This window comes from Corynebacterium minutissimum (assembly GCF_000805675.1).
Taxonomy (GTDB): Bacteria; Actinomycetota; Actinomycetes; order Mycobacteriales; family Mycobacteriaceae; genus Corynebacterium; species Corynebacterium minutissimum.
Genome location: NZ_JSEF01000004.1, coordinates 115,343 through 171,201 on the forward strand (window position 1 = coordinate 115,343; position 55,859 = coordinate 171,201).

The window sequence follows — 55,859 nt, forward strand, 5'->3', positions numbered from 1 at the left end:
CCGGCCGTTCCTTGGATACTCACCTCAACATCCCGGTGGAGATCGCTGTGGGTACCGGTGAGAACATTGCAGCTGAGGGCCTATTTGGTTTGCATGCAGATAACCGTGAGACCACCACCCGCATGCTGGATGCAGACTTCCCCAACGTGGCACCGCTGCTGCCGAAGAGTCACACGGCTATGGCCAGCATCGAGGTAGCTCCGCTGCAGGAAGCAATTCGCCGTGTCTCCCTACTGACGGACCGCAATGCCCAAATCCGCATGGAATTCAGCGAAGGCGAGGTCACCCTTGCCGCCGGTGCTGATTCTGGCCGCGCGACGGAGACACTTCCCTGTGCTTTCAACGGCCGCGATAGCTTCGTAATCGCCTTCAACCCGTCCTACCTCAAGGACGGCCTAGGCGTCGTCCACACGGATCGCGTTGTCTTCGGCTTTACCGAACCTTCCCGCCCAGCCATCATGATTCCGGAGCCAGAGGAGCTGCCGGAGGCCAATGAAGACGGCACGTTCCCTACCCCGGAGACGGACTTCACCTACCTGCTGATGCCGGTACGCCTGCCAGGCTAGGCCGTATGTACATCCGCGATCTCGATGTCAGGGACTTCCGCTCCTGGCCCGAGCTCACCCTCGGGCTAAAACCGGGGATTACCCTTTTCGTTGGCCGCAATGGCTTCGGCAAAACCAATATCGTCGAGGCCATCGGCTATACCGCGCACTTGTCCTCGCACCGCGTATCCCACGATGCCCCGCTCGTGCGCCAAGGCGCGAACAACGCCCGCATCTCCGCCACCGCTGTTAACCAGGGCCGCGAGCTCACCGCGCACCTGCTCATCAAACCGCATGCGGCGAACCAGGCGCAGATTAACCGCACACGTCTAAAATCCCCACGCGAATTGCTCGGCGTGGTGAAAACCGTCTTGTTCTCCCCGGAGGATCTCTCGCTTGTACGTGGCGAACCTGCAGCACGCCGCCAGTACCTCGATGACATCATTGCCTCGCGCACCCCACGCTTGGCCGGGGTCAAGGCAGATTATGACAAGGTTTTAAAGCAACGCAATGCGTTGCTGAAGTCGGCATCAGCGAGCCTGCGCCGCGGCTACAACGACAGCGACGGCGCCTCGGCGCTGGCCACCCTCGACGTGTGGGATACACAGTTAGCCTCGCTCGGCGCGCAGGTGATTCAGGCACGCTTGGCGCTTGTCGACGATCTCCAGGACCTCATCCCTGCCGCCTACTCTGGTCTGGCCCCGGAATCGCGCCCCGCCAGCATCGAGTACAAGTCCACGGTGGATATCTCCGACCGTGAGGTTATTGAGGCCATGATACTCACTGAGCTAGCAACTAAGCGCCAGCGCGAAATCGAGCGCGGCATTTCGCTCGTGGGCCCTCATCGCGATGACCTCGTTCTGAACTTGGGCAGCAGCCCCGCGAAAGGTTTCGCCAGCCATGGTGAAACCTGGTCTTATGCCATTTCCCTGCGACTCGCAGAATTCAATCTGCTGCGACAAGACGGCACCGATCCGATCCTCATCCTCGATGATGTCTTTGCAGAGCTTGATGCCAAGCGTCGTGAGAAGCTCGTGCATCTTGCTGCCGAAGCCGAACAGGTACTCATCACCGCCGCTGTAGACGAGGATTTGCCTGGCAACTTGCAGCCCATCGAGAGATTCACCGTCACCGTGCGTGACACGGACGAGGGCAGGATTTCTGAAATTGCACCTTATGCCGCTGCTGCTGACGTCGATGGTGAGGATGGTGATCAGCATGACTGAGCAGGACTGTGATCCAGTTGATCCAGTAAAGGCCCTGTTTGAACGCACTCGAAGTAATTCCAAGAATGCACCGAAGCTGAATAAACCCGCGCCCAAGATGAATCTGGCCTCCACACCTGCAGAGCACCAGCCCAAGCCATATCGTCGCGGACGTCCCAGTGGGCCTGATGGCCGTCGCCGGCGACGCAGCCTGGAGATTCCGAGCCTGGGCGCACAAATCCAGCGTGAAATTGGCAAACGCGGCTGGGAACATGAACTGGCCCACGGCTGGGTCATGGGTAATTGGGAAAACCTTGTGGGCGAGCGCATTGCTGCCCACACACAACCGCTTACCATCAAAGAACAAGTCGTCTACGTAGCCTGTGATTCTTCGAGTTGGGCCACGGAGCTGCGCTACCTCCAGCGGCCCATCTTGCAGAAGATTGCCGATCGCCTCGGTCCTGATGTTGTGGTGAAGCTGCACATCCAAGGCCCCAAGCAACATCGCAACTATGAGGGGCGCCAATGGGTCAAGCCGCAAGGCTCACAAGACACATACGGCTGATCCGGCTATCTGGAACGATCGCGAAATTCACGCAAATTTGGGCTTCTCACTGGCGTGCAGTGTCCCTGCGTGGGGGGGACACAGTGTAGAATGGCTAAAGTCTTAGATTTAGCTCTAGCCAAAAGGAGAACACGAATCCGTGGCTGAACAACACGCATATGATGCGGGGTCAATTACGATTCTGGAAGGCCTCGAGGCCGTCCGCAAGCGCCCCGGCATGTACATCGGTTCCACCGGTGCCCGTGGTCTGCACCACCTGATCTGGGAGATTGTTGACAACTCTGTCGATGAGGCCATGGCGGGCTACGCCGACAAGGTTACCGTCACTCTCCTCGAGGACGGTGGCGTTGAAGTTATCGATAACGGCCGTGGTATCCCAGTAGAAATGCACGCCTCTGGCGTTCCTACCGTTCAGGTCGTCATGACCCAGCTGCATGCGGGCGGTAAGTTTGACTCTGAGTCGTACGCTGTCTCCGGTGGTCTCCACGGTGTGGGTATTTCCGTGGTGAACGCGTTGTCTACCCGCGTCGAAGCGGACATCAAGCGTGATGGCAAGCACTGGTACCAGAATTTCACCAACGCCATCCCGGATGAGCTCGTTGAGGGTGAGAACGCCCGTGGTACCGGTACCACAGTCCGCTTCTGGCCGGACCCAGAGATTTTTGAAACTGTCGAATTTAACTACGACACCATTGCACGCCGCCTGCAGGAAATGGCCTTCCTCAACAAGGGCCTGACCATTGTTCTCCGTGATGAACGTGCAATCTCGAAGGAACAAGCAGAGCTTGAAGAAATCGCCGAAGCTGGTGACGCAGCGGTCAGCCTGAGCTCCCTCGATGAGAAGGACGCTACTGGGGAAGATGACGAGGAGAAGACTTCCAAGAAAAAGAAGGAAGTCATCTACCACTACCCGAACGGCCTGCAGGACTACGTTGAGTTCCTCAACCGCAACAAGTCTGCCATTCACCCCACCATCGTTGGTTTCGACGTCAAGGGCGAGGACCACGAGGTTGAAATCGCACTGCAGTGGAACCAGGGCTACAAGGAGTCCGTCCACACCTTCGCCAACACCATCAATACCCACGAAGGTGGTACGCACGAGGAAGGTTTCCGCGCGGCGCTGACCTCCCTGATGAACCGCTACGCCAAGGAGCACAAGCTCCTCAAGGAAAAGGATGGCAACCTTTCCGGTGATGACTGCCGTGAAGGTCTTGCTGCCGTTATTTCCGTCAAGGTGGGCGATCCCCAGTTCGAGGGTCAGACCAAGACCAAGCTCGGCAACTCTGAAATTAAGGGCTTTGTCCAGCGCGCAGTCAACGAGTACCTCAATGACTGGTTCGATGCTAACCCGGCTGAGGCCAAGGTCATCATCAACAAGGCTGTTTCCTCCGCACATGCTCGTGTGGCGGCCCGTAAGGCCCGTGAGCTCGTTCGCCGCAAGTCTGCCGGTGATCTTGGTGGCCTTCCGGGCAAGCTGGCGGACTGCCGCTCCAAGGATTCCAAGCTCTCCGAGCTGTACATCGTGGAGGGTGACTCCGCAGGCGGTTCTGCTAAAGGCGGCCGTGACTCGATGTTCCAGGCCATCCTTCCGTTGCGAGGCAAGATTCTTAACGTAGAGAAGGCCCGCATGGATAAGGTGCTCAAGAACGCCGAAGTCCAGGCCATCATCACCGCTTTGGGTACTGGTATCCACGAAGAGTTCGATATCTCCAAGCTGCGTTATGACAAGATTGTGCTTATGGCCGATGCCGACGTGGACGGCCAGCACATCGCCACGCTCCTGTTGACCCTGCTCTTCCGCTTCATGCCGCAGCTGGTGGAGGATGGCCACGTCTACTTGGCTAACCCGCCGTTGTATAAGTTGAAGTGGGCTAAGGGCCAGCCGGGATACGCGTTCTCCGATGCTGAGCGCGACAAGCTGCTAGCTGAGGGCCTGGCTGAGAACCGCAAGATCAACAAGGATGACGGTATCCAGCGCTACAAGGGTCTCGGTGAGATGAATGCCTCCGAGCTGTGGGAGACCACCTTGGATCCGAACACCCGCATTCTGCGCCGTGTGGACCTTGAGGATGCCCAGCGTGCTGATGAACTCTTCTCCATCCTTATGGGTGATGACGTTGCGGCCCGCCGTTCCTTCATCACCCGCCGCGCGAAGGACGTGCGCTTCCTCGACGTTTAAACGGTATTACACATCTAAGACCGTTTAAACGTGCAGGAAAGAGCTGCACCTACCTTCCGGCAGTATAGGAAAAGACCAGCCTTCACAACGAGGAGCTGGTCTTTTTGTGTGTCTATGAATCCGAGGTGACGCTTCTTAAACGGTACCCATGTGGCGTTGCAGCACACGGCCGATGGTTGGAACGTTCGGCTCCAAAATGGAAGAAGCCTTACCGCGTAGTGACTTGTAGGTACGAGCAATACCTGGTGCTTTGATGTCCTCAGCGGACTTATCTGCAGTAGCCATAATGGCATCAGTAATTTCAGCACTGCGTCCGTCAAGGTACGTGCCGAAGTCTGTTTGCTCAGAACCTTCGAATTCCTTCCAGTAGGAATCGAGGCTGTTCAAAAGTTCTGGGAGCATCTGATTGACTCCCTTGGATACAACTTTGGAATCTGCCTTCTTGGCGGCTGCTAATGCACCTTTGAAGGCCATTCCAGAAATTCCGGACAGAGAAGAAACGGCTTCATCGGCGGCCGTGGACAAGTCCGCCACCACGGCATTGCGGGTAGGGGACTGAAGAAGCTGGGTGAGGTTTGCCATATAGGTGAGCTTACTGTGCTGGGACGCTAGAGCCTGCCTTGAGCGCGGCGAGCTGGTCAGCAATCTCCGGGAAACCATTAGTGCGGGCAAGACGCTCGAGGTCAAAGTCGAGGCCACCCTGGTTCAGACGGCTGTCCTCAGAAGAACCGGAAGAGCCAGCAAGACCGACCTGTGCGGCAAACTCATCAACCTGAGCGCGCAGGGCTGGGACGTTGTCGACGACTAGCTTGAGCAGGGCCAAAGCACCGGCAATGGAGCCGCCGATGATAAAAGTCATGTCCAGGGGAGTGGAGCCCGTGAGTGAGGAGCCAGCCTCGCCCTGCTGGAAGTCAGGATTGACTTTGTTCTTCCAGTCGTCATTAGTGGTCTCAGCGCTCGCTGTTGGGGCAACAGCAGTAGCAAGGGTAGTGGCCACGACTCCGGCAGCGAGAAGCTTCTTCATGGACATAGGGAATTCCTTTCTAGAGGGAGAGCGGGACGGTTTCGAACGTCCCACTACTTAAACGCGCGATGGTTTAAGCATCTTTATCATGTTTAACTTACATAACTTCTGTCACAGAAAGATAGACCTGCGCGCAAAAGTGCGCGAATTCTTCATTCTTTGCGTTCAGTGCTGGGACCGCGCGCAACACGTTTTCGAGGGCGGCTGCAGATTCCTGACGTGTTCCGTGGACGGGAATGCCCTCTACTGACGCAGTACTTGCACCTGCCGCAGCGGCTAGTGCCGCAAAGGACACAATTCGTACGCGATATATGCGGCAGAACTCGCGAGCTATGAGAACCAAATGCTCAACACTCATGAAAGACCACGAGTCCGGCGAATCTCTGCTTCAAGCTCAGAACGCCCAGGCAAAAGCCGACGGGCGGTGTCTTGGACGGCAGCATCAGAAAGCGTTCGGGAAGCCGCGGCCACAACAGCGCGGACCACAGCCTCGTGTTTCGATGTTCCCTGCGCTGAGGCCAACAGTGTAAGCGCGTGATCCTGCTCTGGGGTGAGCCTGAGTGTCATTGCCATGTCCCACATCCTAGCAGTGTGATACCACAGTGATACCACTCTCGTGGCAGAAAGGACTTCACAGCGCCTCAGACGGTACGATAAGGCGTTATGAGTGATAACAACGGCGATCTTTTTGATCGTATTCATCCAATTGACATCAATGAGGAGATGGAGTCGAGCTACATCGACTACGCCATGTCCGTCATTGTCGGCCGTGCTCTCCCTGAGGTCCGCGATGGCCTGAAGCCAGTGCACCGCCGCATTCTGTACGCGATGTTTGATTCCGGCTACCGCCCGGATCGCGGTTATGTGAAGTCTGCTCGTCCAGTCTCGGACACGATGGGTCAGTTCCACCCCCACGGTGACTCCGCCATTTACGACACCCTCGTGCGCTTGGCTCAGCCGTGGAACATGCGCTACCCGCTGGTAGACGGCCAAGGTAACTTCGGCTCCCGCGGTAATGACGGCCCAGCAGCTATGCGTTACACCGAGTGCCGCATGACTCCGCTGGCTATGGAGATGGTTCGTGATATCCGCGAGAACACCGTGGACTTCGCTCCCAACTACGATGGCAAGACCGAAGAGCCGGTCATTTTGCCGTCCCGCGTTCCGAACCTTTTGATGAATGGTTCCGGCGGTATTGCCGTTGGTATGGCCACCAATATCCCGCCCCACAACCTAAACGAACTGGCGGATGCCATCTTTTGGCTACTGGATAATCCGAATGCCAGTGATGAAGAGGCTCTTGAGGCGTGCATGAAGTATGTCAAGGGCCCGGATTTCCCCACCGCTGGTCTAATTGTTGGTGACCAAGGAATCAAGGACGCCTACACCACCGGCCGCGGCTCCATCCGCATGCGCGGTGTGACCTCCATTGAGGAGGTGGGCAACCGTCAGACCATCGTTATCACCGAGCTGCCCTACCAGGTCAACCCGGATAACATGATCTCCAACATTGCGGAGTCCGTGGTCAACGGCAAGATTGCGGGCATTGCCAAGATTGAGGATGAATCCTCTGACCGTGTTGGTATGCGCATTGTGGTCACGCTCAAGCGAGACGCTGTCGCCCGCGTGGTGCTCAATAACCTGTATAAGCACTCCCAGCTGCAGACCTCCTTTGGCGCGAACATGCTCTCCATCGTCGATGGCGTGCCGCGCACGCTGCGTCTGGACCAGATGCTGAGCTACTACGTGGCTCACCAGATTGAGGTCATCGTTCGCCGTACTCAGTACCGCCTCGATGAGGCCGAAAAGCGCGCCCACATCCTGCGCGGTCTCGTCAAGGCACTCGACATGCTCGATGAGGTCATCGCGCTCATTCGCCGTTCCCCCACGGTGGAGGAGGCACGCGAGGGCTTGATGCAGCTTCTCGACGTCGACGAGATCCAAGCCGATGCTATCCTGGCCATGCGTCTGCGCCGCCTGGCTGCCTTGGAGCGCCAGAAGATTGTTGATGAGTTGGCGGAGATCGAGGAGATCATCGCAGACCTCAAGGACATCCTCGCCCGTGAGGAGCGCCAGCGTCAGATTGTCCACGATGAGCTTGAAGAAATCGTGGAGAAGTATGGCGATGAGCGCCGCACCGAGATCGTCGCCGCTTCTGGTGACGTTACTGATGAGGACCTCATCGCGCGTGAAAACGTTGTCGTGACGATTACCGCCACCGGCTACGCCAAGCGCACCAAGGTAGATGCCTACAAGGCACAGAAGCGCGGTGGTAAGGGCGTTCGTGGAGCAGAGCTCAAGCAGGATGACATTGTCAAGAACTTCTTCGTCTGCTCCACGCACGACTGGATCCTGTTCTTCACCAACTTTGGCCGTGTCTACCGCCTCAAGGCCTACGAACTCCCGGAGGCAGGCCGTACCGCCCGCGGCCAGCACGTGGCCAACTTGCTGGAGTTCCAGCCTGAGGAGAAGATCGCCCAGGTCATCCAGATTCAGTCCTACGAGGATGCTCCTTACTTGGTCCTAGCCACCGAGCAGGGCCGCGTGAAGAAGTCTCGCCTTACCGATTATGAGTCCGCACGTTCCGCTGGACTTATCGCCATCAACCTTAACGAGGGTGACGCGCTGATCGGCGCACAGCTGGTTAATGAAGGCGACGATATCCTGCTCACCTCTGAGCAAGGCCAGGCAATCCGCTTCACCGCGGATGATGACCAGCTGCGTCCGATGGGTCGCGCTACCGCCGGTGTGAAGGGCATGCGATTCCGCGGCGATGATCAGCTGCTGTCTATGTCCGTGGTCAATGACGGCCAGTTCTTGCTCGTGGCAACCTCTGGTGGCTACGGAAAGCGCACGGCGATTGAGGAATACACGCCGCAGGGTCGTGGCGGCCTGGGTGTCATGACCTTCAAGTACACCCCGAAGCGTGGCAAGCTCATTTCTGCCATTGCTGTGGACGAGGATGACGAAATCTTCGCCATCACCTCTGCTGGCGGTGTAGTCCGCACCGAGGTCAACCAAATCCGCCCAAGTTCCCGTGCCACGATGGGTGTTCGTCTGGTTAACCTGGCTGACGATGTTGAACTGCTTGCCATCGACCGCAACGTTGAGGATGACGGCGAGGAAGATGCCCAGGCAGTAGCCAAGGGTGAGAAGTCTGTCGAAGACGTCAAGCCCGAGCACCTCAAGTTGGGCGAAGACTCCAAGGAAAACAAGGACAAGGCCGCTGACGATAAGACTGATGAGGAGTAAGTCATGATCGGACGAGAGCTGCACCTAGCGCGGATTTCACCGATGTCGGCTTTCCGCGTGGGGCTCGCCATGTCCCTCGTTGGCTTGGTCGCCTGGATTATCGCAGTGTGTCTGCTGTACCTCGGCCTCGACCAAGCAGGAATCTGGGATTCTCTCAACAGCCTTGTGGGCGGTGTTGGTGGAGGCTTTGAAGTCAGCTTCGGCCTTGTAGTCTCTGCGGCTGCTCTTTTCGGTGCCATTATTGCTGTACTCATGACGCTGCTGGCGCCGATCATGGCTGTTATATATAACGCCATTGTTGACGTCTTTGGCGGCTTCAAGGTGCGACTACAAGACGAGCCGCACCGTTAGCCAAAAGAATGGCGGTAATAGTGCTCTAAGACTACCTAGGAAATGTCGATTGACCTGGCGATTTGTAATAGATCGCCAGTCCTATGTAGAGTTACTACTCGTTCCGGTAAGGGCCTATAGCTCAGTCGGTTAGAGCGCATCGCTGATAACGATGAGGTCGCTGGTTCGATTCCAGCTAGGCCCACCACGGAACAATGGGGCATTAGCTCAATTGGTAGAGCATCTGCTTTGCAAGCAGAAGGTCAGGAGTTCGATTCTCCTATGCTCCACAGCATAAAAGTAAAGACGCCCAGCGATGGACGCTGGGCGTCTTTACTTTTTCAACTCCAGGGCTGGACCCTGAATGTGGACCCGAGAGTTAACCGACGTGCCCGGTTGATCCGGCGCCGAGTGGAATCGATTTAGGTTGCCAGACTTGGCGCCTCGTTTCGGTGCCTATCGAATGACATAAATGTAATTATTACCCGTATAGGGGTAAAATCATTCACAGCATTCACAGAGGTTCGAAATAGTTACACTAGCCCCTCGCGTATAAAACACTGTCATCTACCTGCTGATTAGTCGGTGACGGTCAACAACGGGTTGGAAAAACTTTGGAAACTTGTTGCGTTTGACTGGAAAGAGCGACAAAACTCCGATAATCTTGCCTTCAGCGACAAAAGCTGCACTACTCGTTGAGAATGTGAAGATCATTCATAAAGAACGATTGCTAGCGTCGCCCTACACGACGGTTATCGTAAGATAATTTTCACAGTCCGACCTCAACTCTCATAGGGGAATTACATGTTCAAGAACCGTGTTCGCACCGCCGCTCTCGCAGGTGCTATCGCAGTAGCCACCGGTGTTTCCGGTGTTGCAGTCCCGGCTTTCGCTGAGGACACCACCACCACCAACATCCAGGGCGGCGGCTTCAACGAGCCGGACGCATCCCTGGCCAAGGATGTAGAAGCTAAGAACGTCACCGAGGCTGAGCTCCGCGACCGCGTAGCTGCAACCGACCACTACATCGTCAACAACAACCAGTTCCGCGAGCTCTACGAAGCTGCCGCTGCTGCTAACACCGACGGTCTCGACCGTTCCGAGCAGGCAGACCACAAGGCATACCAGGCTGCAGCCAACGAGGCTACCAAGCAGCTCGCACAGGCTGAGAAGAACGTTCAGGACGCTCGCGCTTCCGTAGCTTACGCACTGGAGAACGACAAGGGCGCTGACAAGGCTTGGGCTAACTACGAAGAGAAGGCCTTCGACTACAACAACACCGTTACCAACATCGCTGGTGGCAAGCGCTACCCCAAGGATGGCAACGATGCGGGCAAGCTCGGCCTGCTGGAGAGCGACCTGAACAAGGCTAACGCATTCGTTTCCAACAAGGTCAACGACGAGGACAAGTCCAACCTTCCGCCGCTTGAGGCTCCGAAGCTGAACCCGGTCGACCCGGAGGACTTCAAGTCCGTGCAGGATACCCCGGAAGAGAACATCAAGATCTTCAAGAAGACCATCGAGACCTACAAGGAGCGCCTCGACTACGCTGGTTGGCGTAACGCTGATAAGAACGAGAACAGCTACATCACTCGCGACTATGTTCCGCTGCTTGAGCAGCTGATCGCTGATGCTGAGATGCTCTTGGAGCAGCTCAAGGAGGACGGTGCAGCCCTGGAGGAGGCTCGCAAGGCAGCCCTCGAGGCTTCCCGCGGTGCTCAGGGCGCCGACATCCTGGTTCGCCAGGGCTACCTGGACCAGGCTCACGCTCAGGTTCGCGTTCTGCGCGCTATGGAGGCTGAGTTCGCCATCGGTGCTCGCGTCCTCGAGCTGCGCGAGTCCGACGACAACGGCACCGTAGTTGTTAACGGTGAGCAGAAGACCCTCCGCGAGGCTTACGCTGAGCTCATCGCTCACCAGACCGGCATCGTGTCCATCGCTAAGCAGAAGAACATGGAGACCTACGAGGCGCAGGTCGCTCAGTTCAAGGGCTTCAAGGAGTGGGCTTCCGACGAGGCTAACTTCGATGGCAACCGTATCTGGACCCCGCAGATCCCGGCTGACTTCGCTAACCCGGAGAGCCCGTGGGGCAACACCGAGGTTGCTGTCTGGGACGGCGGCACTGACCAGGAGCGCCTCGACTACCTGGCAATGAAGGTTGCAGCTCAGCAGCTCTGGTTCGGACCGAACAACTACAACCTCGAGTACGAAGAGGCTTACCGCCAGGTTGTCAACGCTGACAACGGCGTTCAGAAGGAAATCGCTGACTCCCAGGCTGCCGAGGAGCAGGCTAAGAATGAGCGTGAGCGTGCCGAGCAGGAGGCTAAGGACCGTCAGCGCATCGCTGATGCTCTCGAGAACCTTGCTGGTGGCGACAACGGCAAGGACGGCGACAAGGGCTCCGATGGCAAGGACGGCGACAACGGCTCCGACGGCAAGGACGGCGACAACGGCTCCGACGGCAAGGACGGCGACAACAACAAGAAGGGCGACAAGGGCTCCGCTAAGGACAAGCTGTCCAACAACGGCAAGCCGACCCCCCTCGCTATCTTCGGCATCGTTGCTGGTGTTCTGGCTGCAGTTGCTGCTGCCTTCCCGGCAATCGCCAAGGCTCTGAACATCAAGCTCCCGTTCTAATTCCCGGTAGCTAATGTCACTCCGCCTCTAACGGAGTAAGCCAATAGAAGTGCCCCGCCATAAGGCGGGGCACTTTTTGTTTTCTGATAGAAGACGCTTCAGTTGACTCCTCCCAGTGAAAACTGAAGGCTCCAACCGTAGTGGTTGGAGCCACTTTTCGTTGTAGGTTAAGTACTTAGTAGTTAATGACTCCAGAATGGATGCAGTGAAACTGTCGCCAGTTAACGATTTAGATACTGCCTTCCCGCTTCCGGGTTTGGGATGAGGCGGTCGAGGCTGACTGGCTCGAGGCCTTTGGCGCGGAGGCCGTCGATGACGCAGTCGGTGGCTGCGACGGTGGTGGGGTGGATGTCATGCATGAGTATGATGGCGCCTGGTTGTGCGCCGTCGACGGCAGCACGGCAGACGTGGTCGGTGTTGCGGTCTTTCCAGTCGAGCGTGTCGACTGACCAGAGTGCTTGGGCTTGGCCATTGGCCTGTGCGGCTTTGTAGACGGTGTTGTTGGTTGCGCCATAGGGAGGGCGGAGCCAGCGTGGGCTATCGCCGGTGGCTGCCTTGATGGCGGCAGCGCCTGCTTTGATCTCTCCGTCTACCTGGCCTGCCGGTAGTTTGTCCAGTTCGGGATGTGTGGCGGTGTGGTTGCCCACGGTATGGCCTTCGGCCTTCATGCGGCGCAGAAGCTCAGGATGCGCGTAGGCCTTGGGAGCGAGCACCATGAAGCTTGCATGCGCGTCCTTGGCCTTGAGGGTATCGAGCACTTGGGCCGTGAGTTCACCGGGACCGTCATCGTAGGTGACGGCAACGCAGTTAGAACACGCCGCGTCCGCTACGGACTGGGAGTGCTGGTTGCTCTTGTGGTGTTTGTCCGCGCCTTGCTTGTTATCTTTGGCTGATGGCTTCTTCTTGTCTTTCGATCTGGGCGCTTGGGGGCGTGAGGAGCCGGCGAAGATGGGGTTGTTCTGGAGCTCCTTGGGAAGGGCATTGTAGGCGTCTTCCTCGATGCGGTCGATTTCCTTCCGGACGTCGGCAGGCACTTGCAGTTGTGGCGCCGGGATTCCCGGTGCGGGGAGCTTGGGGAGCTCAGCTGCGGTAGCAACGCTGGGCAGTGCGGTAGAGACCGCGAGCGTGAGGGCAGCGAGCGAGTGTGTGAAGAATCTAGTGCGACGCATGACAACCTTCTCCGGAGACAATTTGGCCCCTTATTCTCACTCGCATGCTGTGGCAAATGGCCTAGTGACACGCAACTAGAGTGAAATTAGTTAAGTTGTGTGGCGTGTGAGGTTTAGACGAAGCGCTTGGCTAGGACAATGTGGCCCTCGCGTTCGTTGACCGGCTCAAAGCCCAGGTGTAGGTAGAGGCGGTGGGCGCGGTCATTGTCTTTGGCCACGGAGAGAGAAATGCCGGGAGTGTTCATCTCACGGGCGAGGTTGGTGGCGGCGTCGATAAGCACGGTGCCCACACCTTGGCCGCGGAAGCGGGATTCGACTGCGAGGGCAAGCTCGGGAATGCCCTCAGCCACGTGACCAAAACCGTGGCGCTCAGCAGTGCCCCAGTTGAGCCATACACCACCGGCGGGTACGTGGCCCTCCCAGGCGACGAATCCGCCCCGTGAAGGTTCCCAGTCGCCGAGGTAGTAATCAAAGCCCTCCTCAAAACCATCGGGAAGGGCTTTGTGCTCATCACCAAAGGTATCGGCAAGGAAGTTGAGGCGGGCAAGGTAGGTGCGGTCGGCTTCAGTCAAGGGGAGAAGATGCATGAGTCCATGGTAGGACGAAGCACACGGTTGCCCCCCAATACTTAGCTGCCGTGCTCCCACTGTGCATAGGCTTTGGCGTAGCGGCCGTTCAGTGCGATGAGCTCGCCGTGGGTGCCGTCTTCCACGATTTGGCCTTGTTCCATGACGATGATGCGATCGGCCTCACGGGCTTGGTCCAGGCGGTGGGCAACGACGAGTGCGGTGCGACCTGTGGTGACAGCCTTGGCGGAGTGCTCGAGAACCTCAGCATGCTCGGAGCCGGCTTCGGAGGTGGCCTCGTCCATGATGAGCACCGGCGGCTGGCGCAGGATCATGCGGGCAAGGGAGAGCTGTTGTTCGGCTTCCGCGCCGATCTCCTCGTGACCGGCACCGATGAGGGTGTCGAGGCCCTTGGGCAGCCAGCGGGAGTGCTCGTCCAAACCTACGGTGTGGAGTGCCGCCCAGAGGTCTTCATCGCTGGCACCGGGCTTGGCCAACAGAAGGTCATTGCGCAGCGTGCCGGAAAAGAGGTGGACTTCCTGGGTAATGAGCGCGACGTGTTCGGTGATCCACGTGTTGGGGACCGTGGCAGTGTCGATGTCGTCGAGACTGATGCTTCCCTGGGTGGGGTATTGCAGTCCGGCGACGAGGGACGCCAGGGTGGATTTACCCGCGCCGGAGGTGCCCACTAGGGCGGTGGTGGTTCCGGCGGTGAGGGTAAGGGAGACGTCGCGAAGCACAGGCGCGCCACCCGGGTAGTTGTAGGAGAGGTTTTTAATGGTGATGGTGGGGGCGTGGGTCAGCCGAGGAGTGTCCTTGTGTTTCGCGTTCTTGCCCTTCTGTTTCGCACCGGTGCTGGCGGCGTCCTCGAGGGTGGCGAGGGCCACGGCGCGACCGAGGGAGGTAACGGAATGCTGGATTTCGCCGGCGAAGAAGAGGATGTTGAAGACGTGGACTTCTAGGCGCATGACGAGCAGCACCGCGGCAGTAGCTTGGCCTTGGGTAAGCCAGCCGGCCATGACCATGGGCACGGACATGGCTACTGAGCCCAGCAGCAGCACGCCGAAGGCGAGGGCGCCTTGGCCCACGATGCGGTTGATGAGCGGGACCTTATTACCCCAGGCCTGCACGGTGTCCCAGGAGTAGCGCTCCATGCGGGTATGCGCCCAGTCCTTAAGCGTGAACTGGCGGAGGGTTTCCAGTGCGCGGATGGTGTCCAGCAGTACGTTGTTGCGGTAGGCCTCCACCGAGGAGACTTCGTTGGCCACGGCGGGGATGTCCCGCATGGTGCCGCGGATGAAGGGGTAGAGCAGGCAGCCCACCGCGATGAAGAGCAGGGCATAGGCAGGGTGGATGAACACCATCATGACTGCTGTCAGCGGCAGCATGAAGAGGGTCAGCACGAGGCGGTCACCCATCATGGAGATGGTCATCACCACGGTATCGATGTCCTTGGATAGGCGCGTGATGACGTTGCCGGTGCCCAGTTCCATGACGGCGGGCACGGGAGCGCCGAGGGTGGAATCCAGCGCTGAGGTGCGCAGATCCACCGACAGGCGGCGGGTCGTGGAGGTGACCAGGTAGCGGCCCACGGTGCGGCCGGTGACCTCCACCAGGTAGCCCACGCCAATGACGATGAGTGCGCCCACCATGGCGTGGCGCCCAGTACCGAGGACGGGTAGTTCGACGCCTTGGATGATGTCGACGACACGGCCAAGGAACTGGGAGACCAGGTTCATCATGACGACAGTCACGGTAAACAGCCCAAAGAAAAGGGCGATGCCGAGCCTGCTGGGCGAACTGGGCAAGGTCTTGAGGAAGCGCAGGCATTCCTGCGGGGAGGCGGGGGCCAGGGCATCGGCGCGGTCTTTGGTGGTGGTCTCGTGTGCAGTGCTCATAGTTCCACCACCTCATCAGCGTTGGCGGCCCACGTGGAGGCAGACGTGATGACCACGGTTACCTTGCCAGTGCGCAGGTCACGCACGCGCTTGGCCACATCCGCCAGGGTCAACGAATCCAGTCCCGTCGTGGGGTTATCCAGGACGAGGACATCAGGGTCGAGCGTGAGCGCGCGGGCAAGTGCGACGCGTTGGCGCTGGCCACCAGAAAGGTTGAGTCCGGCCTCACCGATGGGAGCGGAGGGCAGCTCACCGTTGGGGCCGAAGCCACCGAGACGGATAACGATGTCCTCGCAGGCGGAGGCGTGGAGGGCGTCGTGAAGCTGCGCGGTGCTAGCGCTGCGGAGGGGATCGACGTTGTCCTCTAGGGTGCCCTCCAGCACGGAAATGCGGTGCGGCGGGCACAAGGCGCCATGGTCGTTAAGGTAGCGCACCCAGGAGTCCACGGTGTCGCGACCTTCAGTGGTGGTGGGCATCCACACGTGGAGGCCAGGGGAGAGCTCGATGGGCGTGCTGGTAGCTTCGGCGGTATTGGTGGAGAGGTCACTGAGTAGTTCACCGACGCGTTCCACGGAGGCCCGCGCCCTGGCCCAGTTCTCAGTAAGTAGGCCTAGGGAGACTCCCAACACGGTCAGTGCCGGCGGCACTAGCATGGTAATCGCCATCATGCCGCCGGGGGCAATGCGACCCTCAAAGGTTTCCCAGGAGGTCCACGCGAGAATTCCCACGGCGAAGGCGGCGGGAACCATCTGACGAATCCATGCCATGAGGGATGCACGCTTCGCCTCTTTCAGCATGGCGGTCAGCGCGTCCTGGGCGGCATCGGAAAAGCGCTGGCGGGCAATGTCCTTGGCGCCCAAGCCTTTAATGACGCGGGAGCCTTGCGCAAAGTCCGTGGCGAGGGAGAGCGCGGTGTTTTCCAGCTGACGGCGGCGCGCAGCTACCTTAGTCAGTGGTTTTGCCGTGGCCCAGGACGCCAACGATGTGGCGAGCGCGCCGAGGAGGAGCGCGCCGGAGACCTGCCAGGAAATCGGGGCGAGGCTAACCATTGCGCCTAAGAGGTAGCCCACCATGACCAGCGGGAAGTTGAGGATTTGCTTGAGTTGACCAATGTAATGCGAATCCTCATCCATCGTGTTGAGCAGCCGGCCCGGATTGATCCCGGCGGTGGAAGCGTCCAACAGCTTATCCAGCAGATTAAGGCGCAGCGTGTGGGTAGTGCGTGCCTGGCTCAGATCCGTAAACGCATCCGCCGTGGCTTCGCAGATGTAGGCGATATAGAGGATCGCCGCTGTGGCCGCAAGCGGCAGGGCTACGGTGCGCCAGGAGGGATCGGAGAAGGCATACTGCGTGGTCTGGCCGATGATCACGGAGACCAAGGCACCGAGCGGAGCGTTGATAAAGGTGGCAATGAAGATGCCGATAACGCCGGTGCGCTGGGCACCGAGCAGCCGCCACGTGGCTTGAGCAGAGCGGGAGAAGTCGGTGGTGGCGGTGAGAGAAACCTCCCCCGTGGAAGGTTCATCGGGGAGGTACCACGACCACGTCTTCATGCGTGGATAGTGAGTCATAAAGACTCATACTATAACCCCGCAGCGATATAGGGTGACTTAGATAACAGTGCTAGGCGAGGTGGTAGTTATCCACGTCGTAGCCGTTGAACTCGCGCTCCACGCCGTAGTCGTCAACAGACGTGAACTGGGTGCCATTTTCAATGGCAAAGCGCAGGTTATCTACGCGGGAGGAGGGGTCACCCGCGACGGCACCTGCGGGGAAGTAAAAGGTGTCGCCACCTTTGAGCTTGACGATGAGTGATTCGAAGCTCATGTCCTAATCTCCTTGGGGGTGCTGCTACCACTACAAACTCCAGCGCGACAACAACGCGCGGGCACCGATCGTCGGCCGATCGATGGAAGTCATCGATCGATTCAAGCAGGTCGCGCGCGCGGGGGCAAAGCAGTGAGATCAAGACAACGAAACCCTCTCCCCCAAAGTCGGGGGAGAGGGTGACGTGACGTGTGAGTTAGGCAGGGCGGCTTAGCCTGCGAAAGGATTAATTCTCATCCTCGGTGCGCAGGCGGTGCTTGCCCTCAGATTCGTGGTCATCGGTAATGCGGGAGGTGTCAACGCCCTCGCTGTCGGCGTTGCTGACCTCGATTTCGGTCTCCACGGCGTCCTGGATCGCGGTTTCTTCCTCGCGGTGCTTAGCCAGCTGCTCGTCGAGGGAACCCAGCAGCTCCTCATCGCGCTCGACGACGCCATCCTCAGCCAGGTCGGAGCCTTGCGACGGGACCTTAGCGTCATCTTCGGTGGTGGAGGTGTAGACCAAGGTGGAGCCCTGCGGTGCAGACGTAGACGGGGTGGTGAAGTCCTCCACGCGCGGCGGAACCTTGGATTCTTCCTTCTTCTGGGTGAAGAAGTAGTACACACCACCGGCGATGGCGGCAATAGCGGCCACGAGTGCGGAGATGAGCCATACCTTCGAGCCCTTCTTCTCCTTGCCGGTGGCCTTGCGGGCCTTCTTCTGGACCTGAGCTGCCTTCTTACGGGCCTTCTTGTCTGCCTTGGTGGCCTTCTTTTCAGTCTGCTTGCGCAGCGAGGCGGCCTTCTTTTCGGCCTGCTTCTGTGCCTTGCTTAGGCGCGTGGAGGCCTTGTCCTGGGCGTCTTCAGCCGCAGCGGCCAGCTTCTCGGCGGTGTTTTCGCTGCGCTCCTTGAGCTCCTCCAGGGCGCGCTCGAGGCGGGAGTGGGCAGCCTTGGTTACGGCACCAGCCTCACGGCGGGCCTCCGGGAACCAGTCTTGGTCGCGCTCGTCCATACGTGCGGCGGCGGTTTCAAGAACGGAGTAGGCCTCGCGGGACTTTTCCTCGCGGTAGTCCTGGAAACGGTTCCACAGGGAGGAGGCCACCTGGACGGTGGTGGACAAAGCGGTGGAGTTCATCGGGAGTGGTTCTCCTTTTCGTAGCGTGTGTTAGGGGAGGAGCGGTGTTATTTCGCTGGGTACTCCCTTTCAGCGTAGTGGCGCCGGCCATGCCCCGCCACTGGGTGTGGGGAGCGCCAAGCAGTACGGCCAAAATAGACAGCTTTGTACGGATCGGGAATATTTTATTCACCTTGGGTTGCGGCTAACGGTGCAGCTGGCCGGGCTAAAAAGGTATGACCAATAAGTAAATGCTTCCCGTCAAAATGGACAGCTTGGTACGTTTTCATCAACAGCAACGAAGACTTACCCCGATAACCTGCAGAGGAGGTGGCTATGTCCCCGCGACTCTCCGCGTCCGCGCCACTAGACCAAATCAGCGAAGATACACCAAAGCGCCTCGAGCGCACCGCTCTCTCCTTTGAAGTGATCCCGCCGCGTCACGACGCCGATGCCGCCAAGATTGACCGCCTGCTCGCCACGCTGTCCGCGTATAACCCGGACTACATCGCGGTGACCAGCTCCCAGCGCTCTGGCTGGCTTAAGGGCACCGCGGCGTTCATTGAGAAGATTTCCCGCGATACCGCGATGCGTCCACTGGCTCATCTGGCCTGCACCGCCGGTACTGAGCAGGAGCTCATTGGCTGGATCGACACGCTTGTCGACGCCGGCGTGCGCGGCCTCCTCGCCCTCCGCGGTGACCTCCCCGAGGAGGGCATGCCTGAAGGCCACCTGCCGCATGCAGACTCCCTCGTCCGGCTTATCCGCCGCTGGGAATCCGCCCGCGTGGCGCGTTTGGCTGCGGGCCGCTTGGCGGTCGGTGTGGCTTGTTACCCCAACGGCCACGCCGAGTCCGCCACGCCGGACGAAGATATCGACGTCCTTTTGGCCAAGCAGCGCCTCGGCGCGGACTTCGCCATAACCCAGCTTTTCTTTGACGCGGAAGATTACGTTCGCTTTGCCCAGCGCGCCCGGCTGGCGGGTGTGCGCATTCCGCTCATCCCCGGGATCATGCCTATGACTAGTCGTGCTCGGGTGGAGCGAATGTGCCAGCTGTCCGGGCTGGATGGGCCGACAAAGGTCCTTGACCGGCTCGCGGCAGCGACCTCATCCGAGGAAGAACAAGAAATAGGCATGCAGATTACAGCCTCATTGGCGCAATCCGTGCTGAACGCCGGTGCCGATGGACTGCACATCTACACGCACAACAACCCTGACATTACGACTGACCTGCTGAATCGAATTGGAGTCACCCCATGACCGCATCCTTCCCTAAGGCCACAATTGAGGGCTACCCCCGCGTTGGCGCTCACCGCGAACTCAAGCGCGCGCTGGAGTCTTACTGGTCCGGCAAGATTGACGCTGAGACTTTCGAGTCCGCAGCACACTCCCTGCGCCTCGACACGTACGCTCGACTCAAGGAGCTGGGTCTCACTGAGGATTACGCCATCCCGGCCGACGTCGCCTACTACGACCACGTTCTCGAGACCGCGCTGACCGTGGGTGCGGTCGAGGGCGAGAGCCTCGATGACGAGTTCACCCTGGCCCGTGGCAACAAGGACACCGCGCCGCTGGAGATGACCAAGTGGTTCGACACCAACTACCACTACATCGTTCCGGAAATCACCGATGACCAGCCCTTCACCGCCCGCCCGCAGCGCGTGCTGAAGATCGTGGAGGAGGCCCGCGCGGCTGGCCACACCGTGCGCCCGGTTCTCGTTGGCCCGGTGACCCTTCTGGCCCTGTCCAAGCAGGCTGAAGGCGCTACCACGCAGCCGCTCGACCGCCTCGATGAGCTGGTGGAGTCCTACCTCACCGTGCTGGAGCAGCTTGCCGACGCCAACGTGGAGTGGATCCAGTTGGCCGAGCCGGCCCTGGTTGCTGACCTCGCCGCGGCTGACGACGCCACCCTGGCCGCTGCCCTCAAGACCGCCTATGGCCGCATCCTCGCCGCGGAAAAGCGCCCGCAGGTCTACCTGACGTCGCCTTATGGCTCCCTTAACGCTGGCCTCGACGCCATCGCTGAGCTTAAGCCGGAGGCTGCCCAGGTCGATCTCTCCGTGGGTACCTTGGCTCTGGACAACTCCTACCTCGAGCGCGTAAAGAAACTCGCCGAGGCAACCCACCTCGCCGCCGGCCTCATCGACGGCCGCAACGTCTGGGCCGCGAACCTGCGCGACCTGCGCGAGAAGCTCGAGACCCTGGGTGAGGGTGTTACCGTAACCACCTCCGTCTCTCTGCAGCACGTCCCGCACACCGTTGAGGCAGAGACCTCCCTGCCGGTGGATGTTGCTACGTGGTTCGCCTTCGCTGACGAGAAAATCCGTGAGGTCGTAGCACTCGCCGCCGGCCCCCTCGACGCCCCTGAGGCCTATGCACAAGCCGACCGCGCTGTGCGTACTCGCGCCGAGTCCTCTCGTACCCACAACCAGGCAGTTCAGGATCGCACCGCGCAGCTGCCGGAGGGCCAGGTCCAGCGCCAGCCGGAGTTCGCTGAGCGCAACAAGGCTCAAGAAGCCCTCGGCCTGCCGCAGCTGCCGACTACCACCATCGGCTCCTTCCCACAGACCTCTGAAATCCGTGCCGCCCGAGCCGCGCACCGCAAGGGCGAGCTCTCCGATGCTGACTACACCGAAGCCCTGCGCAACGAGGTGAAGTCCGTCATCGAACTGCAAGAACGTCTCGGCCTCGACGTCCTCGTCCACGGTGAGCCGGAGCGCAACGACATGGTGCAGTACTTCGCCGAGCTTCTCGACGGCTTCGTCGTCACCGAGAACGGTTGGGTCCAGTCCTACGGCTCCCGCTGCACCCGCCCGCCAATCGTCGTTGGCGACATCTCTCGCCCGAAGGCCATGACTACCGAGTGGGCGAAGTTTGCCCAGTCCCAGTCCGAGAAGCACGTCAAGGGCATGCTTACTGGCCCGGTGACCATCCTGGCTTGGTCCTTCGTGCGCGATGATGTTCACCAGTCCGTCTCCGCGGACCAGCTCGGCGTCGCGCTGGCCGACGAAGTCCGCGACCTCGAAGAGGCCGGCATCGACATCATCCAGATCGATGAGCCCGCCCTGCGCGAGCTGCTGCCGCTGCGCGAGCAGGACCGCAAGACCTACCTCGACTGGGCAGTTCGTTCCTTCCGCCTCGTAGCACTCGAGGCTAAGCCGACCACGCAGATCCACACGCACCTCTGCTACTCGGAGTTCGGCCAGATTATCGACGCCGTCGCCGGCCTCGACGCCGACGTCACCTCCATCGAGGCGGCCCGTTCCCGCATGGAGCTCCTCGAGGACATCGATGAAAAGTTCCACTCCGAGATTGGCCCGGGCATCTATGACATCCACTCGCCGCGCATCCCGTCCGTGGCGGAGATGGCCGAGCTCATCCGCGCCGCTCTCAAGAACGTGCCGGCCGAGCGCCTGTGGGTCAACCCGGACTGCGGCCTGAAGACACGAGGTTACGAGGAGACCGAGGCCTCCCTGCGCAACCTAGTCCTCGCCCGCGACGAGGTCCGCTCCAGCCTGTAGGCTCAAATCCTCTGGTTTAAACCTCTGAAGAGGTTTAAACGAAGTTCATCGCCGTGAGCTCACTGAGCGCGGCGATGTCTCCGTGTCCACTCCTATCGAAGTGCAACGCCGTGAGCCCCGCCGCCCGTGCGCCCACCACATCGTTGGCGAGCGAATCTCCCACCATGAGAGTGGAGCTGGGCTCCACATTCAAACGTCGACAAGCTTCGAGATAGGCCTCTCGGTGCGGCTTTGGCTTAGTCATCTCCACAGTGGGGAAGAGCTCGATCCCAGGCAGGTCGAGCCCGCCTGCGCGTAGTTTGCTCTCCTGCATATCTCGCGCCCCGTTCGTCAGCACACCGACCGTGAGACCTAAATCCAGGACGTACTTCAGTACCTCCTGTGCGCCGTCCACCGCGCACCAATGCTTCTCGTACGCAGCCAGGTACGTGCCATATTCTGCGAGCGCCTCCTGCTCCGTCATCTCTGGCCGGCCCAGAAACTCGCGGCAACGCTCCACTCGTTGGCCTTGGTGGCTTACTTCGCCACGCTCGTACGCGGCGAACCACTTCCTTTCTATTTCGGCAAAACGCTCTTGATGCCCGCCCGGAAGCCAGTCCTCCACCGCCGCATGCATCGCGGCGGTGTGGTCCATGAGGGTGTCATCGAGATCGAAGAGAATGGCGCGGATCATGCTTGTAACCCTACGCAGATCGCTGACAGCGTCGCGCCGGAACGACGCGCTGGGCGAAATTTCCATACAATGGCAGGCATGACTCAGAAGACCGCAACTGCAACGATGCACACCAACTACGGTGACATTGTTATCGACCTGTTCGGTAACCACGCACCGGTAACCGTTGAGAACTTCATCGGCCTGGCCAAGGGCGAGAAGGACTACACCACCCAGAACGCAAAGGGCGAGCAGTCCGGCCCGTTCTACGATGGCGCTATTTTCCACCGCGTCATTGACCAGTTCATGATCCAGGGCGGCGACCCGACCGGCACCGGTCGTGGCGGTCCCGGCTACCAGTTCCAGGACGAGTTCCACCCGGAGCTGCAGTTCGACCGTCCGTTCCTGCTGGCCATGGCGAATGCCGGCCCAGGCACCAACGGCTCCCAGTTCTTCATCACCGTGGCGCCGACCCCGCACCTGAACAACCACCACACCATCTTCGGTGAGGTTACCGATGCCGCCTCCCAGGAAGTTGTGTCCAAGATTGCGAAGGTCTCCACCGACCGCATGGACCGTCCGGCTGAGGACGTTGTTATCGAGTCCATCGAGATCGCCTAAGCGTTCTTAACTTTTCACTCGAGCCCGCTGCCACAAGATGTGGTGGCGGGCTTGGTGCGTATAAGGAGCTTGTGTGAAGAACTATTTGAAATCAGCACCGGCCACCCTGGTGCTCATGGTCTTGTGCATCGGTGCCTGGCTGGCCACGGCCATTCAAGGCTCGTCCCTCTCTACGCCTTACTATCGCAGCATCTTGGCCCAAGACTGGACGCTGTGGGGCCCTGAAGTGTCCGAGCACCCCACAACTGTCATCACTGCGGGCTTTATGCACCTGGACGCCGGGCACCTCCTGGTCAACATGGTGATGCTGCTGTTTGTGGGCAGGGAAGTAGAACGCGCCCTCGGCAGCGTGCTGTATGTGGCGGCCTATCTCATCTCCATTGTGGGCTCTTCCGCTGCAGTGCTGTGGATGGACTTCGGCACGCCCACGGTGGGCGCTTCCGGCGCTCTCTTCGCGCTTATGGGCTTGCTGATCGGCGTGTACCGCAGCCGCGGTCTGGATCTGCGGGCACCCATCGTCCTCGTGGTGGCCAATGTCATCTACAGCTTCGTGGCGGAGAACGTCTCCGTGTGGGGGCACTTGGGCGGTTTGCTCACAGGACTGTTGTTGGCACCATTCCTCTTTCACCAACGCACGTGGCTGCGCTGGCTGGGGATATGGCTTATCGCTGTCGTGGTAGCCGTGTTGGCGGCGCTGCGAGCTGGGCTTTGGGGATAACTCGGGCGTGTTATCCACCAAAACCTTTGTGCGAAAGAATTCCACATAAGTTATCCACACTGTGGATAACTACATTTTTGTAATTTACCGAACGTGTGCACCAAGATTTGCCCAGATCAGCAGGTAAATCGCGTTCGATTGCAGTTTTTAATCGCCCTGTGAGGAGCGTGAAAACACTTATCCACAGGCTGTGGACAAGGGTTGTGAAATTCGATTTTCACAGAGTTATCCCCACCCTGTGGATAACTTTGTACCCACCGTGTTAACAGCTCTACGGTTATGGGATGGTGTTTGGAATTGCGTACTTTCGAATAGCGGTTGTCTATGTGGAATTCCCAAAGGTGCTCATCGAAAAAAGATCGCACCCTAGTTAGCTCACCACTCCTGCGCGAAAGGCCCAGATCACGAGCTGTACTCGCGAACTAGCTCCCACTTTGGCCATCGCAGATGACAAATGAGTCTTGACCGTCGAGGGCTCCAAATACAGCTCGCGCCCGATTTCGATGTTGGTCAATCCTTTGCCCAGGGCCCGTACGCACTCGAGTTCGCGCGGCGTGAGTAGGGATGAATCTACCGTGGCCCGCGCTTTCCGCCGACCAAATTCCGCAATCACCCTTTTAGTAACCGCAGCGTCGACCATGCCTTCACCTGAGGCCGCGTGTTTGACGCCTTGAATGAGGTCGGTCATTGGGGAGTCTTTCAGCATGACGCCACAGGCACCGGCTTCGAGGGCGCCAAAGACGTATTCGTCTAGGTCAAAGGTCGTGATCACGATGACTGCTGGGGGATTGTCTTGCTTGTTAATCTCCGTGGTCGCGTAGATACCGTCCCCGTCAGGCATACGGATATCGAGGCACACCACGTCAATGTCGCGTACCCTTGCAGCCGCTATCGCCTCATTTCCAGAAGCTGCCTCAGCCACAACTTCGATCTCTCCGGTGGCCTCGAAGATTGCCTTTAATCCCTGTCTGATCAGAGGTTGGTCATCAACTAACAAGACCCGAATCATGGCTTCCTCCAGGTAATGAGCACCAGCCAGCCATCTTCGGTAGGTTCATTGAAAGCGGTTGCACCGACAGCTCGGGCGCGCTCTTGGATGCTGATGGTGCCACGGCCCGTGGGGCTATGTGTGAAAGTGCCGCGGGTGATTATCCGCAGTTCATCATCGCTCAGCATGACATCAACAGGCGCGCCTGTTGCATGTTTGCGGGCATTTGTCAGAGCTTCTTGGGTGATTCGATAAGCCGCAATCAACTCGCCCTCCGACAAGTGGGAAGTGTCCGAAAACGTTACTACCTGTCCCAGAGCGCGAACTTCCGAAATTAGCGCAGGTAAATTTGTAGGCTGAGGGATGCGGTGTATTTCGGCATCGGAAACCGAGAGCTTGCCAACGGTCGCGCGGACATCCTGGAGTGCCTTCGTCGTCGACGAGGTCACGTGTTGGAGATGTTCTTTGGCAGCGATGGGGTTGACATCGATGCATGCCTGTGCGGCTTGAGCTTGGATGGCGATGGCTGAGAGGTGATGGGCGGTGGTGTCGTGAAGCTCTCGCGCAATGCGGGCGCGCTCCTCGACAATGGCGTTTTCCTCAGCGAGTTCTGCTTGACGGGCAAGGGATGCGGTGAGCTCACGGTTATTGCGGACAGCGAGTCCAATAGCAAAGAGCACTATGAGGGGGAGTATCCAGCCCAGGGCTGTCAGCAGAGTAAAAAGTGGAGGCTCGATTTCTCCCAGCGGTGGCATGACAGTGGCGCGGAGGATGCCGACAATGAGACCCGAGATAATGAGGGTAATAGTGTCGCGGGTTTTTGACTTCGTGTGCAGCGCTAGCGAAAACGCAGCCACCGAAGCAGCGATGCCGTTGTAGCCGAGGCTGTAGTCTGCGGTGACGAGACAGTAGAGGGACCACACGAGCTCAGTAGAAGAAATCGCGAGTAGCACGCTTAAGGGGAATCTACGGCGCCACAGTAGGAGGATGCCTTTGGCAATGATGGCAACAAGAATCAACCAGTACTGCGCTGGAGACAATGCGGTATTGAAGGGGGTTGGTTCCATCGAGCTAGCCACCAGGAACCCAACGAGGTCAAGGCCTAGAACGATGACAGCGAGAGCGATGTCTCTGGCTGAAAGGCGATTCATGTAGCCCATGTTAAAGATTTGCCCGGTGAAAGCGGGTGAGCCCAAGTCCCATACTCACAACCGACCAGCCGGTAAGTACAGCAATACCCACCCATGGATTCATAGTCTGCGTTGGCCCCTGTCCACCAGCAATTGACACAGCAGAAGAAGGAAGCCAACTGTAAAGATACGGTTCCCACCCAGCCATGACGCCGATAGTTCCCAGGATAACTCCTGCCATTAACACTGCGACAATAACGCCGATGGCTGGACCGATTTTCTGTATGGCTAATACGACACCGATGATTGCGAGGGTTAGTAGTAGCACCGCCAAGCTGCCTCGAAGCCACATGACGGCGACATCAGAAGCAGAAGCAATCAGAGAAACATCATTCATCGGAGCCGCAACCAGTGCGATCAGTGAGTTAAGAACACAGGCTCCCGCGCACACTAGGAGGACGGTACTAAGTACAGCCGCGATCAAAGAACGCACCCATTTCATACGCGAACCAGCGCCAACCACCTTCCACACCACTGCACCGCTGGAAAATGGGTAGCTAGCTGCGGTGATTGTGAGTGCAACAATGGCGATGAGGAAGATTGAAATGCCTGTCGACTGGCCAGAACCTGTGATGTCGAGGGCGGCCAATTGGAAACTGGACGTCGTGGGATCGGAGCCGTCGATCAGCGCCTGAACTTGTTGGCCCGTAGGACTGTCACCGACTTGTGGCGGGTCAATTTTCAAAAGGAACGGAAGTGCCCACTGCAGGACAGCGCCGATGCCCGCCATCATAACTGCGAGTATGGCGACAATCAGCACGTTCGGGAGGTGGCGAAGGGTATAAAACTCGGATTTCATGTCTAGCCCTTCGTAGCGTGGGCGAAGTAGGTGGCTTCAAGGTCGGGGATTTCACTTAGAACGCCTGTGAATGTGGTGTGACCACGAGAAATGATGACTACGTCGTGGGCGACTGCGGCTGCTTCAGCCAAATGATGGGTTGCCATGATAATTGCCTTCCCACGGGAAGCCTCCGCACACAAGACTTCGCCTAACCAGCGAATGCCGTCAGGATCAAGACCAGAGGACGGCTCGTCCAAGATGATGATGTCGGGATCTTGTAACAGAGCTCCTGCTAGCGCTATACGACGCTTCATGCCTAACGAGTAAGTTTTGAGCTGCCGGTCGCAGCGGTGCGACATATCTACCAGCTCTAAAATCTCTTGTACCCGATGCTTATCGACGCCATATAGCCTCGCCATTGCTTGGAGATGCTGACGCCCGGTGAGACTGGTAACGAGGCCGCCATCGTCGAGGAGCAGCCCGATGGCGCCATTGATGTGCTTCGTTCCGGTGGCTTTCACCAAGCCGAGGGCAGCCCGGAGCGTGGTGGATTTGCCGGCGCCGTTCGGACCAAGCAAAGCGGTGATCCGTCCGGGCGATGCCGTGAGGTTCGCGCCGTGGACAACCTCATGTTCGGCGAAGGAGACGGTGATGTCTCGAGCAGTGAATACGGTGTTCATACCTCTGACGATATTGATCAGGGGCATGAGAAACATCGCCTAAGCAGGCAATCTTTTGCCTCCGCCATTTGGGGGAGAGGCCCGTTAATCGAGTAGAGCGCGGTACTGCTTGCGGGCCTTCATGGAATGAATGATGGTCTCGGTCCCGTCGTCCCAGATAAGAACAACGAGCTCAAGTAATCTCATTGAGCCGTCGAATCCGAGGCGAAGCTCTCGCTGTGGGTTCTCGTCGTCGAGTGGCGCTTTAAAAACACAAGTTGATGTTGCTGCGGTTACGGAATCCTCCGGCTTGATGCCGTGTTTTGTGGCGCTCCGGCGAACCTCCATTTAAATGGCTCTTCTTAGTGCTTCACGGATTGCCTGTGACCTAGACCATCCATGCGCTGTAGCATACTTATCCAGGTCTGCAATTTCATTGGGCGAAAGGCGAATCGAGACAATCTTTGCGGCTTGGTTGTCGCGGGGTTTCCGCCCCCGAGTGCGAAGGGTCTCCACGTCATAACCATTTTCGGCTTCCATTACCCATTCATCAATTTGCTCTTCGCTGATCGGCTGTCCATTGATAGTCTTCATAACCGTAATCGTATTACGAAAAGGGGTTCTGTCGCTAGAGTGAAATTCGGACTAGGAGCCAGCGCCACCCAGAATCTTCGTCACCAGGTTCAGGCGCGTGCTGGCGCCGAAGATGGTGATGAGGCGAGAGACGTGCTTCTTCACTGCGGACTCGGAATAGCCGGTGGCGGCGGCGATCTCTGAGTTAGAGTTGCCGGCGAGAAGCAGCTTGAGAACGGCAATTTCCGCCTCATGGAGGTCGTGGCCCTCAATGGCGGCAGCGACGGGATCGCGTGGGGTGGCGGGCTCGCCGATGTAGTCGACCAAACGGTGCATGGCGGCCGGGGCAATGACGGTGCCGCCCTCTACAGCCGAGCGAACAGCCTCGATGATGGAGCGCGGGCGCTGGTTCTTTAAGATGTAGCCAGCACCGCCCGCGCGCAGAATCTTGAGCATTGTGTCATCCGAGTCGAACGCGGTCACCGCCAAAAATGTGGGCGGGTTCGGCGCGGAATTAAGGTGCTTCAGAAGGGTGATGCCATCCATTTGCGGCATGTGGATATCAGCCAGCACGAGGTCCGGCTCGACATCCTCGATTTGTGCCAAGCAATCTGCACCATTGGTGGCCTCACCGACCACTGAGATGTCGTCGGTGGTCTGGAAGTAGAGGCGGAAAGTCGACCGGACGAGCTCGTCATCGTCGACGAGGAACACCCGAATGCTCATGGGAGATATGTGGTCGAAAGGAACAGGTGGGGCGTGGTCTTAGCCTCCGCACCACCAGCGCTCCGGGCTGGTGGAGCAACGGAAGTGGTCGGCGAATTCGGCGCCATACGACCTGTAGAAGGTGAATCCGGTGGATTCGGAAGCGGTGGTGTTTTCGGTGGTTGCGGTGGGTTCAGACGCACCAGCTACTGGTGCGGAGAAAAGGGCCAGTGCTGCAGCGGCCGCGGCGAGGGAAGTGCGCATGTTTTACCTTTAATATTCAATGTTCGGTGATTACCGGGCCACTTTACTATATTTTTCTCAGACAGGCAGCAGGAAGCGATAGGCGTGTGACCCACTGATCAGCCTCTTTCCCGCTGCCGAATGTGCCATGAACCCTCCGCACTCGGCGGGCGATCTCACTCAAACCTAGGCTGGTCGTCATGAACTGACGCGATTGCTGTGCGGCGATCGAAGACGTGATGTGCACATCAATATTCTTAGAAGTGCTGTTGGCTTCGATGCTCACGCGTGACTCGGGTTGGGCATATTTGAGAATATTTACGGCAAGTTCAGAGAATACGAGGGAGAGCTTCTGCGGTAGAGCAAGCTGACCCGTCTTTCCCAGATTGATGTCCGTCTCGCATATGAAGCCGTGGCTCGATAGGAAGCTCACCATGGTATCGAGGTCTTCTTCGACCGACTTGATACCTTGAGTGACGCTTTCATTCTTCATCACACGCAGAAGATCGCGCACCTCACCCATTGCCCGGCGGGCGTCGTCGGCGATAGCTTCCGCGGAGTCAGCTGCGGAAGGATCCGTTTGGGTCAGCGCTAAGGTCTCCGAGCGCATGACCACGGAGGTCAAGGTCGCAGCTACCGAATCGTGAAGGGCAGTCATGAGAGCCTCGCGCTGCTCGGCGGCGCGCTGCTCGGAGGCAAGACGCTGGTCCCGGGTTCTGCGCAGTGCGGCGCCAATGCCGATGGCCACCGCATATAAGAGAAGCGGAAGCGAAAGGTTAAATGGATCGAAGTCAGGGAGGTAGTTGTTCGACGGATCTGTAGTGATGAAGTACGTGTACACCACCGCCAGGGGAACTGCCCACAACCAGCGCTTCTGAAACGCCACAATGCCCACAATGACGGGGCTCCACGCCAGGAATAGGAAAGAGCGCCAGTCGGGGCACCACATGGCGAACGCAAAAAGCGCACCGTACCCGCAGGCCGCCACGAAGGGACGTCGGATAGCCAGCGGCGTCACGCTGACGCCGAGGCCTGCGAGTAGGAGTGCGCCGGGAGTAAGGAAGTTTTTGTCCACCGTGACGGTGAGCATCACTAAAATGATGCAGCCGACACCGGCGACGCTATAGAACCGCGAGGAGTTCATCGCTTCCGTGTTTTAAGCGTGAAAAACTAACGCCAACCCATCGTCATGAGCAGACCGATGATGGCTAGGCCGAAGCCGATGCCGTAGTTCCACGGACCCAGCTCCTGCATGAACGGGATGGACTCGCCGGCCAGGTAGTTCACCACGAGCCACAGCAGGCCAATGAGCATGAGGCTGAGCATGATGGCGATGTACCACTTCGGGGTGCCCTCAGAGTTGATCTTGACCGGGGTGCGGTTGGTAGCAGAGCTGGAGGACTGTGGGAGTGCGGAGCCCTCCGTCGTGATCTTGGACTTTGGCATTTCTACACCTTTAGGTAGGGGGTTTTAATCTGTGGGATACCTTAGCAGCTACGGCGAAAAGAGCTATTGCGGAATCAACGCGGACGGGTCGAATTCCCAGAAGCGGACGTCGATGGTGGCGTCCTTGCGGATGGCATCGCCGCGCTTGACGGATGCCCACCCAATCTTGTCGCTGTCGATCGGGTTAGACGTAGGAATGCGGTCACCCACCTCAAGGGTGCCGGACCAGCCCTTCGCACGCAGCGCGGACTCGGCTTCACCCTGAGTGGAGTGCACCAGGTCCGGTGCCTGAATCAGCATGCCGTTAGAGACCTCAACGGTGACCGTGCTGCCCTTGGGGAGCTTTTGGCCCTTTTCGGAGACCTTGATGACTTGATTCTCCGGCAGCTCAGAATCCACCGAATGCACGTTGACCTCAAAGTCCATGGAGCTGAGCATCTCCACGGCGCGGTCGCGGTCCATGCCGGATACGTCCGGGACGCTGACATCCTTCTGGCCCTTGGACACCGTGATGTGGACCTTTGAACCCTTGGACAGCTGCGAGCCGCCGGCCGGGTTCTGCGAGATGATTTCGCCCGTAGGTGCATCATCGTTGACCTGCTCGATGTCTTCCTTGAGTTCCAGGGAAGCCTCCTCCAGTGCCTGCGTGGCCTCTTCCACGGTCATACCGGTGAGGTCAGGGACCTCAGTAATCTCCTTACCAGAGGACACGGTCAGCGTGACCGAGGACTTCTTCTGCAGCTCAGAGCCTTCCGCTGGGTTGATACGGATGGCCTTGCCGCGCGGAACGTCAGGACTAGGCTCCTCATTGACTGTGACGAAGAGACCGAGCTTCTCCAGCTCCTCCACGACCTCGTTGCGTGGGCGGTCCTTCACCTTGGGCACGACGACCATGTTGGCGCGTTGCGCGGCTTCGTGCTGCGCCTGTTCACGTTCGCGGGCTTCCTGCTGGGAGCTCTGCCAGAAGTCCCAGGCAAAGTAACCGACGATGGCGATAAGCGCCGCCGCGAGCAGGGCCGCGAGCCACTTCAAGCCGCCGCCGCCCTCGTCGTCTTCGCTCGGCCTTGTCGACGCCACCGGCGCACGGTGCTGCGCTGACACCGGGGCCACCATCGTGGTGGGGTGATCTTCATCGTTGACGTGCGAGCGCGCTGCCTCGGGCAGCTGGCCTTCCGCCAAACGCTCCAGGTCATCGCCCATTTCCCAGGCGGACTGGTACCGGTCCGCTGGGTGCTTAGCCATGGCAGTGAGCACCACGGCATCGAGGCCAAGGCGCTGCTTCTCAGACAGATCTTCTTCAATGAACTCCGAGGGAGGGGTCGGGTCCTCCTGCACGTGCTGGTAAGCCACTGCGAAGGGAGTCTCGCCTTCAAACGGGGTGCGGCCAGTCACCGTTTCATACATGACGCAGCCGAGCGCGTAGACGTCAGAGCGGGCGTCGGCCGGCTTGCCGCGGGCTTGTTCCGGGGAAAGATACTGCGCGGTGCCAATGACCGCAGAAGTCTGCGTCATCGCGGACGTGGAATCATCGAGGGCCCGGGCGATGCCGAAGTCCATGACCTTCACCTGGCCGGTGTTGGTGAGCATGATGTTCGCCGGCTTGATATCGCGGTGAATAATGCCTGCTTCGTGGGAGGACTGCAGGGCATCTGCTACGGGTTTAAGGACGCGCGCGGCTTCGCCCACCGGCAACGGCCCGTCCTCACGAACGATATCGCGCAGCGTGCGGCCTTGGACGTATTCCATGACGATGTAGGGCACCATCATGCCGTCGACGTCCTTCTCACCGGTGTCGAACACGGCCACGATATTGGGGTGGTTGAGCTTACCGGAATTCTGGGCTTCGCGGCGGAAACGTTCACGGAAGTTGACGTCGCGCGCCATGTCGGGGCGCAGCATTTTGACGGCGACGGTGCGTCCCAAGACGGTGTCTTCGGCCTCGTAGACTTCAGACATGCCGCCGGTGCCGATGGACTGGCGGAGGTGGTACCGATCACTGACCATGGTGGGTTACTGGCCTCCCTGTAGCGCGGATTCTTCGGTGGGGTTGTCCTGTGAGTCTAGTTCGGCTGTGGCGGTTGGTCCGTCATTGACCTGCGGTTGTGTCCCCTCAGGTACGAGTTCTTCGCCGGTGGGTTGGTGCGGGGTGACCTCCTGGGTGGGCGACGGCATGATCGAATGTGTCGTCGTGACGGTAATGGGGGCTGGGGGTTCTTCTTCCACCGTGGTGGTTTCCACTGTGTCACGGGTCGTCGGGGCCTCAGTGGTGGGCTCCTCCGTGGTCTCCGGCGTGACGGTTTCGGTGACGATGATTTCCGTCGGCTGCTCCGAGGTGGTGGGCGCAGGTTCACTGGAGTTCTCGGTGAAGAACCTGTAGCCCGCGAGGCCGATGCCCACGAGCGCAGCGATGGCCACAGCTATGAGCAAGCCGGTGCCGAAGCCACCTTTCTTCGCCGGCGGTTCCGCTTCCGGCGGCTGTGTTGCCGGGCGCACCGTTGTGGGTTGGGCCATGTTAGCCAACATTTCCGTCGATGCGGAGGGGGAGGGCTCGGCGGCGAGCGGAGTGAGCGCGGCAGATTTCGGCTGCGGCGGGCGCTGGCCCTGGCGCACGGCCGAGATGGCGTTGGTGAACTCGTTGCCGTCGGCAAAGCGGGTATTAGGGTCCTTGCGCAGGGCAAGGCCGATCAATTCGCGCGTGGGCGCGCTTATCGACGTCGACAAGGGCTCCGGCGCCTGACTAATATGCGCCAGCGCTACCGATACCGAGGAATCACCGCTGAAGGGGCGATTGCCGGCAAGCATTTCATAGCCCACCACACCAAGCGAGTACACGTCCGAAGCTGGTCCGACCTCGTAACCTTGGGCCTGTTCCGGCGAGACGTACTGAGCGGTGCCGACCACCATGCCGGTGCGGGTCAGCGGCACGGCGGCGGCTGCCTTGGCGATGCCAAAGTCAGTGATTTTGACCTGCCCGTTCTGGGTAATCATGAGGTTGCCCGGCTTAATATCGCGGTGCACGAGCCCCATGTGGTGGATGACGGACAGGCCGTGGGAGGCCTGCTCCATGACGTCGAGCGCCAGCGTTTCCGGGAGTGCGCCTTCGCGGGCCAGCAGGTCCGCCAAGGATTCACCGCGGATATACTCCAGGGCCATGAAACAGAAGGTGCGGCCGTTGTCCTCAAGCTCGCGGTAGTCGTAGGTGGCCACGACGTTCTCGGAGTCAATGGACTCTGCCGCCTTGGCCTCATTGCGGAAGCGCGAGAGGAATTCGTTGTTATCGGAGAATTCCGGCCGCAGGACCTTGATGGCTACCTCGCGGTCGTTGCGGACATCATCGGCCAGCCACACGGTGGACATACCACCGTGGCCAACGATCCACTGCAGCTGGTAGTCCTCACCGATGAGTGCTTGTAGGTGTTCTTTGTTATCAGCGCTGTTCACTACTGCTCACCTCCGTATGCGCGCAGGATGGCGCGCCCAATCGGTCCGGAGACCTGTCCACCAGTAGCGCCTTCGCCTAGGTTGCCGCCGTCCTTGACCACGACGCCGACCGCAATGTCCTTTTCCGGGTCAAAGGCCACGTACCACACGTGCGGGGCCAGGCCCTCGCCGTGCTCGGCGGTACCCGTCTTGGAGGCAAAGCCGTTGCCGTCGTAGCCCCAGGTGGAGCGCTCAGAAGCGAACATGAGGTCCGTCAAGGTGTGGGCGGTGTCTTCGTCGATGGCCTCAGCGGCCTGACGTGGTTGAGTCGTGCGCAGCTCATTCATCTGGGCATCGGTAATGCGGTTGATGAGGTAGGGCTCCATGCGCTTGCCCTTATTCGCCACGGTGGCGGCCATGACCGCGGCCTGAAGGGCGGACATGGTGACGTCGCGCTGACCGATGGCCGATTGGGCGACCTGCGCGCCGTCGCTTAGCTCACCCAGCGCACCTGAGGAGGTCTCCACACCAAGCGAGTACTTCTCACCCACGCCGAAGCCTTCGGCGTATTTGCGCAGCTCATCGGCACCGATACCTTCGGACATCTCCACGAATGCCGTGTTGCAGGAGAGCGCAAAGGCGGTCAGAAGCGTGACGCTGTCCGCGCCGCCGCAGGCCTGGTTGCCGTAGTTCGTAAGCTCCGTAACCGTATCCGGCAACGTGATGGACGCCGCGCCGGTCAGCGTGGAATTCGGATTGAAACCGTTGTTGAGGCCGGCAGCCGTGGTGATGATCTTAAAAATCGAACCCGGCGGCAGGGTCTCCTGCGTGGCATGGTTGATGAGCGGATTGCCCTCTTGATTCTGCAGCTGATCCCACGTTTCGGCCGCGTTGCTCCCGACGAGGTCGGAGACGTTGAAGCTGGGGCTCGACGCCATGGCCAGCACTTTGCCCGTGGAAGGCTGAATGGCTACGGCCGCGCCTTTGTAGCCGGGGCCGGCGAGCTGGTCATAGGCTGCCTGCTGCAGCGCCGGGTCGATGGTGACCTCCACGTTGGCACCCTTCTGCGGCTTGCCGGAGAGCATATCGAGCCAGTTGTGCGCCAGCAGCGAATCATCCTTGCCGTTGAGGATGTCATTCTGCGAGGCCTCCAGCTGGGAGGCGCCGAAGCGCTCCGAGAGGTAACCGGTGATATCAGCGAAGGCCGGGGAATCGGTGGGGTAGGAACGCGAGTAATTGCCGTTCTCATCCGCGGTGGACTGCGCCAAGACCGTATCGCCGGCGAAGATCTGGCCGCGCGGGGTAGTGCGCATTTCCAGGTAGCCGCGAACGTTCTTGGGGTTATGGGCGTACTTATCCGTCGAAAACGCCTGCACCACCGTGAGGTTCACGAGGAGTACTGCGGTAAGAAGGAGGGCAAACAGGGAGACGAGGCGAATCGATCTATTCATCGGGTGGCCTCCTGGATGGCGGGGAACATGGACGTATCACTCGGAGCATTCGAGGTGAGCTCTCGCGCTGGGCGACGAGCCGCGTTGGAAATACGCAGCAGCACGGCCAGCAACATGTAGTTGGCCATGAGCGAGGAGCCGCCGGCGGACATGAACGGCGTGGTCAGACCCGTCATGGGCAGCAGGGCGGAAATACCGCCGGTGACGACAAAGACCTGGACTGCGAGCGTAAGTGCCAAGCCCGAGGCCACTAGCTTGCCATAGGTATCACGGCAGGTCAGCGCGGTGCGGAAACCGCGGGAGACGAGCATGGAGAAGAGGACAAGTACCGCAGCCAGGCCTACCAAACCGAATTCCTCGCCGATACCGGCCAGGATGAAGTCCGAATGCGCCACCGGCACCATGTCCGGATGGCCCTGGCCCAAACCGGTACCGGTAATGCCGCCCGAGGACATGCCGAACAGCGCCTGGGAGAGCTGGAAGCCGGTGGTGTCATAGTTGGCCAGCGGGTCAATGAAATTGGAGAAACGCTGCTGGATCTTGTCCGAGACCTGGTAGATGCCGAAGCCGCCGATGCCCACGAGGATGACACCAATGATGAGCCAGCTCACGCGGTTGGTGGCCATGAAGAGCATGCCGAGCACCGTGCTAAACAGCAGCAGTGCCGGGCCGAAGTCATTGGAGATGCCCATGATGACAATGGCGATGCCCCAAATCACCAGGATGGGGGCTAGGTCACGCAGGCGGGGCAGGGACAGGCCCAAGAACTTAAAGCCCGCCACGGTGAACAGGGAGCGTTTCTGGGTAAGCAGCATGGCGAAGAACAAGATCAACAGGATCTTGGAGAACTCGCCCGGCTGGATGGAAAAGGGTCCAAGCCACAACCAAATGCGGGCTTCCACTCCTGGCGGCTGCGGCCACACCAGCGGCAGCGCCAGAAGGATGAGGCCGAGCGCGCCCAAGATATAGGAATAGCGCGTTAGCGAGCGGTGATCCCGCAAAAGAACAAGTACCAGCGCAAAGAGAATAAGACCGACGACGGTCCACATCACCTGCCGCACCGCGAGCTCGCCGCCGCTGGCCAGGTCAAGGCGCTGCAGCATGATAAGCCCCGTGCCGTTGAGCACCGCGACGATGGGCAGCATGATCTGGTCCGCGTAGGGCGCTAAGAAACACAGGAAGAGGTGCGCTACGGCGAAGACGCCGATGAAGCCACCGATGAGGTAGAGCACGTCGAGGGTCAGCACGTTGCCTTGGGAGAGCTCGAGGCTCACCAAGGTGATGGCAAAAACTACCGTGGCGAAGACGAGCAGGCCGAACTCAGTTCCACGGGAAAAGAGCTTGCTCACCTACTTCACCTCCCGGCAGTTGCCCTGTGAGGGCTTGTCCGCATCCTTCTTGGCGTCTTTGTCCTTATCCTTCGCGGCGTCTTCTGAGGCCGCGCACGGCTTCAAGGCCTTCTCCGACAGGCGCGTTAGCTGTGTCTGCACCTCGTCATAGGAGCCTGCAGGCAGGTTGCCCACGGCTGCGCGTTCTGACTCGGGAAGATCTGTGAGCCTAAACGGCGCATACTGGCCCGTGCACTCACCGGTGCTCAGCTTGAGTGAATTGTCATTGTTCAAGCACGCATGCTGATAGGTGTGGTGCAGGGAGCGGCCAAAGACCTCAAAATCCGCGCCTTGTTGGATGGTGAGGACCTCCTCCTCATCCGTAGTCACGTAATAGTTGTTGGCCACGTGGTTCTTCATCCACAGCCCACCGCTCACCACAATCACCAAGATAAGGACGAGGGAGGCGATAACCTTCCACCCTACCCGGCTGCGTCGCGGCGGCCGCTGCGGCTCATCCTCGGTGACCTCCCGGGGTTGTGCCTCAGCGGCTTGTGCTTTTGGGGGCGAGATTAGCTTCGCCGCACGGCTTGCTGAAGAATCCGGGTGCGTCGGCTCGGGTACGACGCCTTGGATGGCGCCGACGGTGATGGGGGAGACGTCGTCAAGCTCTGCGTCCACGACTTCTGCCACCACGATGGTGACGTTATCCGGACCGCCCGAACGCAACGCGAGGTCGCGCAGCATAATAGCGGCCTCATCCACCGAACCTTGGTTTAGCGCCTGCTCGATGGTCGACGCCGTCACCGGATCCGATAGTCCATCCGAGCACAGCAGGATACGGTCGCCCACCTGGGCATCCAGCGTAAAGAGCGTCGGCTCCACCGGGCGGCCGGTGTAGGCCTTGAGGATCAGAGACTTCTGCGGGTGGGACGAGACATCTGCCGGGTCGAGCTTGCCCTCATCCACGAGTGACTGCACGTAGGTGTCATCTTTTGTCACCTGAGAAAGCTTGCCGTCACGCAGGCGGTAGCCGCGGGAATCACCCACGTGGCACACGCCGAACTGAGAGCCATTGAACATCATGGCAGTCAGCGTGGTGCCCATACCTTCGGTTTCCGGGTGCTCGTCCACATGGTCACGGATTGCCGCGTTGGCATCTTCCGCCGCCGCGCCAAGCAGGGCCAGCATGTCGTTATCGCCCGGATCACGCTCGAGGGGCGCCATGTGCTCCACCATCGTCGTGGACGCGACTTCGCCGGCGGCGTGGCCACCCATGCCGTCGGCAAGCACCAGCAGGTGAGGTCCCGCGTGGGCGGAATCCTCGTTATTGTCGCGGACCAAACCGCGGTCCGTCACTGCAGTAAATTTCAGGCTCAACGTCATGCCATCAACCTCACGGTCGTCCGACCAAGTTTGATATCCGAACCCACGCCAACGCGTTCCGGCTGGTCAATACGGGCACCACCCACGAAGGTGCCGTTGCGGGATTCCAAATCCTCCACAAACCACTCGCTGCCCCGACGGAACAGACGAGCGTGGTGGCCAGAGGAAAAATCATCACCAGTGACAAAATCACAGTCCTGCGCGCGGCCCATCGTACAGTCCTCGAGGGTGCCCAGCTCCATGTGGGAACCGCGCAGGGGACCCTCCACGATGGCGATTTCACGCGGCGCTTCTCGACGCCTCTGCGACCCCTTTACCGGGGCCGATGCCTGGTACACGCCGGCCGCCTTATTGGCGTCACGGCGCATAGCGTTGAGCGCGACCAGAATAAACAGCCACAGCAACACCAGCAGGCCGATGCGCAGCGACAGCAGCACGATCGAGTCCATGGACGGTCCTTACTTTAGATGGGGTGGGGCTTAATAATTCTGGTTCTCAAGGCCCGTAATGCGGACCTCGATATGGGAGTGGCCGAGGGTAATCACGTCACCATCAGCCAGCAGCCAGTTGTCAATCGGGGTGTCATTGACCGTGGTGCCGTTGGTGGACTGCAGGTCAACGAGCACCGCGTCCTGACCGTTCCACGTGATCTCCGCATGCTGGCGGGAGACACCCGTATCCGGCAGGCGCAGGTCCGCGTCAGTGCTACGGCCGAGGATATTGGAGCCTTCGCGCACGTGGTAGACGCGGGAGGAGCCATCCTGCAGCATGAGCGTTACCGCTGGGCCGTGTGGCGTTGGTGCCGGCTCATTCGGGTTCGGCACCATGAAAGCGGTGGTTGCGGCCTCATCGGCGTTGTGCGGCTGGGTCATAGAGTCCTCCTGACCATGGTCGTGGTGGAAAATCGCATCGAATCCGGTTTCTTCTGTGGGCTCGTGGTCCAGGAAGGACGACACGCGCAGCTGGCCTGTACGCAGGCCCGACTCCTCCGCAATCCGCACGATGACCGGCCCCGCGAGGGACCAGCCACTGTTGCGAATAAAACGTGTGAGTTGATCAGATAGATCCGTAGGAATATCCCGATTTTGGGAGAGATTCTCAATGTCCTTGGAGGACACACCAACGGTCATGACGTTGGGGCTGTACAGCTTGCCGTCATCACCGCGGGACAGGTTGTCCTGCGCCTCCTGCTTGAGCAGCTCTTCAATCTCTGCGGGGACGACCTTGCCGCCAAAGACAAAGGCCATGCCGTTGTCTAATCCGCGTTGCAGGGAAGAATCCAGCTTGGCGAGTTTTTCTAGCAATGCCATGGGGGAAGTGCCGCCCTCCTTTCAAGAGTATTCCAGGGAACTATCTCACTGCGATGGTGGAATACAGCGATATAGCAGCGATCAGTATAGGTGTCTTTCCCCCTCTAAACGTAGACGCGCGCTGCAAAGTTCCCTGTGTATTCAGTAAAAAGCTCGGGTTTGCCAGCGGATTTGTCGATTCATCAGGGCGGCGTGCTAAGGTTAGCTGGTCGCCAAGACATCAATACCCTGCCCGGGTGGCGGAATTGGCAGACGCGCTGGCTTCAGGTGCCAGTGTCCTTATAGGACGTGCGGGTTCAAGTCCCGCCCCGGGCACGCTGTGAAGTCTCGAGACATCGTTCCGGTCGGTGTCTCGAGATTTTTCGTTTTCAGTTCTTCCTGAAACGCGTCAAGGCCGAAAAATCACATCCGCAGTTATCATCGAAGTTCGATCTGCGAACTCGTCGCGGGAGAGCCGACCCACACCTGCAGGGAGACAGCCCAGTAGCGGCACACCGGTTACCTGCGGCATTTCCTCGACGTTGAGCCGGGTAGCCAGGTCTGGCTCAGTGGGAAGCGAGCCACCAATGAGCCCGAGAATTTGCAGACCCCGGGTGCGGGCGGCTTCCACGGTGAGCTCCGCGGCGTTGAGGCTTCCCAATCCCATGCTGGTTACCACGATGAGGGGAGCACCGAGGTCACAGGCGATGTCGGCCAGCGTGAAGTCGTCAGCTAGTCGAACGAGGAGGCCGCCGGCGCCTTCAACGAGCACAACCTCGGCGTCGATGTTGCGAATCCACTCGACCAACTCCCGTCGATTCGGTTGGGGCATTCTCGCACGCCGGGCAGATAGGTTGGGTGCAAGCGGCTCGGGGTAGCGCACAAACTCGCGGGTCTCAACTCCGGCGAGGCGGGAGATGGTGGGGGCGTCGCCAAGCCCGGCGGGTTCACCTGTCTGAACGGGCTTAGCCACGACGACGTGCTTGCCCGCAGCCTTGAGCTGGGCGGCGAGGGCAGCGGTGGCGATGGTCTTGCCCACGTCGGTGTTGGTTCCCGTAATACAAATGATCATGCTGCCTCCCCGGCTGCGTGGATGGCGCGGCAGATGCGCGCGATCTCCTCGTCGGTACAGATATAGGGCGGCATGGTGTAGATCAGCCGCCCGAACGGCCGCAGCCATACTCCTTGCTCAAGCGCGGCTAAAGTGGCAGCGGCCATGTCAACCTCGTGGTCCATTTCCAGCACGCCGATAGCGCCGCGGACCCTGGTGAGGCCGGGTGCGCCCTGAAGCCCCTTACGCAGACCTGCCTCAATTCGTGGTACTGCGCTGCGCCACTGGCCCTCCGCGATGAGCGCGGTGGACTCCGCAGCCACCGCGCAGGCGAGAGGGTTGGCCATGAAGGTTGGGCCATGCATGAGTGCGGTGGGCTGCATGCGCTTGGCGACGTCTTCCGTGGCCAACGTTGCCGCCAGTGGCATGAAGCCACCGGTCAGCGCCTTGCCAACGCACATAATATCCGGCACAACGCCGGCGTCCTGGGTGACGAAAAGCGAGCCGGTGCGCCCAAATCCGGTGGCGATTTCATCGGCGATCATGAGAATTCCGTGCTTGTCGCACAAGCGGCGAACACCCGCTACCAGTGCGTTGTCGTGAAAACGCATGCCGCCAGCGCCCTGTACGCCGGGTTCGATGATGATGGCGGCGACGTCATCAGTAATGAGGCGCTCCATCTGTGCCAGGTAGTCTGACTGCTCGGATTCGCTCGCTCCTTCCGTGGGCGGGGCAGGGGCGAAGACCTGTTCAGTCAGTGTGCCTGCCCAGAGCGAATGCATGCCGCCCTGCGGATCGCAGACGCTCATCGCGCCAAAAGTATCGCCGTGGTAGCCGGAACGCCAGGTCAGCAGCTTGGTGCGGCCAGGTGGGGAGGCCTGCAAGGCCATCTTGATGGCGACTTCAACGGACACGGATCCGGAATCTGAGTAGAAGACATGGGAGAAATCGCCGCGGGTCAGTTCCATGAGCTGAGTGGTCAGGCGTGCTGCGGGCTCGTGGGTAAGTCCACCGAACATGACGTGGCTAAAGCGATCAATCTGTTCTTTGGCGGCATTGACTAGCCGGGGGTGCGAGTGCCCATGACAGGCAGCCCACCAGGAACTCATGCCGTCGATAACGCGGCGGTCATCGGCGAGGTCAAGATAGGCACCATCGGTGCCGATGACCTCAAACGCGGGCGCGCTGGGTGCGGCATACGGGTGCCACATGTGGGCGGCATCTACTGCCGCTACTTGAACACTGTTCAAAAACTTCACCCATTTATCTGTACCACATACAAAAGTTGTGCATAATTGCTTGGCATGACAGTAATTGAACAGCGTTCAAGGAAAACGTTTTCACCCGCCATTCCCGCGGTTGCAGGCATCGAGATGTGGGAGCGTTTTAGTTTCTATGGAATGCAGGCCATTTTGGCCTATTACCTCTATGACCAGGCGGGTGGGCTAGGGATTGAGCAAACCCATGCGACTGCGCTCGTTGGCGCGTATGGTGCTGTGCTCTACCTCTTCACGTTTGTTGGCGGATGGGTCTCCGACCGTGTTCTCGGTGCTGAGCGCACTCTGCTGGTTGGTGCATTCCTGTTGATGTGTGGGCATGTATCGCTGTCCCTGATTCCAGGGTTCCCCGGCTTGTTCGCGGGGCTGTTCCCGCTTGCACTCGGTTCCGGCTTGCTCAAAACCGCAGCTATTACGGTTTTAGGGGCAGCGTTTCCGGCTGAGGGCAACAATAGTGCTTTCCAGATTTTCTACCTCGGTATTAACGTCGGTGCAGTTGCTGGACCGATGCTGACTGGTTGGCTATCCACGGCCTATGGCTATCACGCAGGTTTTGGTGCCGCTGCGGGCTTGATGCTTATCGGATGCGTGTCTTACTTGCTGCTGCGCTCACGCCTTTTGGCCAGCATTAGCGTTGACATCACCCGTCCTTCAAACCCGATTGCCCCTAAGCATCTCGCCTTTATTGCAGGTGCGGCTGTTTCAGTCTGCGCATTAGGAGTCTGGTGTCTAGCCTCGGGCGCTTTAACGCCTGACCGCATGGCTTTTGTTTTACTTCTCACTACTGTAGCGGTGGCAGTAGGCCTGATTGTCACTATGTTGGTCTCCCCGCGAGTGAGTGCGCCTGAGCGCCGTCGGGTCAGGGCCTTCCTTCCGCTTTTTGTGGCCTCCACAATGTATTGGGCGCTGCAATCCCAAACTTATGGAGTGCTTGCGGTGTATTCCGATCAGCGCCTAGATCGCAGCATCGCTGGTTTTGAGATTCCGGCGGCGTGGACGCAGTCCCTCAATCCCTTCTTCATTTTGGTCTTCGCGCTGCCCATTGCTGCATTCTTGGCAAAAAGGAACGTGCACCGCAACCGTGTGATGGGCGGGGGTCTGGCGCTAGCTGGTGCGGGACTGTTTATCCTTCTGCCTTTTGTGAGTGCTACAGCGGTTCCATTCCTGGCGCTAGCACTGTGCATCATGCTCATGAGCATCGGAGAGCTCTTCATCGGGCCCATTGGTATGGCGGCGACAACTGCCTATGCGCCCGCAGCTTTTAAAACCCGTTTTTCGGCTCTGTTCTTCCTCTCCCTAGCTATCGGAACCTCGCTGGCCGGCAGCTTGTCCACGTTGTACTCGGCTGATACTGAATTTCTCTATCTGGTTCTCGTGGGTATTGTCCCAGTTATTACTGGCGGTGTAATCGCTTGTGCAGGCTTAAGCAGGGCGAAGTTGTCGTAGAAACACGCTGCTGGCGAAAAGTCTCTTAACCCGAGTCTTTGGCAACTCTTTGGCAACCGCTACCTTTGAAGGGTGATTACTAATGAACTCCGAGAATTACTGACCGTAGCCACGACCCATGCCCAGCGCTTCCACGACGGGGAAGATCACACTGTAGCCGCAGCCCTCCTGACCGAATCCGGCAAACACGTGCTCGGTTTGAACGCATATCATTTCCTCGGTGGCCCCTGTGGTGAAATCTCGGCCTTAGCTAACCATGCTGCTAGTCATCCAGAGGATCCCATCCGAGCGGTAGTCGCCGTCCATGGTCCGACTGGCCAGGTGCTTTCGCCCTGTGGAAAATGCCGCCAGGTGCTGTTTGATGTTGATCCGTCTATCCGGTGCATCGTGCGCGGAAGCAATGGGCTTGAAGCACTCACCGTGGAAGAACTTTTACCGTTCGCATATAACTGGCGTGACATGGACAAAGAGCAGCGCATCTACATGTGGGAAGGCTACGAGGAATCAATTCGTAGCGGAGAAAAGCAACAAACCATTCGGGTGGATGATCCTTTCCATGAGGGAAGCGCCCAGATTGTCTTCGAGAAGGAATCCGGTGAGGTTGTTACCATTCCTGCCGAGGTGACGTCAGTTGTTTCAACCCAGCGGAGGTCTTTGACGGAGGAACAAGCCCGAAGAGATGGGTTTGGCTCTCTTGCCGAGCTCCATGAAGCGCTTGATACTCACTATCCCGGATTGGCTGAGGATGACGAGGTCGACGTCGTTGAGTTCACACTCCGCAAGGTTTAAGAGCTCTGGCAAAGTCCACGTAGAGGAGACTTCGCCTAGACTGTCGGTATGTTTGGGCCCGCTTCCACCCAGCCGCCGCGGCTAATAGATTTTGCCGTGCTGCGGTTACCGTTGGTGGAAGTCGTGTTTGTTGGGCTGCTGGTGAATCTCTTTTTCGAAGATATGCAGGGGACTGAAGCTGCCAGTGGCTTCGTCGCGCTCTTTGTGGCCATTCCCGCACTGTTGTTTCTTGGAATCGCATACCTCATTTCCCTGCCCATGCAACGGCGCAAAGTAAATGATTTCCGCGTCGATGCAGTCTTCCTTGTTGTCGGAGCTATTGGCCTTGCGGGGTGGGGCGGGCAATACTTTATCGCTTTGCCTCTCGCGTGCTGCTTGCCTGTAGGGCTGTCAGCACTGATTCGAAGATTCATTGCCTTTTTGCTGTGGAAGGCGGGGAAGGCCCCGCAGCTGCCGGCAGGGAAAGATGCTGAGAACTAGGCCGAGGCCACTGATTCCATCCGGCGAAGTTAACGAGATCAGCGCATGTGCACAGTCGCTGATAAAGTAACGCCTTGTGTTCTCAGGTTTCCTCGCATCTGTTCTGTCTGTCCTCACCGCATTAGCGTCTATGTTTGGCATTAATCACGCTGCCGCCGACGATTCCGGCGCGCGTGAGGTTCTGCAGGCCACGAGCAACATTGACGCGAAGGACGACCGAGTCGCTGCACTGTGGCAGAACGAGTCACGGGAATGCTCGGCAGGTTACATCGGCAATGACTGGTGGCTCACCGCTACGCACTGCTTGGGCCGCAACCTGCGTCTTACCCAGGCAGATGGTGATAGTGCCAAAGTTGTCGCCTCCACCCCGGTGGCGGAGAAGTCAGACATTGCCTTGCTCAAGGCGGAACCCATGGAGGCTGAGGCCTTCGAGCTTCCCACCCGTCCTTTGCGCGTGAACGAAAAACTCCTCCTCGTGGGCTTCGGTGGGTCCCACATGTTTTCCTCGGAGGCCGTGTCCCGCATTGAGGAGACGGGCGTAACGCACGAAATCCAAGGCCACGAATTTGAGAACTTGCTCAAGTCGCACTCCTTGTTCTCCTCACGCTCCTGCAGCGGTGACTCCGGCGCCCCGCTCTACCAGGACACCACGATCTTTGCGGTGCATACCGGCGGTGAAGAGAATGAGTCTTGCGCAGACGGCACGCGCCGCCGCATGTGGCATAGTGAAATCTATCCTTACGTGGGGATGCTCACTGCGCTCATGGAGAGCTATGACGAGGAGGAGGCAGTCACCCAACGCGAGGAGGCGGAAGCCGAGAGCGTGCGCCAAGCTCGCGCCCAAGAGCGCCGCCAGGCCCCCGCGGAAAAGCCATCCGAACAACGTACCGAGCAGCCGAAGAAGGACCGCGGCAGCAGCCTGAGCAGCCTCTCTTCCCGTTAACAGCGCCTATACAGCGAGCGTTCAGACTTAAGCGTTAAGCTCGCTCCTTATGAAAAACGGCTTTTTGCAGCGGGCGTTCTTGGCCATCCTTCTCGGCACCGCGGCCCCCATCCCAGCACACGCTGAGACCATGGAGACCTCCGCTGCACAGGATTTGGGTATTAATGATCCTGACTGCCAGCCCACTGGCCCCGTCACCGAGCCCGTCGTCCTCCTTCACGGCACGTCGGCCAATTCGGCCGAATGGAATGATCTGATCCCGGAGCTCACTGATCAGGGCATGTGCGTGTGGGCCTTCGACTATGGCGCGGATGACCTCACCTTCCAGAACGCCTATCCCTATATGAAGGGCATTGCGGATTTGGAGTCTTCCGGGCGTGAAATCGCCCAGCAGATCGAGCACATCCGCGACGTCACTGGGGCAGAGAAAGTGAACCTCGTGGGCTTCTCCCAGGGTGGATTGCACACGAAGTCCTTTACACAGCTCTATGGTTCACCCGATGAGGTGCGCCGCGTGGTCACGGTTGGCGCGAATTTTCACGGGACAACGTGGGGCGACAGAGCAACGCCCCTAAGCACGGCGGCAAAAATCGCGCCCGATGTGACCAAGTTTGTTGGAACCAGTGCCGGTATCCAGCAGCTGCAAGGTTCGGACTTTATGGAGAATCTCAACCAGTTGCCGGACACCGCGCCGGGTATTACCTACACCTCTATCTATTCACCCGCAGACAACACCGTGACGCCGAATGAGACCTCGCAGCTGACTGCAGTGCCGGGCGCCGACGTGGCCAACGTGGAGTCAGTGCCGGTCGAGCACGGGCAGCTGCCCCATGATCCGCGCGTGCACGAGCAGATTTTGTGGGGGCTCACGCGCTAGGCCGGGGTCGGCGCGGACCTGCGGGTGCGTGAGGCAATGACGAAGGTGGCCGTCAAGCAGATAGCGAGGGCCACGAAAGGCAACGCATTCGACAGCCAGTAGGCGGTGGTGAAGGGGAGAGAATAGGCGGCGACGATGCGGATGATTGCTTCGAGTAGGAACACTACGCCCCACACGATAGTGATGTAGCGCTGGGAGGCGCGAAAGGTTGGGTATTTCCACAACCCGTTCCAGTAAGAGACACCTTCCTCCGTGCCGTCGGTGCCAAAGCGCTGGCCAAAGTAGAAGGCAAGGGGCTTGCCCAAGGCAAGGCTGCCGAGGAAGAGCAGGCCGAAAATACCGGTAATAACGCTGCCCTTAACCAGCAGGAGACGCTCATCGGTGCCACCGACCAGCGTGGCCAAGGCTGCAGCAACGTTGAAGGCAAGGATCAGTGCAGAAATCCCAGAAAAAGACTTCTGGCGTACATGCTGGATGATGCCACCGATGAGGGGGCCGATGCTGGCGGCTAGGTAGGCGTAGACGTGGTTGCCGGTTGCGGAGTCAACCAGTTGAAACAGGAGGATGGCGAGGCCGACGTCGAAGACGCCGAGGATGAGGAAGTTGAGCAGGCGCGGATTGAGACTCATGCCACATAGTGTGCCACAAAACATACGTAACGGTTTGTTTGTGACACATAAAAACCCTAGGGTTGGGGCATGGCTGACGTTGGACCAGGAACCGTTGGATATCTCTGCGGGTTAGCTGGCCGCGAGGAACTCCCCGGGCCCGTGCTGACACCGATCCTTACTGGGCTGGGTCTGTCGCCGGCTGGCGTTCGCACCTTTCTGTCCCGCATGGTGCGCGCGGGCGATCTATCCTCGCGCCGAGCCGGGCGATACTCCGTGTATTCCATGGTGGGGAACTACCTTGCGGAGTTTCGTCACCTAGGCTCGCCGCGCGCCCTCCACTGGGACGGGGCGTTTCACACCGTTATCTTCGATATCGGCGAGGATCGCCGTACAGAAAGGGATGCACTCCTGCGCGCCGCGCAGGCCAGCGGTTTCCGGCAGCTGCGGCCCGGAGTCCTGGTGGGTGCCCACGCGCCGGGGGAGTGGGCGCAGAAAACCTTTGTCGGCACTTGGTCCGTGGATACGGACACCGCCCGCGACGTTATTGCCACCGCGTGGGACCTTGAGGAGAGCGCTGCCCGCATTTGCGCGCTGGGCGACGTCCCCCCTATGCCCATCGATGACGTTGGCGTCGTCGTCGAAACCACGCGCCGCCATTCCGCCGTCTTTGCGGCGCTGCGCCACACCCCGCCCTTCCCTGCCGAGCTTCTTCCCGCTGACTTCCCTTCGGACATGCTGGAGAGCCGCCTGCGCATGGACGTCACGCCGGCCTATCGGGCGATGGCGCGGCTGTTAGAGGCGTGGCCATGATCCAGGGAGCCATCGACGTGGAAGGCCGGTGCCGGCACTGGCACACGCTTGTCGACGTCGTCGCCAACAAGTGCCGCACCTGTAGCGGTTGGTTCGCGTGTTCCTTGTGTCATGCGGAATTAACTGATCACGAGTTTGGCGCCATGCCGAAGGACGAACTTTGCGTCATGTGTGGCGCGTGCGGCCATCAGATGACCTTCGCGGAGTATTCGGCATATAAATGCCCCGCGTGCGGGCATGCCTTCAATACTGGCTGCGCGCTGCACGCGGGGACGTATTTCCGCTAGTTGCTTAAGGCTGCTGCTTAGGGCAGCAGCGGGGCGAGCGGGGTGCCCTCGACGAGGGTCTTGAGGTAGGCCACGATGTCCGGGACGTGAATGGTGAAGTTACCGAAGGTCACCGGAATTGTCGGAAAAGCGTTGTTGGCCGGGGCCTTATTGCCACCGTTGTTGCCGCCGTTTCCATTGTTGTTAGCCGGAGCTGGCTGGTTGTTGTGAGCCGGTGCGCCCTGATTGTTGCCATTATTGTTCGCGGGGGCAGTCTTGTCCCCGCCGCCGTTGTTCGCGGGGGCAGCATTGCCGCCACCGTTGCCACCGCCTAGGCCGCAGCGAGCGATGGCCTCATCGGCGCGTGCGATGGCGTCGCGGATTTCGCCGCCGCGCGGGTGGAAGTTCGCGGCAGCGAGGGCCTGGGACTTCTTGCTGTTGTAGTCGGACGGGTTGGTGTAGTACTTCGTGGCCTGCTCGCAGGAGATCTGACCGGCCGGCACCTTGGCCAGGTAGTCATCGACCATATCGGCCGAGGCGGCAGGGCTAGCAAGGCCGACGGTGACGGCTGCAGCGGCGGAACACAGGACAAGCTTGTTTCTCATGCGCCACATTGTGCCACACCTTTTACATTTTTGCGCGAGCGCTATTGCCCCAAGAAGCGATTTAGCAGCGAAGAATACGCCTTCACAGTCAAATCCAAGTCTTCCAAGTAGAGGTGCTCGTCGTGGCTGTGCAACTGCGAGTTGGCGCTGGCCATATCGCGACCTTCCGCATGCAGCGCAAAGCCGTAGGCGTTGCCGCCGCGTCGCCGCGCCACGCGCAGATCCGAGCCACCCGTCGCCAGCACTGGCAGCACCTTCTTATCGGGGAAGAACTCGTGCGCGGTGTCCTCAATGCAGCGCCACAGCTCAGTATCCGTGGAAGACTGCGTGGCGTCCTCAGTAATAAGGTGTTCGATTTCTACCTCGCCGGCCATATCGCCGAGCGCTTCGCGCAGGAACTCATCAAGTTCCTCCTGGGTTTGGCCAGGGAAGGGGCGGATGTCCATCTCTAGGTAGGCGTGGGAGGGCAGAACGTTGATGGCACCACCCGCGCGCAGGACAGTTTGGGCAATCGTCGTGTGCGAGAAGGCGTGGGCATAGGCAGACAAATCACCGAACTTTTCGTAGTCGGCGGCGGTAGCGGAGCCGTCGAGAAGCGCTGCTTCCGTAGCGGGGTCAAAGCCGAAGGTCTTGACGAATCCCTGCCACACCTCATCCATCGCCACGGGTGGCTCAGCCGCGGCGATGCGGCGGGCCACTTCACCAATCTTGACGATGGCAAAGTCCTTGCCGAAGGGCGTCGAGCCATGGCCGGCATCGCCGTGCACGTGCAGGCGGCGCTGGCCCGCGCCCTTCTCGCCGACGTTGAAGCCGAGCGCGCCGGGCAGGTGGCTGCCGCCGGTCTCCGAGAGGCAGTTGCGCACCGAATAGGCCTCTGGGTGGTGTTTGTCCATCCAGATGGAGCCCAAGCCACCGCGGGCCTCCTCGTCGGCCATACCCACAAACGCCAGGGTGCCGCCGGGGTTGCCGCGCTTGGCGACGTCCCTCGTTACCGCCGCCATCGTCGCTGTAATAAAGAGCATGTCCACCGCGCCACGGCCGTAGAGCTTGCCATCCTCGATGATGGCGTCGAAAGGCGGCTTGGTCCACTTCGGCTCGTCCACGGGCACGACGTCCGTATGGCCCATCAGCGTGAGCGGCTCCTTGTCCGGGTCACCCGGAACGGTCACCACGATGGTGACGCGGCCCGGATGGGACTCGTAGCGCTGAATCTCCACCGCGGTGCCGTCGAAGAACTTCTCCAAGGTATCGGCGTTGCGGACCTCGTGGCCGGAATCCGGCGTGAGATCGTTGACGCAGGCATTGCGAATGAGCTCCTGAAGCAGGGCGAGGGTGTCGTCGTAGAGAGTCATGGCCTTCAAGGGTAGTCCGCGGAAGGAAAAGTCGGAGATTTTCCACAACTTGAACGCCGTTCAAGTAAGGTTTCTGCCATGAGCATCGTAGATATCGCACGCGAAAAGGCCCTCGAGCAGGGCATTGGCCTTAACGAAGAGGAACTCCTCCAGGTCCTCCAGATCCCCGATGAGCAGCTGGAAGAGATCGCTGACATCGCCCACAAGACCCGCCTCAAGTGGTGTGGACCCGACGTGTCCGTCGAAGGCATCATCTCCATTAAGACTGGCGGCTGCCCGGAGGATTGCCACTTCTGTTCGCAGTCCGGTCTCTTCGAGTCGCCCGTACGTGCGGCTCGCCTCAACATCCCTGAATTGGTGGAGGCTGCCAAGAAGACTGCCAAGACCGGTGCGACGGAGTTTTGCATCGTCGCCGCGGTGAAGTCCCCGGACGAGAACCTGCTGAGCCAGGTCGCGGAGGCTATCCCGGCCATCCTTGACGAGGTGGACATTGAAATCTCCCTCTCCCTCGGCACGTTGACCCTCGAGCAGGCCCAGCGCCTCAAGGACATGGGCGCCCAGCGCTACAACCACAACCTGGAGACTTCTAAGTCCTTCTTCCCCAACGTGGTCACGACTCACTCCTGGGAAGAGCGCAAGGAGACCCTTGACAACGTCCGCGCGGTGGGTATGGAAGTTTGCTCCGGCGGCATCATCGGTATGGGTGAATCCCTCGAGGACCGCGCCGAATTTGCCTACCAGCTGGCCCAGATTGAGCCCTGCGAGGTTCCGATGAACTTCCTCGACCCGCGCCCGGGCACCCCGTTTGCGGATCGCCCGCTCGTCCCGCTCGGTGAGGCGCTGCGCGCGGTGGCCGCCTTCCGTTTGGCCATGCCGTCGGTAACGCTGCGCTTTGCGGGTGGCCGCGAGCTCTCCCTCGGAGACGACGGCACGGAGAAGGGCCTTCTCGGTGGCATCAACGCGATCATTGCAGGCAACTACCTCACCACGCTGGGCAAGCAGATTGAGAAGGACGTCGACATGCTCGGCCGCATCGACCTGCCCATCAAGGCCCTCTAATGGCCGCTTCGCAGGGCGAATCGACGGAGCTTGTGGCCGCCGTCCTCGCCGGGGAGGAGCCGCAGTTCCACCCCAACACCGGCAAGCCGCTCAGTGAGAACTTTCCCCTCCACCCGGCGGCCGCGGCCGGCCTCGACGTGCCACGCTATTGCCAGCTGTGCGGACGCCGCATGGTGGTCCAGGTCCGCCCGGACGGCTGGAGCGCGCGCTGCTCGCGCCACGGTGAGCTCGACTCGGAGGATATCTACGAGGAAACCTTCGGCTAACTAGAGTGGGCGCCATGGATCCCGCCGTCGCCCACGCCCACCAGTCCGCGCTGCGCTCGATTTCCCGCGTTGTCACGGAAATCGCGTCACCTACGCCAGTGGAGCAGGCGCTTGCCGACGTCTCCCGCCAACTCCGCAACGGCAACGTCATGGTCCTCACGGGCGCGGGCGTCTCAACGGAATCCGGCGTGCCGGACTACCGCGGGCCGAAAGGATCGCTCAGCCGCCACCGCCCCATGACGTACCAGGAGTTTCTCCATGATCCGGACGCGTCGCACCGTTATTGGGCCCGCGCCTTCGTTGGCTGGCGCGTCATGCAGGCTGCACGTCCCAACCGCACGCACTATGCATTGGTGGAGCTCGAGCGCGCCGGGCTGCTGACGGGTGTGGTGACCCAGAACGTTGATGGCCTCCACGAGGAGGCAGGTCAGCGCAACCTCATTGCCCTGCACGGCGATATGCAGCACGTGGTGTGCTTGAGCTGCGAGTACGAGGAAAAGCGAGCGGATTATGATGCCCGCGCGGCCGCGGCCAACCCGGGATTTCTCGAGCGCTGGGTGGTGGACAAGGCGGACGTGAACCCCGACGGCGATGTGGCGTTGAGCCACGAAGCGGTCGCTGAATTCGTGATGCCCGGCTGCGTGCGCTGCGGCTCGCCGCGGCTCAAGCCGGACGTGGTGTACTTCGGCGAGCCCGTGCCCACGGCGAAGAAGGACGCGGCCTATGAGATGGTGGCGGCCGCCGAGTCTCTGCTGGTTGCTGGATCCTCACTGGCAGTGATGAGTGGTTTCCGTTTCGTGCTCGAGGCGCAGAAGCAGGGCAAACACGTGGCTACCATCAACGGCGGGCCCGGTCGCGCTGACGACCGCGTGGATACCCTGTGGCGCACCCAGGTGGGACCTGCGTTCGATGCGCTTCTCGATGCCCTCGACCTTTAAACGCTTCGTCTGGCCCCTTAGCTCGCCGAAGCTCTAGCTTCGGCGAGCTGATCGAGGTCATCAGAAATTAACTGGCACACCCGCTTATCCATGGGCATGTCCTCGTGGCGAATGAGGGCGCGGCGGTCGATGTCTTGGATAAAGATGTTGCGCACCTTCTGGCCGTTGAGGAAGCACGTGGTGGGAGGGACGACGACGGCGTCGGAACGCGTGGCGATGCACGTGTAGCTCACATCGTCTTCGACCTCGCTGCCGGCGACTTGTTGCATGCCGGCGGGGCCAAACCAGCCGTCGATAAGCGAGCGCACGACGTCTTCTTGGCGCTCGCTGCGGAAAAGGGGACTGGCAATGCCTCCCTGCGTCGTCCCGTGATTCGGGGAGCTGATGCACACCACGTGGTGGACGCGGTCCGCACGATCGTGCATCCGCATCCAATACCGCGCGAGCAGCCCGCCCTGAGAATGGCCCACGAGGATGGCCTGTTCTGCCCCGGTGACGGTCAGGACGGCGTCGATGTACGCGTCTAGCTGACGTGCTGATTCCTGAATCGGGCCGGTGGCGCGGTTGCCATAATCCGGGGCAAAGACCGCCCAGCCGTTCTCGCGCAACAGACCGGCGAGAACCTGCCACACGCCTTTGGTGTCACACGTTCCGTGAATGAGGATGATGGGCCAGGGTCGTTCGGCCGTGGGGCGCGCGGACCAGTCGTCTTCACACACGCCGCGGGTACGCAATCGGGCACCGAGGGGAAGCGGGGGAGTGGACATGGCGCCTCATTTTACGCCGTGTGCCCTACCGCCACCGGCGGCATAAACGCCGACCGTTTGATTGCCGCGGCCGTCGTGCACAGAATAATCATTAAGGTATCCTCGCTGTCATGTCTCTCCACCTTGAAGACCAGCTGTGCTTTTCGCTGTACCGAGCCGCGCGTTCGGTGATCCGTTCTTATGCCCCGTTGCTCGAGGAGCTCGGAATTACGTACCAGCAGTACCTCATGCTCATGATCCTGTGGGATAGCGAGGAGCCGGTGACCCTGGAATCCATGGAGAAGCGCCTCCAGCCAGAGTCTGGCACCTTTGAGGGCCTGGTGCAGGGCTTGGAAGAATCCGGTCTCGCTACCGTCGAGGATGGCACGGTCACTATCACTCAAAAGGGTATTGACTTGAAGCCGCGCGCCGTGTGCATCCCAGAGACCATCCTCAACGAGTACCGCAAGTCCGGTGTGGACCTCGTGGAGTTCCGCGAGTCCTTGGAAATCGTGCGCGAAGCCGGTGAGGCTTCCAAGATGGAGTATCCCAACTAGACTGGCCGGCATGACCGACCTGCAGCATGCCCACTCCGTCACCGAGGCGGTTAACCGCCTCTGCGAGCTCTATGAAAGCTCCTGTGAGCTGGCGCGAGAAGCGCTGGCCTCGGGGGACCATGACGCCTACCGCCACGTGGTCTACCCCAAGATCATCGTGCAGGTCCGCGAATGGACCCCCATCGACCGTTCCGAGCCCTTTGGTTACGTGGACCAGGAGGGGCGCTATTCGGCGGTTATTTCCAAACCGTGGCTCATCCGCGGCTACCTGCTTGAGCAGCTCACCAGGCTGACCAGCAATTATCCGTGCGATATATACGTGGGCCAGTCGGACGAACGCATCCCACCGGAGTACATTCGGGGCGCCGGCCCTTTGCCTGAGAATCGTGGAGAGATTCCCCGCCCTACCTTGGATGCGGTGCACGATGGCATCGTCGACGGCGCGTGGAAGGCTTTCCACGGCAAGGAGAAGCCGCTTTTCCACTTCGGCCCGCAGCGCTTCGACATTGCATGCGCCCGCATTGAGCACTACACGGGCATCGAGGTGAATTCGGTGCAGAAGTACATCCTGTTCACCAACTACGCCATGCACACCACCGAGTTCGTCAAGTTCGGCCTGCGCGAGCTGGCGCGGGAGGATTCGCGCTACACGGCGCTGGTGTTGCCGACAGGTGAGACGATTCATCCTAATGACGCCGTGCTTCTCGACGTCGACGAGCTTACCCTCACCTCGCGCTACCAAATGCCGCGTTTTGATCTCATCACCGCGGGCGGCGATGGCATCACGATGATCAATATCGGCGTCGGCCCCTCGAATGCGAAGACCATCACGGACTGCCTCGCGGTGCTGCGCCCAGAGGCGTGGATCATGATTGGTCACTGCGCAGGCCTCGATGGCCGCATGCGCATCGGTGACCTCATCCTGGGCAACGCCTACCAGCGCGAGGACCATATCCTCGACGGCATCGTCGCGGCCGGCAACCCGATTCCCGCCATCCCGGAAATCCAGCGCATGCTGGAAGCCTCGGTGGAGGAAGTGTATGGCGAAGATAATTCGCTCATGCGCACCGGCACGGTGCTCTCCACCGATGATCGCAACTGGGAATGGCGCACCTCCCGCGACTTGTGGGAGTGGCTGCGCCACTCCACCGCCGTGGCGGTAGATATGGAATCCTGCACTCTGGCTGCTAACGGCTACCGCTACCGCATTCCGTACGGCACGCTGCTGTCGGTATCCGATCTACCTTTGCATGCAGTGCCCAAGCTTCCTGCCCAAGCGCAGGCCTTTTATTCCAATTCCAAGGAGGCGCACGTGATGTGCGCGGTGCGCGCGGTGGAGGCTTTGGCGGAGAATCCGGAACGCCTGCGCACCCGCAAGTTGCGCCGAACGGTAGCGGAGGTTCCGTTCCGCTAAGGGAGATGATTAGACTGAGGGAAATGAAAAATCTGGCGAAGGAGACCTAGACAATGAGCACCCCGGAATGGTGGAACCCGGAACGCGAAAACCTAACGTGGGAGGTCTTCGGCGAGGCTAGCCGCTACCTGTCCCAGGAGATTGTGGATTCGGGCTGGTTCCCGGACCTCATCGTTGGCGTTGCCCGTGGTGGCCTCATCCCGGCCGGTGCCATTGGCTACGCCATCGGCGTGAAGGAAATGGGTGCTATCAACGTGGAGTTCTACACCGATATCGGTGAAACCCTCCCGGAGCCCATCCTGCTCAACCCGCAGCTGGATACGGACTCGCTCAAGGACAAGAAGGTTCTCGTCGTCGATGACGTGGCTGACTCCGGCAAGACCCTCGACCTTGTGGTCAACCTCCTGGAGCAAACGGCCTCCGAGGTCAAGTCCGCCGTTATCTACACCAAGCCCACCACGATCTTCGAGCCGGACTTTTCTTGGAAGAAGACTGACCAGTGGATTAACTTCGCCTGGTCCGTCCTTCCGGTCATCACGCGCGATGGCTCTTACAAGGAAGGTCATTAATGCCAGAAGCCTCCGCCGGAACTTTCCGCGCGGCCTTCAGCTCGCCCGCCCGCTTCCGCAAGGAGGTGTTTGGCGGGCTTGCTGTTGCGCTAGCCCTGATTCCGGAAGTCTTAAGTTTCTCCATCCTCGCCGGTCTTGATCCCAAGGTGGGACTCTTCGCCTCCGTCATCATGGCGATGTCCATCGCGATTACAGGTGGCCGTCCGGCCATGGTTTCGGCCGCGGCGGGATCCGTCGCCGTGGTCATCGCGCCCCTGGCACATGAGCATGGCCTGCACTACGTCCTCGTCACCATCTGGATGGCGGGAATTCTGCAGGTGGTGATGGCGCTGCTGGGCGTCGCTAAGCTCATGCGTTTCATTCCACGCAGCGTCATGCTGGGATTCGTCAACGCCCTGGGCATCCTCATGTTTACCGCGCAGCTGTCCCACCTGTGGAATGTGCCGTGGCTGGTCTATGCGCTCGTGGCGCTGGGCCTGGTCATCATGGTGGTGTGGCCGCGGATTACGACCGTGGTGCCCGCTCCACTCGTGGCGATTCTTGTT

Annotated in this window: 58 protein-coding genes and 3 tRNA genes (2 of these 61 running past the window's edge); 28 read left to right on the forward strand and 33 right to left on the reverse strand. The window is 59.9% G+C overall.

The annotated features are described in order from the left end of the window. The 4 genes from dnaN to gyrB all read left to right on the forward strand — a co-directional run. Positions 1-566, forward strand: the 3' portion of a protein-coding gene (dnaN, locus tag NX84_RS01265) for a DNA polymerase III subunit beta (RefSeq protein WP_039672940.1). 616 nt of this gene lie to the left of the window's left edge; only the last 566 of its 1,182 coding nucleotides appear in the window; the start codon falls outside the window, past its left edge; it ends in the stop codon at positions 564-566. A gap of 5 nt (positions 567-571) precedes the next feature. Beyond that, positions 572-1,771, forward strand: coding sequence for a DNA replication/repair protein RecF (recF, locus tag NX84_RS01270; protein ID WP_039672943.1), 1,200 nt, complete (start codon positions 572-574; stop codon positions 1,769-1,771). Next, the gene (locus NX84_RS01275; RefSeq protein WP_039672946.1) at positions 1,764-2,315 is read left to right on the forward strand and encodes a DciA family protein; all 552 of its coding nucleotides are present in this window, start codon (positions 1,764-1,766) and stop codon (positions 2,313-2,315) included. The genes recF and NX84_RS01275 overlap by 8 nt, the downstream gene beginning before the upstream one ends. A 139-nt stretch (positions 2,316-2,454) precedes the next feature. Beyond that, entirely contained in the window at positions 2,455-4,494 is a 2,040-nt protein-coding gene (gyrB, locus tag NX84_RS01280; RefSeq protein ID WP_039672948.1) for a DNA topoisomerase (ATP-hydrolyzing) subunit B, read from the forward strand. Between the two features lie 135 nt (positions 4,495-4,629). Here the strand turns inward: gyrB and NX84_RS01285 are convergent, their stop codons facing one another. The 3 genes from NX84_RS01285 to NX84_RS12440 form a co-directional block, all read right to left on the reverse strand. Further along, positions 4,630-5,076 (reverse strand): DUF6918 family protein, encoded by a 447-nt coding sequence (locus NX84_RS01285; RefSeq protein ID WP_039672951.1) that lies wholly within the window; start codon positions 5,074-5,076, stop codon positions 4,630-4,632. 10 nt (positions 5,077-5,086) lie between these two features. After that, positions 5,087-5,524 carry a hypothetical protein gene (locus tag NX84_RS01290; protein ID WP_039672952.1) on the reverse strand — a complete coding sequence of 146 codons (438 nt, stop codon included), beginning with the start codon at positions 5,522-5,524 and terminating at the stop codon, positions 5,087-5,089. Between the two features lie 348 nt (positions 5,525-5,872). After that, on the reverse strand, positions 5,873-6,091 hold the full coding sequence (locus tag NX84_RS12440) for a CopG family transcriptional regulator (RefSeq protein WP_082013874.1): 219 nt from the start codon (positions 6,089-6,091) through the stop codon (positions 5,873-5,875). Between the two features lie 90 nt (positions 6,092-6,181). Between NX84_RS12440 and gyrA the strand changes: the two genes are divergently transcribed. From gyrA to NX84_RS12300, 5 genes are all read left to right on the forward strand, one after another. After that, complete coding sequence (gyrA, locus tag NX84_RS01295) at positions 6,182-8,770, forward strand: DNA gyrase subunit A (RefSeq protein ID WP_039672954.1); 2,589 nt, start codon at positions 6,182-6,184, stop codon at positions 8,768-8,770. Positions 8,771-8,773: 3 nt separating this feature from the next. Beyond that, positions 8,774-9,121, forward strand: a complete 348-nt coding sequence (locus tag NX84_RS01300; RefSeq protein WP_039672956.1) for a DUF3566 domain-containing protein — start codon at positions 8,774-8,776, stop codon at positions 9,119-9,121. Positions 9,122-9,231: 110 nt separating this feature from the next. Beyond that, positions 9,232-9,308, forward strand: a tRNA-Ile gene (locus NX84_RS01305). A gap of 9 nt (positions 9,309-9,317) precedes the next feature. Continuing rightward, positions 9,318-9,390, forward strand: a tRNA-Ala gene (locus tag NX84_RS01310). A gap of 514 nt (positions 9,391-9,904) precedes the next feature. Then, positions 9,905-11,737, forward strand: coding sequence for a collagen-like protein (locus tag NX84_RS12300; protein ID WP_052319606.1), 1,833 nt, complete (start codon positions 9,905-9,907; stop codon positions 11,735-11,737). A 221-nt stretch (positions 11,738-11,958) separates the two neighbouring features. On the opposite strand, the gene NX84_RS01320 is transcribed toward NX84_RS12300, so the two are convergent. The 6 genes from NX84_RS01320 to NX84_RS01345 form a co-directional block, all read right to left on the reverse strand. Continuing rightward, positions 11,959-12,906, reverse strand: coding sequence for a polysaccharide deacetylase family protein (locus tag NX84_RS01320; protein ID WP_039672958.1), 948 nt, complete (start codon positions 12,904-12,906; stop codon positions 11,959-11,961). Positions 12,907-13,019: 113 nt separating this feature from the next. Further along, a complete protein-coding gene (locus NX84_RS01325) occupies positions 13,020-13,493 on the reverse strand; it encodes a GNAT family N-acetyltransferase (protein WP_039672960.1) in 474 nt (157 codons plus the stop codon). A 41-nt stretch (positions 13,494-13,534) separates the two neighbouring features. Then, on the reverse strand, positions 13,535-15,370 hold the full coding sequence (locus tag NX84_RS01330; RefSeq protein WP_039672961.1) for an ABC transporter ATP-binding protein: 1,836 nt from the start codon (positions 15,368-15,370) through the stop codon (positions 13,535-13,537). Then, positions 15,367-16,941: an ABC transporter transmembrane domain-containing protein gene (locus NX84_RS01335; protein ID WP_039672963.1), complete on the reverse strand. Its 1,575-nt coding sequence runs from the start codon at positions 16,939-16,941 to the stop codon at positions 15,367-15,369. Before NX84_RS01335 ends, NX84_RS01330 begins: the two co-directional genes overlap by 4 nt. A 52-nt stretch (positions 16,942-16,993) precedes the next feature. Continuing rightward, a complete protein-coding gene (locus NX84_RS01340; RefSeq protein ID WP_039672965.1) occupies positions 16,994-17,197 on the reverse strand; it encodes a hypothetical protein in 204 nt (67 codons plus the stop codon). Between the two features lie 226 nt (positions 17,198-17,423). Continuing rightward, complete coding sequence (locus NX84_RS01345; RefSeq protein WP_039672967.1) at positions 17,424-18,308, reverse strand: hypothetical protein; 885 nt, start codon at positions 18,306-18,308, stop codon at positions 17,424-17,426. A 315-nt stretch (positions 18,309-18,623) separates the two neighbouring features. Between NX84_RS01345 and NX84_RS01350 the strand changes: the two genes are divergently transcribed. Then, positions 18,624-19,547, forward strand: a complete 924-nt coding sequence (locus NX84_RS01350; RefSeq protein ID WP_039672969.1) for a methylenetetrahydrofolate reductase — start codon at positions 18,624-18,626, stop codon at positions 19,545-19,547. Further along, entirely contained in the window at positions 19,544-21,808 is a 2,265-nt protein-coding gene (gene metE / locus NX84_RS01355; RefSeq protein ID WP_039672971.1) for a 5-methyltetrahydropteroyltriglutamate--homocysteine S-methyltransferase, read from the forward strand. The genes NX84_RS01350 and metE overlap by 4 nt, the downstream gene beginning before the upstream one ends. 34 nt (positions 21,809-21,842) lie before the next feature. Here metE and NX84_RS01360 read toward each other — a convergent pair whose 3' ends face one another. After that, entirely contained in the window at positions 21,843-22,481 is a 639-nt protein-coding gene (locus tag NX84_RS01360) for an HAD family hydrolase (protein ID WP_039672973.1), read from the reverse strand. A 69-nt stretch (positions 22,482-22,550) separates the two neighbouring features. Here NX84_RS01360 and NX84_RS01365 point away from each other — a divergent pair, with 69 nt between their 5' ends. Together NX84_RS01365 and NX84_RS01370 are read left to right on the forward strand one after the other, a co-directional pair. Beyond that, positions 22,551-23,081 (forward strand): peptidylprolyl isomerase, encoded by a 531-nt coding sequence (locus NX84_RS01365; RefSeq protein ID WP_039672975.1) that lies wholly within the window; start codon positions 22,551-22,553, stop codon positions 23,079-23,081. A 73-nt stretch (positions 23,082-23,154) separates the two neighbouring features. Beyond that, positions 23,155-23,799 carry a rhomboid family intramembrane serine protease gene (locus tag NX84_RS01370; RefSeq protein ID WP_039672976.1) on the forward strand — a complete coding sequence of 215 codons (645 nt, stop codon included), beginning with the start codon at positions 23,155-23,157 and terminating at the stop codon, positions 23,797-23,799. A gap of 370 nt (positions 23,800-24,169) precedes the next feature. Here the strand turns inward: NX84_RS01370 and NX84_RS01375 are convergent, their stop codons facing one another. The 17 genes from NX84_RS01375 to NX84_RS01455 form a co-directional block, all read right to left on the reverse strand. Then, the gene (locus NX84_RS01375) at positions 24,170-24,808 is read right to left on the reverse strand and encodes a response regulator transcription factor (RefSeq protein ID WP_039672978.1); all 639 of its coding nucleotides are present in this window, start codon (positions 24,806-24,808) and stop codon (positions 24,170-24,172) included. Continuing rightward, positions 24,805-25,938 (reverse strand): histidine kinase, encoded by a 1,134-nt coding sequence (locus NX84_RS01380; protein WP_169744694.1) that lies wholly within the window; start codon positions 25,936-25,938, stop codon positions 24,805-24,807. The genes NX84_RS01375 and NX84_RS01380 overlap by 4 nt, the downstream gene beginning before the upstream one ends. Before the next feature lie 10 nt (positions 25,939-25,948). After that, positions 25,949-26,776 (reverse strand): hypothetical protein, encoded by an 828-nt coding sequence (locus tag NX84_RS01385; protein ID WP_039672982.1) that lies wholly within the window; start codon positions 26,774-26,776, stop codon positions 25,949-25,951. Between the two features lie 2 nt (positions 26,777-26,778). Then, positions 26,779-27,438, reverse strand: a complete 660-nt coding sequence (locus tag NX84_RS01390) for an ABC transporter ATP-binding protein (protein ID WP_039673277.1) — start codon at positions 27,436-27,438, stop codon at positions 26,779-26,781. A gap of 84 nt (positions 27,439-27,522) precedes the next feature. Then, the gene (locus tag NX84_RS01395) at positions 27,523-27,765 is read right to left on the reverse strand and encodes a hypothetical protein (RefSeq protein ID WP_039672984.1); all 243 of its coding nucleotides are present in this window, start codon (positions 27,763-27,765) and stop codon (positions 27,523-27,525) included. Continuing rightward, complete coding sequence (locus NX84_RS01400; protein WP_039672986.1) at positions 27,766-28,011, reverse strand: ribbon-helix-helix domain-containing protein; 246 nt, start codon at positions 28,009-28,011, stop codon at positions 27,766-27,768. Between the two features lie 51 nt (positions 28,012-28,062). Then, positions 28,063-28,716 (reverse strand): response regulator, encoded by a 654-nt coding sequence (locus NX84_RS01405; protein WP_039672988.1) that lies wholly within the window; start codon positions 28,714-28,716, stop codon positions 28,063-28,065. Positions 28,717-28,755: 39 nt separating this feature from the next. After that, positions 28,756-28,959 carry a hypothetical protein gene (locus NX84_RS01410; protein WP_039672990.1) on the reverse strand — a complete coding sequence of 68 codons (204 nt, stop codon included), beginning with the start codon at positions 28,957-28,959 and terminating at the stop codon, positions 28,756-28,758. A gap of 46 nt (positions 28,960-29,005) precedes the next feature. Next, entirely contained in the window at positions 29,006-30,082 is a 1,077-nt protein-coding gene (locus NX84_RS01415) for a sensor histidine kinase (RefSeq protein WP_039672993.1), read from the reverse strand. A 26-nt stretch (positions 30,083-30,108) separates the two neighbouring features. Further along, positions 30,109-30,384 carry a cell division protein CrgA gene (gene crgA, locus NX84_RS01420; RefSeq protein WP_039672995.1) on the reverse strand — a complete coding sequence of 92 codons (276 nt, stop codon included), beginning with the start codon at positions 30,382-30,384 and terminating at the stop codon, positions 30,109-30,111. Between the two features lie 63 nt (positions 30,385-30,447). Further along, positions 30,448-32,388: a Stk1 family PASTA domain-containing Ser/Thr kinase gene (gene pknB, locus NX84_RS01425; protein ID WP_039672997.1), complete on the reverse strand. Its 1,941-nt coding sequence runs from the start codon at positions 32,386-32,388 to the stop codon at positions 30,448-30,450. A 6-nt stretch (positions 32,389-32,394) separates the two neighbouring features. Continuing rightward, positions 32,395-33,825 (reverse strand): serine/threonine-protein kinase, encoded by a 1,431-nt coding sequence (locus NX84_RS01430; RefSeq protein ID WP_039672999.1) that lies wholly within the window; start codon positions 33,823-33,825, stop codon positions 32,395-32,397. Next, positions 33,825-35,255, reverse strand: a complete 1,431-nt coding sequence (locus tag NX84_RS01435; protein WP_039673002.1) for a penicillin-binding transpeptidase domain-containing protein — start codon at positions 35,253-35,255, stop codon at positions 33,825-33,827. The genes NX84_RS01430 and NX84_RS01435 overlap by 1 nt, the downstream gene beginning before the upstream one ends. Next, complete coding sequence (locus tag NX84_RS01440) at positions 35,252-36,604, reverse strand: FtsW/RodA/SpoVE family cell cycle protein (protein ID WP_039673003.1); 1,353 nt, start codon at positions 36,602-36,604, stop codon at positions 35,252-35,254. The genes NX84_RS01435 and NX84_RS01440 overlap by 4 nt, the downstream gene beginning before the upstream one ends. Beyond that, positions 36,605-37,969 carry a protein phosphatase 2C domain-containing protein gene (locus NX84_RS01445; protein ID WP_039673005.1) on the reverse strand — a complete coding sequence of 455 codons (1,365 nt, stop codon included), beginning with the start codon at positions 37,967-37,969 and terminating at the stop codon, positions 36,605-36,607. It abuts the gene before it with no gap. Then, positions 37,966-38,418: an FHA domain-containing protein FhaB/FipA gene (locus NX84_RS01450; protein WP_039673007.1), complete on the reverse strand. Its 453-nt coding sequence runs from the start codon at positions 38,416-38,418 to the stop codon at positions 37,966-37,968. Before NX84_RS01450 ends, NX84_RS01445 begins: the two co-directional genes overlap by 4 nt. 30 nt (positions 38,419-38,448) lie before the next feature. Continuing rightward, complete coding sequence (locus tag NX84_RS01455; RefSeq protein ID WP_039673009.1) at positions 38,449-39,279, reverse strand: FHA domain-containing protein; 831 nt, start codon at positions 39,277-39,279, stop codon at positions 38,449-38,451. 230 nt (positions 39,280-39,509) lie between these two features. Between NX84_RS01455 and NX84_RS01460 the strand changes: the two genes are divergently transcribed. Next, positions 39,510-39,594, forward strand: a tRNA-Leu gene (locus tag NX84_RS01460). A 73-nt stretch (positions 39,595-39,667) separates the two neighbouring features. Here the strand turns inward: NX84_RS01460 and bioD are convergent. After that, entirely contained in the window at positions 39,668-40,330 is a 663-nt protein-coding gene (bioD, locus tag NX84_RS01465) for a dethiobiotin synthase (RefSeq protein WP_039673011.1), read from the reverse strand. After that, positions 40,327-41,568, reverse strand: a complete 1,242-nt coding sequence (locus tag NX84_RS01470; protein ID WP_082013875.1) for an adenosylmethionine--8-amino-7-oxononanoate transaminase — start codon at positions 41,566-41,568, stop codon at positions 40,327-40,329. Before NX84_RS01470 ends, bioD begins: the two co-directional genes overlap by 4 nt. Before the next feature lie 45 nt (positions 41,569-41,613). Here NX84_RS01470 and NX84_RS01475 point away from each other — a divergent pair, with 45 nt between their 5' ends. The 5 genes from NX84_RS01475 (at position 41,614) to NX84_RS01495 (ending at position 46,121) form a co-directional block, all read left to right on the forward strand. Further along, positions 41,614-43,032, forward strand: coding sequence for a peptide MFS transporter (locus tag NX84_RS01475; protein ID WP_039673013.1), 1,419 nt, complete (start codon positions 41,614-41,616; stop codon positions 43,030-43,032). Between the two features lie 72 nt (positions 43,033-43,104). Next, positions 43,105-43,821 carry an ASCH domain-containing protein gene (locus tag NX84_RS01480; RefSeq protein WP_039673015.1) on the forward strand — a complete coding sequence of 239 codons (717 nt, stop codon included), beginning with the start codon at positions 43,105-43,107 and terminating at the stop codon, positions 43,819-43,821. Positions 43,822-43,869: 48 nt separating this feature from the next. After that, on the forward strand, positions 43,870-44,301 hold the full coding sequence (locus tag NX84_RS01485) for a hypothetical protein (protein ID WP_039673018.1): 432 nt from the start codon (positions 43,870-43,872) through the stop codon (positions 44,299-44,301). A 130-nt stretch (positions 44,302-44,431) separates the two neighbouring features. Further along, positions 44,432-45,244, forward strand: a complete 813-nt coding sequence (locus NX84_RS01490; RefSeq protein ID WP_145962354.1) for a trypsin-like serine protease — start codon at positions 44,432-44,434, stop codon at positions 45,242-45,244. A 49-nt stretch (positions 45,245-45,293) separates the two neighbouring features. Next, positions 45,294-46,121, forward strand: a complete 828-nt coding sequence (locus NX84_RS01495) for an esterase/lipase family protein (protein WP_039673022.1) — start codon at positions 45,294-45,296, stop codon at positions 46,119-46,121. Here NX84_RS01495 and NX84_RS12305 read toward each other — a convergent pair. Further along, positions 46,118-46,750: a VC0807 family protein gene (locus tag NX84_RS12305; RefSeq protein ID WP_052319608.1), complete on the reverse strand. Its 633-nt coding sequence runs from the start codon at positions 46,748-46,750 to the stop codon at positions 46,118-46,120. The genes NX84_RS01495 and NX84_RS12305 overlap by 4 nt on opposite strands. Before the next feature lie 69 nt (positions 46,751-46,819). Here NX84_RS12305 and NX84_RS01505 point away from each other — a divergent pair, with 69 nt between their 5' ends. Beyond that, positions 46,820-47,542 (forward strand): hypothetical protein, encoded by a 723-nt coding sequence (locus NX84_RS01505; RefSeq protein ID WP_082013876.1) that lies wholly within the window; start codon positions 46,820-46,822, stop codon positions 47,540-47,542. Beyond that, the gene (locus NX84_RS01510; RefSeq protein WP_039673024.1) at positions 47,539-47,829 is read left to right on the forward strand and encodes a CHY zinc finger protein; all 291 of its coding nucleotides are present in this window, start codon (positions 47,539-47,541) and stop codon (positions 47,827-47,829) included. Before NX84_RS01505 ends, NX84_RS01510 begins: the two co-directional genes overlap by 4 nt. A gap of 17 nt (positions 47,830-47,846) precedes the next feature. Here NX84_RS01510 and NX84_RS01515 read toward each other — a convergent pair whose 3' ends face one another. Both NX84_RS01515 and NX84_RS01520 read right to left on the reverse strand, forming a co-directional pair. Next, a complete protein-coding gene (locus NX84_RS01515; protein ID WP_231913723.1) occupies positions 47,847-48,413 on the reverse strand; it encodes a hypothetical protein in 567 nt (188 codons plus the stop codon). Between the two features lie 41 nt (positions 48,414-48,454). After that, entirely contained in the window at positions 48,455-49,765 is a 1,311-nt protein-coding gene (locus tag NX84_RS01520) for a M20/M25/M40 family metallo-hydrolase (RefSeq protein WP_039673028.1), read from the reverse strand. Between the two features lie 78 nt (positions 49,766-49,843). Here NX84_RS01520 and bioB point away from each other — a divergent pair, with 78 nt between their 5' ends. Genes bioB through NX84_RS01535 form a run of 3 tightly spaced genes read left to right on the forward strand, consistent with a single transcriptional unit; the run spans position 49,844 to position 52,028 of the window. Beyond that, positions 49,844-50,824 (forward strand): biotin synthase BioB, encoded by a 981-nt coding sequence (gene bioB / locus NX84_RS01525; protein ID WP_039673030.1) that lies wholly within the window; start codon positions 49,844-49,846, stop codon positions 50,822-50,824. Continuing rightward, a complete protein-coding gene (bsaP, locus tag NX84_RS01530; RefSeq protein WP_039673032.1) occupies positions 50,824-51,090 on the forward strand; it encodes a biotin synthase auxiliary protein BsaP in 267 nt (88 codons plus the stop codon). The genes bioB and bsaP overlap by 1 nt, the downstream gene beginning before the upstream one ends. Positions 51,091-51,104: 14 nt before the next feature. Beyond that, the gene (locus tag NX84_RS01535; protein ID WP_039673034.1) at positions 51,105-52,028 is read left to right on the forward strand and encodes a Sir2 family NAD-dependent protein deacetylase; all 924 of its coding nucleotides are present in this window, start codon (positions 51,105-51,107) and stop codon (positions 52,026-52,028) included. A 17-nt stretch (positions 52,029-52,045) separates the two neighbouring features. Here NX84_RS01535 and NX84_RS01540 read toward each other — a convergent pair whose 3' ends face one another. Continuing rightward, complete coding sequence (locus NX84_RS01540) at positions 52,046-52,795, reverse strand: esterase/lipase family protein (RefSeq protein ID WP_039673036.1); 750 nt, start codon at positions 52,793-52,795, stop codon at positions 52,046-52,048. 110 nt (positions 52,796-52,905) lie between these two features. On the opposite strand from NX84_RS01540, the gene NX84_RS01545 reads away from it, so the two are divergent. The 4 genes in view from NX84_RS01545 to NX84_RS01560 are tightly spaced (at most 53 nt apart) and all read left to right on the forward strand, a layout consistent with a single transcriptional unit that may run on beyond the window. Then, on the forward strand, positions 52,906-53,331 hold the full coding sequence (locus NX84_RS01545) for a MarR family winged helix-turn-helix transcriptional regulator (protein WP_082013877.1): 426 nt from the start codon (positions 52,906-52,908) through the stop codon (positions 53,329-53,331). 10 nt (positions 53,332-53,341) lie between these two features. Further along, on the forward strand, positions 53,342-54,745 hold the full coding sequence (gene amn, locus NX84_RS01550) for an AMP nucleosidase (protein ID WP_039673039.1): 1,404 nt from the start codon (positions 53,342-53,344) through the stop codon (positions 54,743-54,745). Positions 54,746-54,798: 53 nt separating this feature from the next. Continuing rightward, on the forward strand, positions 54,799-55,314 hold the full coding sequence (locus NX84_RS01555; RefSeq protein ID WP_039673041.1) for a phosphoribosyltransferase: 516 nt from the start codon (positions 54,799-54,801) through the stop codon (positions 55,312-55,314). Beyond that, positions 55,314-55,859, forward strand: the 5' end (the start) of a protein-coding gene (locus NX84_RS01560) for a SulP family inorganic anion transporter (RefSeq protein ID WP_039673043.1). It continues 909 nt past the right edge of the window; the window shows 546 of its 1,455 coding nt (coding positions 1-546); it begins with the start codon at positions 55,314-55,316; the stop codon falls past the right edge of the window. Before NX84_RS01555 ends, NX84_RS01560 begins: the two co-directional genes overlap by 1 nt.

Bases quoted from the DNA above. Each gene is read 5' to 3' on its own strand.
- recF (WP_039672943.1), top strand. From the start codon at position 572: ATGTACATCCGCGATCTCGATGTCAGGGACTTCCGCTCCTGGCCCGAG.
- NX84_RS01275 (WP_039672946.1), top strand. From the start codon at position 1,764: ATGACTGAGCAGGACTGTGATCCAGTTGATCCAGTAAAGGCCCTGTTT.
- NX84_RS01285 (WP_039672951.1), bottom strand. From the start codon at position 5,076: ATGGCAAACCTCACCCAGCTTCTTCAGTCCCCTACCCGCAATGCCGTG.
- NX84_RS01290 (WP_039672952.1), bottom strand. From the start codon at position 5,524: ATGTCCATGAAGAAGCTTCTCGCTGCCGGAGTCGTGGCCACTACCCTT.
- NX84_RS12440 (WP_082013874.1), bottom strand. From the start codon at position 6,091: ATGGCAATGACACTCAGGCTCACCCCAGAGCAGGATCACGCGCTTACA.
- gyrA (WP_039672954.1), top strand. From the start codon at position 6,182: ATGAGTGATAACAACGGCGATCTTTTTGATCGTATTCATCCAATTGAC.
- NX84_RS01300 (WP_039672956.1), top strand. From the start codon at position 8,774: ATGATCGGACGAGAGCTGCACCTAGCGCGGATTTCACCGATGTCGGCT.
- NX84_RS12300 (WP_052319606.1), top strand. From the start codon at position 9,905: ATGTTCAAGAACCGTGTTCGCACCGCCGCTCTCGCAGGTGCTATCGCA.
- NX84_RS01320 (WP_039672958.1), bottom strand. From the start codon at position 12,906: ATGCGTCGCACTAGATTCTTCACACACTCGCTCGCTGCCCTCACGCTC.
- NX84_RS01325 (WP_039672960.1), bottom strand. From the start codon at position 13,493: ATGCATCTTCTCCCCTTGACTGAAGCCGACCGCACCTACCTTGCCCGC.
- NX84_RS01330 (WP_039672961.1), bottom strand. From the start codon at position 15,370: ATGAGCACTGCACACGAGACCACCACCAAAGACCGCGCCGATGCCCTG.
- NX84_RS01335 (WP_039672963.1), bottom strand. From the start codon at position 16,941: ATGACTCACTATCCACGCATGAAGACGTGGTCGTGGTACCTCCCCGAT.
- NX84_RS01340 (WP_039672965.1), bottom strand. From the start codon at position 17,197: ATGAGCTTCGAATCACTCATCGTCAAGCTCAAAGGTGGCGACACCTTT.
- NX84_RS01345 (WP_039672967.1), bottom strand. From the start codon at position 18,308: ATGAACTCCACCGCTTTGTCCACCACCGTCCAGGTGGCCTCCTCCCTG.
- NX84_RS01350 (WP_039672969.1), top strand. From the start codon at position 18,624: ATGTCCCCGCGACTCTCCGCGTCCGCGCCACTAGACCAAATCAGCGAA.
- metE (WP_039672971.1), top strand. From the start codon at position 19,544: ATGACCGCATCCTTCCCTAAGGCCACAATTGAGGGCTACCCCCGCGTT.
- NX84_RS01360 (WP_039672973.1), bottom strand. From the start codon at position 22,481: ATGATCCGCGCCATTCTCTTCGATCTCGATGACACCCTCATGGACCAC.
- NX84_RS01365 (WP_039672975.1), top strand. From the start codon at position 22,551: ATGGCAGGCATGACTCAGAAGACCGCAACTGCAACGATGCACACCAAC.
- NX84_RS01375 (WP_039672978.1), bottom strand. From the start codon at position 24,808: ATGATTCGGGTCTTGTTAGTTGATGACCAACCTCTGATCAGACAGGGA.
- NX84_RS01380 (WP_169744694.1), bottom strand. From the start codon at position 25,938: ATGAATCGCCTTTCAGCCAGAGACATCGCTCTCGCTGTCATCGTTCTA.
- NX84_RS01385 (WP_039672982.1), bottom strand. From the start codon at position 26,776: ATGAAATCCGAGTTTTATACCCTTCGCCACCTCCCGAACGTGCTGATT.
- NX84_RS01390 (WP_039673277.1), bottom strand. From the start codon at position 27,438: ATGAACACCGTATTCACTGCTCGAGACATCACCGTCTCCTTCGCCGAA.
- NX84_RS01395 (WP_039672984.1), bottom strand. From the start codon at position 27,765: ATGGAGGTTCGCCGGAGCGCCACAAAACACGGCATCAAGCCGGAGGAT.
- NX84_RS01400 (WP_039672986.1), bottom strand. From the start codon at position 28,011: ATGAAGACTATCAATGGACAGCCGATCAGCGAAGAGCAAATTGATGAA.
- NX84_RS01405 (WP_039672988.1), bottom strand. From the start codon at position 28,716: ATGAGCATTCGGGTGTTCCTCGTCGACGATGACGAGCTCGTCCGGTCG.
- NX84_RS01410 (WP_039672990.1), bottom strand. From the start codon at position 28,959: ATGCGCACTTCCCTCGCCGCGGCCGCTGCAGCACTGGCCCTTTTCTCC.
- NX84_RS01415 (WP_039672993.1), bottom strand. From the start codon at position 30,082: ATGAACTCCTCGCGGTTCTATAGCGTCGCCGGTGTCGGCTGCATCATT.
- crgA (WP_039672995.1), bottom strand. From the start codon at position 30,384: ATGCCAAAGTCCAAGATCACGACGGAGGGCTCCGCACTCCCACAGTCC.
- pknB (WP_039672997.1), bottom strand. From the start codon at position 32,388: ATGGTCAGTGATCGGTACCACCTCCGCCAGTCCATCGGCACCGGCGGC.
- NX84_RS01435 (WP_039673002.1), bottom strand. From the start codon at position 35,255: ATGAATAGATCGATTCGCCTCGTCTCCCTGTTTGCCCTCCTTCTTACC.
- NX84_RS01445 (WP_039673005.1), bottom strand. From the start codon at position 37,969: ATGACGTTGAGCCTGAAATTTACTGCAGTGACGGACCGCGGTTTGGTC.
- NX84_RS01450 (WP_039673007.1), bottom strand. From the start codon at position 38,418: ATGGACTCGATCGTGCTGCTGTCGCTGCGCATCGGCCTGCTGGTGTTG.
- NX84_RS01455 (WP_039673009.1), bottom strand. From the start codon at position 39,279: ATGGCATTGCTAGAAAAACTCGCCAAGCTGGATTCTTCCCTGCAACGC.
- bioD (WP_039673011.1), bottom strand. From the start codon at position 40,330: ATGATCATTTGTATTACGGGAACCAACACCGACGTGGGCAAGACCATC.
- NX84_RS01475 (WP_039673013.1), top strand. From the start codon at position 41,614: ATGACAGTAATTGAACAGCGTTCAAGGAAAACGTTTTCACCCGCCATT.
- NX84_RS01485 (WP_039673018.1), top strand. From the start codon at position 43,870: ATGTTTGGGCCCGCTTCCACCCAGCCGCCGCGGCTAATAGATTTTGCC.
- NX84_RS01490 (WP_145962354.1), top strand. From the start codon at position 44,432: ATGTTTGGCATTAATCACGCTGCCGCCGACGATTCCGGCGCGCGTGAG.
- NX84_RS01495 (WP_039673022.1), top strand. From the start codon at position 45,294: ATGAAAAACGGCTTTTTGCAGCGGGCGTTCTTGGCCATCCTTCTCGGC.
- NX84_RS12305 (WP_052319608.1), bottom strand. From the start codon at position 46,750: ATGAGTCTCAATCCGCGCCTGCTCAACTTCCTCATCCTCGGCGTCTTC.
- NX84_RS01505 (WP_082013876.1), top strand. From the start codon at position 46,820: ATGGCTGACGTTGGACCAGGAACCGTTGGATATCTCTGCGGGTTAGCT.
- NX84_RS01510 (WP_039673024.1), top strand. From the start codon at position 47,539: ATGATCCAGGGAGCCATCGACGTGGAAGGCCGGTGCCGGCACTGGCAC.
- NX84_RS01515 (WP_231913723.1), bottom strand. From the start codon at position 48,413: ATGAGAAACAAGCTTGTCCTGTGTTCCGCCGCTGCAGCCGTCACCGTC.
- NX84_RS01520 (WP_039673028.1), bottom strand. From the start codon at position 49,765: ATGACTCTCTACGACGACACCCTCGCCCTGCTTCAGGAGCTCATTCGC.
- bioB (WP_039673030.1), top strand. From the start codon at position 49,844: ATGAGCATCGTAGATATCGCACGCGAAAAGGCCCTCGAGCAGGGCATT.
- bsaP (WP_039673032.1), top strand. From the start codon at position 50,824: ATGGCCGCTTCGCAGGGCGAATCGACGGAGCTTGTGGCCGCCGTCCTC.
- NX84_RS01535 (WP_039673034.1), top strand. From the start codon at position 51,105: ATGGATCCCGCCGTCGCCCACGCCCACCAGTCCGCGCTGCGCTCGATT.
- NX84_RS01540 (WP_039673036.1), bottom strand. From the start codon at position 52,795: ATGTCCACTCCCCCGCTTCCCCTCGGTGCCCGATTGCGTACCCGCGGC.
- NX84_RS01545 (WP_082013877.1), top strand. From the start codon at position 52,906: ATGTCTCTCCACCTTGAAGACCAGCTGTGCTTTTCGCTGTACCGAGCC.
- amn (WP_039673039.1), top strand. From the start codon at position 53,342: ATGACCGACCTGCAGCATGCCCACTCCGTCACCGAGGCGGTTAACCGC.
- NX84_RS01555 (WP_039673041.1), top strand. From the start codon at position 54,799: ATGAGCACCCCGGAATGGTGGAACCCGGAACGCGAAAACCTAACGTGG.